This window comes from Phenylobacterium ferrooxidans, from assembly GCF_042714595.1.
Lineage (GTDB): Bacteria > Pseudomonadota > Alphaproteobacteria > Caulobacterales > Caulobacteraceae > Phenylobacterium > Phenylobacterium ferrooxidans.
This window is the reverse complement of the sequence record NZ_JAOTJD010000002.1, coordinates 1-55675: the sequence shown is the minus strand read 5'-3', so window position 1 is coordinate 55675 and position 55675 is coordinate 1. Positions and strand designations below refer to the sequence as shown.

General features: G+C 68.2%; 52 protein-coding genes and 1 other RNA gene. 19 read left to right on the top strand and 34 right to left on the bottom strand.

Going from position 1 to position 55675, the window contains the following annotated elements; translation table 11 throughout:
• Positions 1-144: 144 nt before the first annotated feature.
• Positions 145-297, top strand: a complete 153-nt coding sequence (locus OCL97_RS01675; RefSeq protein WP_377367017.1) for a hypothetical protein — start codon at positions 145-147, stop codon at positions 295-297.
• Here the strand turns inward: OCL97_RS01675 and OCL97_RS01670 are convergent.
• On the bottom strand, positions 294-1820 hold the full coding sequence (locus tag OCL97_RS01670) for a carboxylesterase/lipase family protein (protein ID WP_377367015.1): 1527 nt from the start codon (positions 1818-1820) through the stop codon (positions 294-296). The two genes, OCL97_RS01675 and OCL97_RS01670, sit on opposite strands and share 4 nt — an antisense overlap.
• Positions 1821-1902: 82 nt before the next feature.
• A complete protein-coding gene (locus tag OCL97_RS01665; protein ID WP_377367013.1) occupies positions 1903-3135 on the bottom strand; it encodes a TetR/AcrR family transcriptional regulator in 1233 nt (410 codons plus the stop codon).
• A gap of 204 nt (positions 3136-3339) precedes the next feature.
• On the opposite strand from OCL97_RS01665, the gene OCL97_RS01660 reads away from it, so the two are divergent.
• Positions 3340-3738: a DoxX family protein gene (locus OCL97_RS01660; RefSeq protein WP_377367011.1), complete on the top strand. Its 399-nt coding sequence runs from the start codon at positions 3340-3342 to the stop codon at positions 3736-3738.
• Here OCL97_RS01660 and OCL97_RS01655 read toward each other — a convergent pair.
• The 5 genes from OCL97_RS01655 to OCL97_RS01635 all read right to left on the bottom strand — a co-directional run bounded on the left by OCL97_RS01655 (position 3735) and on the right by OCL97_RS01635 (position 9508).
• Positions 3735-5102 carry a peptidoglycan DD-metalloendopeptidase family protein gene (locus OCL97_RS01655; protein WP_377367009.1) on the bottom strand — a complete coding sequence of 456 codons (1368 nt, stop codon included), beginning with the start codon at positions 5100-5102 and terminating at the stop codon, positions 3735-3737. The two genes, OCL97_RS01660 and OCL97_RS01655, sit on opposite strands and share 4 nt — an antisense overlap.
• A 222-nt stretch (positions 5103-5324) precedes the next feature.
• Positions 5325-5675 (bottom strand): arsenate reductase (glutaredoxin), encoded by a 351-nt coding sequence (gene arsC / locus OCL97_RS01650; protein WP_377367007.1) that lies wholly within the window; start codon positions 5673-5675, stop codon positions 5325-5327.
• A 23-nt stretch (positions 5676-5698) separates the two neighbouring features.
• Positions 5699-8104, bottom strand: coding sequence for a M20/M25/M40 family metallo-hydrolase (locus OCL97_RS01645; RefSeq protein WP_377367005.1), 2406 nt, complete (start codon positions 8102-8104; stop codon positions 5699-5701).
• Between the two features lie 145 nt (positions 8105-8249).
• Complete coding sequence (gene ctrA, locus OCL97_RS01640; RefSeq protein WP_304819868.1) at positions 8250-8945, bottom strand: response regulator transcription factor CtrA; 696 nt, start codon at positions 8943-8945, stop codon at positions 8250-8252.
• A gap of 230 nt (positions 8946-9175) precedes the next feature.
• Positions 9176-9508, bottom strand: coding sequence for a LytTR family transcriptional regulator DNA-binding domain-containing protein (locus OCL97_RS01635; RefSeq protein WP_377367003.1), 333 nt, complete (start codon positions 9506-9508; stop codon positions 9176-9178).
• A gap of 3 nt (positions 9509-9511) precedes the next feature.
• Between OCL97_RS01635 and OCL97_RS01630 the strand changes: the two genes are divergently transcribed.
• The 4 genes from OCL97_RS01630 (at position 9512) to OCL97_RS01615 (ending at position 12758) form a co-directional block, all read left to right on the top strand.
• Positions 9512-9907 carry a hypothetical protein gene (locus tag OCL97_RS01630; protein ID WP_377367001.1) on the top strand — a complete coding sequence of 132 codons (396 nt, stop codon included), beginning with the start codon at positions 9512-9514 and terminating at the stop codon, positions 9905-9907.
• A 69-nt stretch (positions 9908-9976) separates the two neighbouring features.
• Positions 9977-11314: a flagellar protein export ATPase FliI gene (fliI, locus tag OCL97_RS01625; RefSeq protein WP_305338162.1), complete on the top strand. Its 1338-nt coding sequence runs from the start codon at positions 9977-9979 to the stop codon at positions 11312-11314.
• Entirely contained in the window at positions 11311-11724 is a 414-nt protein-coding gene (locus OCL97_RS01620; protein WP_304781758.1) for a flagellar export protein FliJ, read from the top strand. Before fliI ends, OCL97_RS01620 begins: the two co-directional genes overlap by 4 nt.
• Positions 11721-12758 carry an endo-1,4-beta-xylanase gene (locus OCL97_RS01615; protein ID WP_377366998.1) on the top strand — a complete coding sequence of 346 codons (1038 nt, stop codon included), beginning with the start codon at positions 11721-11723 and terminating at the stop codon, positions 12756-12758. Before OCL97_RS01620 ends, OCL97_RS01615 begins: the two co-directional genes overlap by 4 nt.
• A 24-nt stretch (positions 12759-12782) precedes the next feature.
• Here the strand turns inward: OCL97_RS01615 and OCL97_RS01610 are convergent, their stop codons facing one another.
• The 11 genes from OCL97_RS01610 to OCL97_RS01560 form a co-directional block, all read right to left on the bottom strand.
• Positions 12783-13163, bottom strand: a complete 381-nt coding sequence (locus OCL97_RS01610) for a DUF4282 domain-containing protein (RefSeq protein ID WP_377366996.1) — start codon at positions 13161-13163, stop codon at positions 12783-12785.
• A 95-nt stretch (positions 13164-13258) separates the two neighbouring features.
• Positions 13259-15358, bottom strand: coding sequence for a flagellar biosynthesis protein FlhA (gene flhA / locus OCL97_RS01605; RefSeq protein WP_377366994.1), 2100 nt, complete (start codon positions 15356-15358; stop codon positions 13259-13261).
• Positions 15359-15417: 59 nt separating this feature from the next.
• Positions 15418-16788: a sigma-54-dependent transcriptional regulator FlbD gene (flbD, locus tag OCL97_RS01600; RefSeq protein WP_304781773.1), complete on the bottom strand. Its 1371-nt coding sequence runs from the start codon at positions 16786-16788 to the stop codon at positions 15418-15420.
• 28 nt (positions 16789-16816) lie between these two features.
• Positions 16817-17152 carry a flagellar motor switch protein FliN gene (gene fliN / locus OCL97_RS01595; protein WP_215338970.1) on the bottom strand — a complete coding sequence of 112 codons (336 nt, stop codon included), beginning with the start codon at positions 17150-17152 and terminating at the stop codon, positions 16817-16819.
• A gap of 5 nt (positions 17153-17157) precedes the next feature.
• Positions 17158-17811 carry a FliH/SctL family protein gene (locus OCL97_RS01590; protein WP_377366992.1) on the bottom strand — a complete coding sequence of 218 codons (654 nt, stop codon included), beginning with the start codon at positions 17809-17811 and terminating at the stop codon, positions 17158-17160.
• Entirely contained in the window at positions 17811-18842 is a 1032-nt protein-coding gene (fliG, locus tag OCL97_RS01585) for a flagellar motor switch protein FliG (RefSeq protein ID WP_377366990.1), read from the bottom strand. The genes OCL97_RS01590 and fliG overlap by 1 nt, the downstream gene beginning before the upstream one ends.
• Positions 18842-20503, bottom strand: a complete 1662-nt coding sequence (fliF, locus tag OCL97_RS01580) for a flagellar basal-body MS-ring/collar protein FliF (protein WP_377366988.1) — start codon at positions 20501-20503, stop codon at positions 18842-18844. Before fliF ends, fliG begins: the two co-directional genes overlap by 1 nt.
• Before the next feature lie 207 nt (positions 20504-20710).
• Positions 20711-22891, bottom strand: a complete 2181-nt coding sequence (locus OCL97_RS01575) for a serine hydrolase domain-containing protein (RefSeq protein ID WP_377366986.1) — start codon at positions 22889-22891, stop codon at positions 20711-20713.
• Positions 22892-23022: 131 nt separating this feature from the next.
• A complete protein-coding gene (locus OCL97_RS01570; protein ID WP_377366984.1) occupies positions 23023-23874 on the bottom strand; it encodes a C13 family peptidase in 852 nt (283 codons plus the stop codon).
• 1 nt (position 23875) lies between these two features.
• A complete protein-coding gene (locus OCL97_RS01565; protein WP_304781796.1) occupies positions 23876-24346 on the bottom strand; it encodes a PaaI family thioesterase in 471 nt (156 codons plus the stop codon).
• A gap of 9 nt (positions 24347-24355) precedes the next feature.
• Positions 24356-24847, bottom strand: a complete 492-nt coding sequence (locus OCL97_RS01560) for an SspB family protein (protein ID WP_304781799.1) — start codon at positions 24845-24847, stop codon at positions 24356-24358.
• 117 nt (positions 24848-24964) lie between these two features.
• On the opposite strand from OCL97_RS01560, the gene OCL97_RS01555 reads away from it, so the two are divergent.
• Together OCL97_RS01555 and OCL97_RS01550 are read left to right on the top strand one after the other, a co-directional pair.
• Positions 24965-26386: an MBOAT family O-acyltransferase gene (locus tag OCL97_RS01555; RefSeq protein ID WP_377366981.1), complete on the top strand. Its 1422-nt coding sequence runs from the start codon at positions 24965-24967 to the stop codon at positions 26384-26386.
• A 9-nt stretch (positions 26387-26395) separates the two neighbouring features.
• Positions 26396-27496: an alginate O-acetyltransferase AlgX-related protein gene (locus OCL97_RS01550; RefSeq protein WP_377366979.1), complete on the top strand. Its 1101-nt coding sequence runs from the start codon at positions 26396-26398 to the stop codon at positions 27494-27496.
• Between the two features lie 16 nt (positions 27497-27512).
• Here the strand turns inward: OCL97_RS01550 and ssrA are convergent.
• Positions 27513-27874, bottom strand: a transfer-messenger RNA (tmRNA) gene (gene ssrA, locus OCL97_RS01545).
• Positions 27875-28028: 154 nt separating this feature from the next.
• Between ssrA and OCL97_RS01540 the strand changes: the two genes are divergently transcribed.
• Positions 28029-28607: an inner membrane-spanning protein YciB gene (locus tag OCL97_RS01540; RefSeq protein WP_377366977.1), complete on the top strand. Its 579-nt coding sequence runs from the start codon at positions 28029-28031 to the stop codon at positions 28605-28607.
• Here the strand turns inward: OCL97_RS01540 and OCL97_RS01535 are convergent.
• On the bottom strand, positions 28604-29299 hold the full coding sequence (locus tag OCL97_RS01535; RefSeq protein ID WP_377366975.1) for a TetR/AcrR family transcriptional regulator: 696 nt from the start codon (positions 29297-29299) through the stop codon (positions 28604-28606). The genes OCL97_RS01540 and OCL97_RS01535 overlap by 4 nt on opposite strands.
• A gap of 525 nt (positions 29300-29824) precedes the next feature.
• On the bottom strand, positions 29825-30373 hold the full coding sequence (gene ilvN, locus OCL97_RS01530) for an acetolactate synthase small subunit (protein ID WP_215338995.1): 549 nt from the start codon (positions 30371-30373) through the stop codon (positions 29825-29827).
• Between the two features lie 145 nt (positions 30374-30518).
• Between ilvN and OCL97_RS01525 the strand changes: the two genes are divergently transcribed.
• From OCL97_RS01525 to OCL97_RS01510, 4 genes are all read left to right on the top strand, one after another.
• Positions 30519-31040, top strand: a complete 522-nt coding sequence (locus OCL97_RS01525; RefSeq protein WP_304781814.1) for a DUF1993 domain-containing protein — start codon at positions 30519-30521, stop codon at positions 31038-31040.
• 40 nt (positions 31041-31080) lie between these two features.
• Entirely contained in the window at positions 31081-31686 is a 606-nt protein-coding gene (locus tag OCL97_RS01520; RefSeq protein WP_377366972.1) for an NUDIX hydrolase, read from the top strand.
• Positions 31687-31777: 91 nt separating this feature from the next.
• On the top strand, positions 31778-32287 hold the full coding sequence (locus OCL97_RS01515; protein WP_304781820.1) for an FAS1-like dehydratase domain-containing protein: 510 nt from the start codon (positions 31778-31780) through the stop codon (positions 32285-32287).
• Positions 32288-32296: 9 nt separating this feature from the next.
• On the top strand, positions 32297-32719 hold the full coding sequence (locus OCL97_RS01510; RefSeq protein WP_305338173.1) for a MaoC/PaaZ C-terminal domain-containing protein: 423 nt from the start codon (positions 32297-32299) through the stop codon (positions 32717-32719).
• 41 nt (positions 32720-32760) lie between these two features.
• Here OCL97_RS01510 and OCL97_RS01505 read toward each other — a convergent pair whose 3' ends face one another.
• The gene (locus OCL97_RS01505; RefSeq protein WP_377366970.1) at positions 32761-34554 is read right to left on the bottom strand and encodes an acetolactate synthase 3 large subunit; all 1794 of its coding nucleotides are present in this window, start codon (positions 34552-34554) and stop codon (positions 32761-32763) included.
• 171 nt (positions 34555-34725) lie between these two features.
• Positions 34726-35709, bottom strand: coding sequence for a tRNA (adenosine(37)-N6)-dimethylallyltransferase MiaA (miaA, locus tag OCL97_RS01500; protein WP_377366968.1), 984 nt, complete (start codon positions 35707-35709; stop codon positions 34726-34728).
• On the opposite strand from miaA, the gene serB reads away from it, so the two are divergent.
• Together serB and OCL97_RS01490 are read left to right on the top strand one after the other, a co-directional pair.
• On the top strand, positions 35654-36547 hold the full coding sequence (serB, locus tag OCL97_RS01495) for a phosphoserine phosphatase SerB (RefSeq protein WP_377366966.1): 894 nt from the start codon (positions 35654-35656) through the stop codon (positions 36545-36547). The genes miaA and serB overlap by 56 nt on opposite strands.
• A 49-nt stretch (positions 36548-36596) precedes the next feature.
• Positions 36597-37253: an HAD family hydrolase gene (locus OCL97_RS01490; protein WP_305762432.1), complete on the top strand. Its 657-nt coding sequence runs from the start codon at positions 36597-36599 to the stop codon at positions 37251-37253.
• Positions 37254-37291: 38 nt separating this feature from the next.
• Here OCL97_RS01490 and hflC read toward each other — a convergent pair whose 3' ends face one another.
• Complete coding sequence (hflC, locus tag OCL97_RS01485; RefSeq protein WP_304781836.1) at positions 37292-38182, bottom strand: protease modulator HflC; 891 nt, start codon at positions 38180-38182, stop codon at positions 37292-37294.
• Positions 38179-39372: an FtsH protease activity modulator HflK gene (hflK, locus tag OCL97_RS01480; protein WP_377366963.1), complete on the bottom strand. Its 1194-nt coding sequence runs from the start codon at positions 39370-39372 to the stop codon at positions 38179-38181. The genes hflC and hflK overlap by 4 nt, the downstream gene beginning before the upstream one ends.
• 125 nt (positions 39373-39497) lie before the next feature.
• Between hflK and OCL97_RS01475 the strand changes: the two genes are divergently transcribed.
• A complete protein-coding gene (locus tag OCL97_RS01475; protein ID WP_377366961.1) occupies positions 39498-40616 on the top strand; it encodes an Mrp/NBP35 family ATP-binding protein in 1119 nt (372 codons plus the stop codon).
• Positions 40617-40757: 141 nt separating this feature from the next.
• Here OCL97_RS01475 and OCL97_RS01470 read toward each other — a convergent pair whose 3' ends face one another.
• The 4 genes from OCL97_RS01470 to OCL97_RS01455 form a co-directional block, all read right to left on the bottom strand.
• Complete coding sequence (locus OCL97_RS01470) at positions 40758-42164, bottom strand: MFS transporter (RefSeq protein ID WP_377366959.1); 1407 nt, start codon at positions 42162-42164, stop codon at positions 40758-40760.
• 78 nt (positions 42165-42242) lie between these two features.
• The gene (locus OCL97_RS01465; protein ID WP_377366957.1) at positions 42243-43628 is read right to left on the bottom strand and encodes an MFS transporter; all 1386 of its coding nucleotides are present in this window, start codon (positions 43626-43628) and stop codon (positions 42243-42245) included.
• Between the two features lie 196 nt (positions 43629-43824).
• Entirely contained in the window at positions 43825-45249 is a 1425-nt protein-coding gene (locus OCL97_RS01460) for an MFS transporter (RefSeq protein ID WP_377366955.1), read from the bottom strand.
• A gap of 158 nt (positions 45250-45407) precedes the next feature.
• Positions 45408-46313 (bottom strand): SDR family NAD(P)-dependent oxidoreductase, encoded by a 906-nt coding sequence (locus OCL97_RS01455; RefSeq protein ID WP_304781853.1) that lies wholly within the window; start codon positions 46311-46313, stop codon positions 45408-45410.
• A gap of 264 nt (positions 46314-46577) precedes the next feature.
• Here OCL97_RS01455 and OCL97_RS01450 point away from each other — a divergent pair, with 264 nt between their 5' ends.
• Complete coding sequence (locus tag OCL97_RS01450; protein ID WP_377366953.1) at positions 46578-47360, top strand: SDR family NAD(P)-dependent oxidoreductase; 783 nt, start codon at positions 46578-46580, stop codon at positions 47358-47360.
• A 364-nt stretch (positions 47361-47724) separates the two neighbouring features.
• Positions 47725-48351, top strand: coding sequence for a hypothetical protein (locus OCL97_RS01445; protein ID WP_377366951.1), 627 nt, complete (start codon positions 47725-47727; stop codon positions 48349-48351).
• 102 nt (positions 48352-48453) lie between these two features.
• Here OCL97_RS01445 and OCL97_RS01440 read toward each other — a convergent pair whose 3' ends face one another.
• From OCL97_RS01440 to OCL97_RS01430, 3 genes are read right to left on the bottom strand one after another with little or no spacing between them, the layout of a single operon-like run.
• Positions 48454-49410, bottom strand: coding sequence for an HlyD family secretion protein (locus tag OCL97_RS01440; RefSeq protein WP_377366949.1), 957 nt, complete (start codon positions 49408-49410; stop codon positions 48454-48456).
• A gap of 4 nt (positions 49411-49414) precedes the next feature.
• A complete protein-coding gene (locus tag OCL97_RS01435; RefSeq protein WP_377366947.1) occupies positions 49415-50170 on the bottom strand; it encodes an ABC transporter ATP-binding protein in 756 nt (251 codons plus the stop codon).
• Positions 50167-51309, bottom strand: a complete 1143-nt coding sequence (locus tag OCL97_RS01430) for an ABC transporter permease (protein WP_377366945.1) — start codon at positions 51307-51309, stop codon at positions 50167-50169. The genes OCL97_RS01435 and OCL97_RS01430 overlap by 4 nt, the downstream gene beginning before the upstream one ends.
• Positions 51310-51540: 231 nt before the next feature.
• On the opposite strand from OCL97_RS01430, the gene OCL97_RS01425 reads away from it, so the two are divergent.
• Complete coding sequence (locus tag OCL97_RS01425) at positions 51541-53610, top strand: S46 family peptidase (protein WP_377366943.1); 2070 nt, start codon at positions 51541-51543, stop codon at positions 53608-53610.
• Positions 53611-53675: 65 nt separating this feature from the next.
• Here the strand turns inward: OCL97_RS01425 and cysK are convergent, their stop codons facing one another.
• Both cysK and OCL97_RS01415 read right to left on the bottom strand, forming a co-directional pair.
• Complete coding sequence (gene cysK / locus OCL97_RS01420) at positions 53676-54713, bottom strand: cysteine synthase A (protein WP_377366941.1); 1038 nt, start codon at positions 54711-54713, stop codon at positions 53676-53678.
• A 79-nt stretch (positions 54714-54792) separates the two neighbouring features.
• Positions 54793-55323 (bottom strand): GNAT family N-acetyltransferase, encoded by a 531-nt coding sequence (locus tag OCL97_RS01415; protein ID WP_377366939.1) that lies wholly within the window; start codon positions 55321-55323, stop codon positions 54793-54795.
• Positions 55324-55675 lie beyond the last annotated feature (352 nt).

The window sequence follows — 55675 nt, the reverse complement described above, 5'->3', positions numbered from 1 at the left end:
CCCTCCCTCGCGGGAGGGCCTTTTTTCGTGGCTGGGCTCGATGTTAGGGTTAAGTCTCTGTATTCCATAAATAAAGGCGTGGGCGTCGGAAACTGGAGGGGATGCGGGGGGTTACTTCCGGGTACCCCCTTCAGGAGCAACCCCATGGCCGACGAGTCCGACCCCGAGCTGCTGCGCCTGGCCCATATCTGGCAGATGCGGTTCGGCGAGCCGCCGCCCATCGTCACCGACGCCGAGATGATCCGGCGGGTGCTGGACTCCCTCCCGCCGGACCCTGTGAAGAAAGAAGCCGCCTAGGACTGCAGGACCTTGCGCACTCCGGCGTTGAGGTCGTTTTCAACCCGGCTCTCGACATTGAACAGCATCGTGGCGCGCGTGTCGGCGTCATAGGGCGCCCAGGCCGGCAGGCCGGGCGCGTTTGGGTCGCCGGTGCGGGCGAAGGCCAGCCAGGCGGAGGACATCTGGTCAGCCACCGCCTGCGGTTCGTCCCCCCGGCCCACGAAATTGCGGGCCTTCTCGACATTGTCGAACACCAGAGGAATCTCCAGGGCGTGGGGACACTTCAGCCGGCCGCGTGACACCGGTGTCTCCCAGGTCAGCATGTAGACATAGGCCGGCGCGGCCTTCTGGGCGGCCTTGCGCTCGGCGATGGTGATGGAACCCAGCCACATGCCCGTGGCCGTCTGGGCGGCGCTGACCAGGTAGGTGGGCGAATAGTCGGGGTGGACCTTGCGCAGTTCGGCGACGAGGGCTTCGGCCTTGTCCCCGGCCGCGGCCTTGGAGCGCTTGGCCAGGTCCTCCTCGGTCAGCTCGCCGAACTTCGGGTCGCCGATCATGAAGAGGGTGCTCTCGTCCTGGTTGGTGCCGATCAGCACCGGGACGTCGGCGCTGATGGCCGGGGCGTCGGGGACGAAGGGATCGCGGGGCAGGGCGACCCCGTCCACCACCGGGGTGAAGCCGCGCATACGGTCGCCCACCTTCACACTGGCGCGGCTGAGGGTCTCGGTGTCGATGGCCGCAAGGCTGGCGGCGTCCTTCACTCCCAACAGGTCCAGATAGGCCTGGGCGGTCTTGCCCGCATCGGCCTTTGTGGCGCCGCGCAGGCCCGGGCCCGACTGGATGATGGCCTTGTGGAACAGACCCGTGGCGCCCGGCATGGCCATCAGCAGGGAGACCTTCCAGCCGCCGCCGCTCTCGCCGAAGATGGTGACGTTGGAGGCGTCACCGCCAAAAGCCTCGATATTGTCGCGCACCCATTCCAGCACCTGGACGATATCCAGCATGCCAGCGACCCCCGACTGGGCGTATTCCGGCCCGAAGACGTCGCCGAGGTGCAGGTAGCCGAAGACGTTGAGGCGGTGGTTGACGGTGACGGTGACCACGTCGCCCTTCCGGGCCAGGGCGCCACCGTCGTACATGGCCGCGCCGCCCGAGCCGTTGGCGAAGCCGCCGCCGTGCAGCCAGACCATGACCGGCCGCTTGGCGCTGTCCAGACCCGGCGTCCAGACATTGATGAACAGGCAGTCCTCGGAGGAGCCGGGTTCGTCGGGCGCGGGCGGATCGCCGGCGGAGGAACCCCGCTCGCCGGGCGCCATGCCCGACTGAATGGCCGGCGCGCCGTAGCTGACCGCCTCGGCGACCTCGGACCAGGCCGCCGGCCGCCGGGGCGGCTTGAACCGGCCCTCTCCGGTCGGCGGGGCGCCATAGCGCAGGCCCTTGAACACCTGCAGGCTGTCCTCGACATAGCCCCGGACCGGCCCGTTGCTGGTCTTGACCACCGAGGTGCGGATGAGCGGCGCGAGCGCCATGTCGTCGGCCATCTGAGCTTCCTCCTGAGCGAGGGCTCTACCGGCCCCTGGCGTCATTCTGCGCCTGGGTATGGGAAGATGGCAACGCTGGCGGTCACTCGGAGAATACGCCCATCAGCACAGGGCGCGCATAGTCCTCCATCACCCGAAGGGTGGAGCCTGGGTGGCGGACGGGGTCCATGGAATTGGCGCTGTTGAAGGCCACCATCAGCATCTGGGCGGTCAGCAGGGCGTCCACCGGGCGGATTGAGCCGTCGGCCACGCCGTCGCTGATCTGACCGGCGAAGGCGTGTGCGATCTGCTGGAAGCGAAGACGCAGCCTGCGACGCATCGGGCGGGGGACGGCCGCCATGGCGTGGTGGCGCAGCATGCGGCCCGATTCACCCGAGGCCTGATGATGGATCAGGGAGCAGACCGCCAGCCAGATGCGCCGCCAGCCGTCCGGCTGTTCGCAGGCGCGGTTCCGGGCTTCGTCGATCAGGTCAAAGGTGCGTTGGAAGCAGGCGGCGGCCAACTCATCCTTGTCTGTGTTGTGGTGATAGAACGAGCCCTTGGTGACTTTGAGCCGGGCCGAGATCTTGTCCACTGAGGCGCCGCGATAGCCCTCGCGGTTGATGAGGTCGGTGGCGGCGATCAGAAACCGTTCCCGGGTCACCTCGTCGTTCTGGGCGACGGGGGAGCCCAACGCCAGCAGCGGCAGGTCAGGCCAGGCCTGCCCTTCGCCGGCCAGACCCTTCAGCAAGGTGTCGGCGATCCTGTTGGCCACGCGGGCGTAGTCGCCGGGCTCATACAGGGCCAGCCAGGCGTCGGCCCAGCCCAGCTGGTCGACGATCAGGCGAGCCAGGGCCGCGCGGCGCGGGCGGGTCATCCAGGGCAGGGCGTCGGTCTTGCCGAAGTGGCCGATCCGCACATAGAGCTCGCGGAAGGCCTCCATCAGGGGCTGGTGCTGGTCGCCCTCGATCAGGTGGATCTCGCTGAAGGGCGCCAGGGGCGGCTGTTCGCCCAGCTGGATCAGCCGGCGCACCTCGAAATAGGCGGCCACGAACCGACGCAGTCGGGCGGCGGGCTCGGTCTCCTGGAACGCCTTGTCCAGCATGGCGTCCCAGCGGCGGATGGTGTCGTGAAGGACCGCGGCTGCCAGGTCTTCCTTGCGCTTGAAGTAGTAGGTGAGGCTGACGGGGTGCAGGTCCATCATCTTGGCGACCGCGGCCAGGGTGAACCCTGAGACCCCACGGTCTTTGAAGACCTCCGTGGCCGCCGCCATGATCGCGTCACGCTTGGCGGCGTACCGGGCGCGGACCTTGGACGGGTTGGCGGCGGGGGCCATGGAATCGTTGCTCCGACAGAGACTTAAGCCAGATCTTAGAGCGCCGGGGCGCGTCGGAAAAGCGGCGTCGCGCCACACCCGGGCGCGGTGGCCGCGCGGAAGTCATCATAACGTTGTCGGCTTCCCGTGGCCTCGTTCGTCCTGGGGAAGCGCCTCGAGACGCCCGGCGACCGTCGGGGGAGGCCGGAAGAGGGCGGGCCGTCCATGACCACCACAGACACTCCGAAAGCCATGCTTTGGACCGGCCGCGTGCTCAGCGGCCTATTCGTCGCCTTCATGCTGATGGACCTGACGATGAAGCTGCTGGACCTGCCCGTGGTGGCGGAGACCTCGCGGCAGCTTGGCCTGCCAACCGACCAGGCGCGGCTGCTGGGGACGATCCAGCTGATCTGCGTGGCGCTATACCTCTATCCCCGCACCTCGGTGCTGGGGGCCGTCCTGGTGACGGCCTACATGGGCGGAGCGGTCGAGACCCACCTGCGGGTCGGAAGCCCGCTGTTCAGCCACATCCTGTTCGGCGTCTACCTGGCCGTGATGGCCTGGGGCGGCCTCTGGCTGCGCGACGCGCGGCTGCGGTCGCTCTTCCCCTGGCGGCGGCTCTAGCGCCGCAGCCCGGCGACCTGGATCGGGTCCGCCGAGGCGAGTTTCCGGGTGTCACCCTGGGACGTCTCGGCCTCGGCATGGCTGACGAGCTTGTCGATGTGGGCCTTCTTGGCGCGGAATGCGGCCAGTTGGGCGCCGGCCAGGACAGTGCCGGTGGGCACCTTGGCGCCGATCGGGCTGACGCGTCGGCCCTTCATCCAAGTTTCGTAGTGCAGGTGGGGACCGGTCGAGGCGCCGGTGGAGCCCACATAGGCCACCAGTTGACCTTGGCGCACCCGCTGGCCGGGCTTGAGGCCCTTGGCGTAGCGCGACAGGTGGGCGTAACCGGTTTCCCAGCCGCCCGCGTGGCGGATGCGTAGCCAGTTACCGTAGCCGCCCCAGCGACGGGCCTCCACCACGACGCCGTCGCCGGCGGCCAGCACCGGGGTGCCGGAGCCCGCGCCGAAATCGATGCCCTGGTGCATGCGGTTGAAGCCCAGGATCGGGTGACGGCGCATGCCGAAGGTCGAGGTCATCCGCGCGCCGTCCACCGGGGTGCGCAGCAGGAAGCCCTTGATGTTCTTGCCCGCGTCATCGAGGTACTCGACTTCGCCGTCGGGCATCTCGAAGCGATAGAAGCGGATACCCTTGATCTCGGCATATTCCAGGTCGCCGGTTTCGACGGTGCGACCGCTCTCGGTGACCTTGCGGTCGAAGACCAGTTCGAACTTGTCGCCCGGCTTGATGTCGCGGTCGAAGTCCACCTTGTGGGAGAACAGCTTCACCATCTGGGCGGTGATGGAAGAGGTGGCCCCAAGGCGCGAGGCGCTCTCATACAGGGAGCCGGTGATGGCGCCCTGGGCGACCGTGGTCTCGTCGCGAATCTTCTCTTCCATCTCCCGCAGGCGCAGGGCGCCGTCGAAGGTGCGCGAGACGGTCACCGCCGTGGCCGGGCCGGTGCGCAGGGACAGGCCGATCAGCCGCGCTGGCCCACGCTCGCCGCGCGGCTTGGCGATGGCGGCGTCAAAGGCGAGCCCGGCCTTGATGTGGACGGTGTCCATGGCCTCGCCCAGGGTTTGGACAGCCTGGCGGGCGTCGTCGGGGGCGACGCCGGCCCGCAGGACGGCGGCCTCGAAGGTCTCACCCGGCTGAATCTTGACGGCGATGTTTTCGGGCCGGGTGAACCCGGGCTGCGCTTCGGCCTGGGTGAAGGCGGCGTGCTGCAGGGCGGAGATGGCGGCGGGGTCGAGCGGGGGCGGCGTCGGTGCGGTCGCCTCGGCGGCGGTCAGCTTCCAGCCCAGAGCCAGGGCGGCGAAACCGGCCACACCGACCAGCAGGCGCGGCGCAAGACGCAGGGTCGGACGTCTCGGATCGAACTCGTGCATCGTGCCCCCGTTACGAATATCGCTCTAGCCAAGCTTGACCTTGGCAAGTTCAAAATGGCGCATCTGGCATGCAAGCCAGCAAAACGCAGGCCGGGCCATCGTGGCCCCCCTTGGTTAACCGTATGTGACCCCGCGGTGGACTGGTCCATTTGTCACGGCAGGAGTTCATCCAACGGGATTGCGGCGACATCTCGTCACCCGGGTTGCTTAAGCACGCCTCCTCTACAGAAGACTAAGCACGAGTTCCGCCGGACGGCATAGGATGGCCCCCTTGGATGTTACGACAATAGGCCGATTCACCAGGATCGGCTCCAGGATCATGGCGGCGAACAGCGCTTCGTCCGAGGCGGCCGGATCGCTCAGCCCCAGCTCATCGGCCCGGGTGCCGTTGACCCGCAGGATGTCGTGCGCCCCGACCCCCATGGCCTTGGTCAGGTCGTGGAGCTGATCCCGGGTCCAGCCGACCTTCACATACTCCACGACCGTCGGGTCCAGGCCCTTCTCACGCAGCAGGGCCAGGGTGTTGCGCGAGGTGCCGCAGGCGGGGTTGTGATAGATGGTGATGTCGCTCATGGGCTTCCTTTAGCCTCTCCGCCTCACCAGGTGAACCGCTGCTCGCCGGTGACGATGGTGGAACCCGAGATCGAGTTTCCAGAGACCTTCGGCGGCATCTTGGGCAGGGGCTTGGCGTCGGTTGGCCAGGCCTCGGTGGTGGCGGTGTAGCGGGTGTCTATGACCCCGGGGCCCTTGGCGCGGAAGCCGACCGCCACGCCCTCGGCCGCGCCTTGCCAATAGATGCGGTTCCACTGGCCAGGCTGGGTGAGCAGCTTGACCGGGCGGCCGTTGATCGTGGCGTCGGTCAGCTTGCCTGTCGGGCGGATGTCCAGGGTCAGGGTCCGGGCGCCGGCCGGCGGCACGATCCTCACCTCCAGGGAACCGTCGATCACGCGGTTGAGCATGACCGCGGGGGGCAGGGGGTTCACCGGTTTGGCCCAGGCCGACAGGATGTCGCCAGGGGAACCCCGCCAGCCGCCCGGCGCGACATCCTGCACGATGTGGCCGCCGTCGGCCTTGAGGACGGTGCGCGCCCAGTCCGGCGGATTGGGCGCCAGGCTGAAGCGCTTGGCCTGGCCGGTGGCTCCCTGGACGACATAGGTCACGATGGCGGGCTGCGGATGGCGCGCGCTCCACGGGGGGATGGCTCGGACGAGGCCCACCACCGCGAAGCCCACCGCCAGGACGATCAGGGCCACGGTGCGCGGGCGGGTCTCCTCCGGCTCGGCCTGGATCAGCGGCCAGAGCAGCAGGGCGCTCAGCCAGACGAACAGCGCCTGGACCTCCACCATGTCGATGCCGATGAAGACACCGTGCGCGTAGCTCAGCACCCATTGCAGGCCCACCGCCGCCAGCACGGCGACAATGATCGGCGCGGCGATGGGCCGCCAGGTCCCCATGCCGCTGACGGCGCCGGCCAAGGCGCCAAAGGCCAGGGGCCAGGCGATCAGGAAGGCGGCTGTGGGGGCCATGATCTGGAGCGCGAGGGCGGCGAGGAAGGCCAGGCAAAGCACCCCGGTCCAGGTTCCGGCGACGCCCGCGGGGCGTCCGAAGGCGAGCAGGGCCACGACGGCCCCGGCTCCACCGATCCCCAGGCCGATGAGGTTCCAATCCGACAGGGCGGTGCACAGGAAGCCAGCCAGCAGGGCCAGGCCCGCGGCCGCCAGGCGCATGCGTCCCCGGCCCACCGCCGCGGCGGTGTAGAGCAGGGCGCCGATCCCCACCACCAGCAGGGCCAGCTCCCACAGGTGGACATTGGCCAGCAGCTTGGCCTGGTCGTAGAAGCCAAAGCCCGCGCCTGTCACCCGGCGCGCCAGCATGAAGAGGGTGGCCGAGGTCAGCAGCAGGTAGAGCGCCGCCCCGACGCCCTTGGCGACGTCGGCCCAGACAAAGGCGTCGACCCGGCGCGCGCGCCAGACGCCCAGCGCCGTCAGGGCGAGCGCCACGGCCAGCACCCCCCAGCCTGCCAGGGGCGGGTAGGCCAAGAGATAAGAGCCGAGGGTGTTGGAATAGACCTTGTCGGGCGCCTTGCCCGGCAGGGCGGGCGCGAAGGCGGCTTCGCGGGCCGTCGCCAGCACCTCGTCGCCCAGGTGCTGCAGGCTGCCCTGACTGAGGTTTTCCGGCGTCGAGACCGGCGAGTGATAGTCGAACTGCCGGGCGATGAAGGCGTAGTTCAACCCGGCGATCCCGGCCTTTCGGGGCACCGTGAAGTCGGTGTCGTTAGGCAACTGCTTGTAGAGATAGACGGTCAGCGAACTGGAGGCCGGCGACGGCGCCACCTTGCGGAACATGTCCACCACCGCGCCGTTGGCCGCCGCGGTCTCGAACATGTTGGCCGGCCCGCCGCCGCCCCGGGCCTCCATGTTGATGACGAAGCCGATGCGGCGGGCCAGGGGATGGCTCTGGAAGAACCCCGTCGCGCCGACCAGGCCCGCCTCTTCGCCATCGGTGAGCAGCAGGACGACGTCACGGGCCGGCGTACCCTGCGCCTTCAGGATGCGCATGATCTCCAGGCCGGCCGCGACCCCGGCGGCGTCGTCGGCCGCCCCGGGGGAGCCCGGGACGCTGTCATAGTGGGCCATCAGGGCCAGGGCCGGCGCGCTGCGGTCCTTGCCGGGCAGGACGCCGATGACGTTCTCCACCACGCCGCCGATCACCAGGGGCTCCTTGCCCGGCCGCTCCTGGAAGGCGTCGATGCGCTGGATTTGCGGCGACAGGCCCAGCTGCGTCATGCGGCTGACCAGGTAGTTGCGCACGGCGTAGTTGGCGGGCGAGCCGGTGGGGTGGGGGACCTTGGCGATCACCCGGTTGTCGACCATGGCGCGGCCGGCCGAGAAGACGTTGGCCGGCGCATCCAGGCCCAGCGGCCTGGGTGTCATGTTCGCCACGGCCGCCGCGATCAGGGCGACCGCCAGGACCACGGCCACCAGGACATCTTTTCTCAACATGAGCGCTCCCCCAGCGACAGGCGCGGACGTTAGCGGCTCGGCCCCCTGGGACGCAAACCCCGGCACGTGTGAGGCGCAAACAGAAACGCCCGCCGGTGAGGGCGGGCGCTCTGCCGAATTCCTGGAGGTGGAACGCTTGCGGTCTTTAGGCCGCGACGGCGGTCTCCTGGGGGTCGCGCAGCACGTAGCCGCGGCCCCAGACGGTTTCGATGTGGTGCTTGCCGTCGGCGGCCGCGGCCAGCTTCTTGCGCAGCTTGCAGATGAACACGTCGATGATCTTCAGCTCGGGCTCGTCCATGCCGCCGTAGAGATGGTTGAGGAACATCTCCTTGGTGAGGGTGGTGCCCTTGCGGAGCGAGAGCAGCTCCAGCATCTGGTATTCCTTGCCGGTCAGGTGGACGCGGCTGGAGTTCACTTCGACGGTCTTGGCGTCGAGGTTCACGGTGATGTCGCCGGTCTTGATGACCGATTGCGCGTGGCCCTTGGAGCGGCGGACTACGGCGTGGATGCGGGCGACCAGCTCGTCCTTGTGGAAGGGCTTGGTCATGTAGTCGTCGCCGCCGGCCCCGAAGGTCTTGACCTTGGTGTCGATCTCGGCGGAGCCCGACAGGATCATGATCGGGGTGTTGATCTTGCCGACCCGCAGCGTGCGGAGCACGTCCATGCCGCTCATGTCGGGCAGGTTCAGGTCCAGCAGGATGAGGTCGTAGTCGTAGATCTTGCCCAGATCCACGCCCTCTTCGCCAAGGTCCGTCGTATAGACATTGAAGCCTTCCGACTTGAGCATCAACTCGATGCTCTGCGCAGTAGCGCTGTCGTCCTCGATCAACAGTACGCGCATAAAATTCTCCTGAACCGCCCGCGCCTAAAATTGGATTCTTCGGAATCCACGTCGTCCCTCACGGCTACCTTGCCAGCGAGTTAATTTAAGACCGGTTAATAGTGAAAGGCCTCTGACCGAATCGTTAACTCGATTTCGGAATCTCCAGCAAGCGCGGCCGCCGGGCGGAGAGTCGCGGGCGGGGTGAATCTTTTGTGATTGGACAGGCTTGGCCATACGGCGGGCGTTCGTCAGCCGGGGCCCGGGTCGAGCTCCTTGAGGCGTATGACGGCGCGGCGGGCGACCCGAACCTCGAGTCCGTTCAATAGGTTGAGCCTGAGATTGCGGCCGTCGCGGCTCACATGGCGGATCGCACCCTTGGCCACCCACCAGGATCTATGGACCTCAAGCCCCTCGCCGCTGGTGCGGGAGACCGCGTCCGAAAGCCGCATCAAGATTAACGCCGAACCGAAGATCGTATGGACCCCGCATCGGGAGATCGTTATCGGCAAGCGCCATTCGGACGGAACAGCCGGGCGCCTTGGGAGTTTGGACGGTCGAAGCCCTTGAATTCGAAAGGCCACCCCATGCCCACCTCCTATTCCAACGACCGCGTCAGCCTCGCCCCCGTCCTCAACGAGGACTTGGAGGCCGGGTCCGCCTCCCTCGGTGGCGCCGCCAATGACGCCGTCACCGGCGATCCCCTGGCCGGGGTCCAGCTCAAGGCCAAGCCGACCTTCCGCGACCACGTGAAGGCCCACCCGGTCCTGGCCATCGCCCTTGGCGGTCTGGCCATCGGCGCCATCGCCGCCTTCGCCGGGCGAGGCGCCATCGCCCGCACCGCGAAACCTCTGCTAGCCCACACGGTTCGGCCCGCCCTGATCCGGGCCGCCGCCCGCCGCCCCCTGGGTACGGCCAAGCTCGCCGCGCGCTACCCGAAGGCCGCTGCGCGCATCGCCGCAGGCCTGCGCCGGATGGGGTGATCTTCACCACCGGTTAACAGCGTCGGGCGGACTCTGTGGGGCTGAAGAGTTCCCCCGGAGTTCCCCGTCTTGCGCAACCTCGTCGCAGCCGTCGAGCGTCTCGATCCGCTGACCGTCTCGGGTCGCGTCGCGGCGGTGAACGGTCTGCTGATCGAAGCCCGCGGCGGGCTGACCCGCCTGTCGGTCGGGGCCCGCGCCGAGATCGAACGCCGCGCCGACAAGCCCCTCCAGGCCGAGGTGGTCGGCTTCCGTGAAACCCGCGCCCTGCTGATGCCGTTCGGCCCTGTCGAGGGCGTGGCCCCTGGGGCGGAAATCCGCATTGATCCCATGGGTTCGGCCGTCCGCCCGACCCGGGCCTGGCTTGGCCGCGTCATCGACGCCTTCGGTGACCCCATCGACGGCCTCGGCCCCCTGCCGCAAGGCCCCGCCGCCTATCCCCTGCGCGCGGCGCCGCCGGCCGCCCATGCTCGTGGTCGGGTGGGGGAGCGGCTTAACCTGGGCGTCCGGTCCATGAACGTCTTCACCACCTGCTGCCGTGGACAGCGTCTTGGCGTCTTCGCCGGCTCCGGCGTCGGCAAGTCAGTGCTGCTCTCCATGCTGGCCAAGGAATCCGACTGCGACGTCGTTGTCGTGGGTCTGATCGGCGAGCGAGGCCGGGAAGTCCGCGAGTTCATCGAGGAGACCCTTGGCGAGGAAGGCCTGAAGCGCGCCATCGTCGTGGTAGCCACCTCCGACGAGCCGGCCTTGAAGCGCCGCCAGGCGGCCTACATGACCCTGGCCATCGCCGAGTTCCTCCGCGACCAGGACCTCGAAGTCCTGTGCATGATGGACAGCGTCACCCGCTTCGCCATGGCCCAGCGCGAGATCGGCCTAGCGGCCGGCGAGCCGCCCACCACCAAGGGCTATACCCCCACCGTCTTCACCGAGCTGCCCAAGCTGCTGGAGCGCGCCGGACCCGGACCCGTCCGTCCGGACGGGACCACGGCGGGCCCCATCACCGGCATCTTCACTGTGCTGGTGGACGGGGATGACCACAACGAACCCATCGCCGACGCCGTGCGCGGTATCCTCGACGGCCACATCGTCATGGAGCGCGCCATCGCCGAGCGCGGCCGCTTCCCGGCGATCAACGTGCTGAAGTCCATCAGCCGGACAATGCCGGGCTGCCACCTGCCGCACGAGCGTCAGATCGTCACCAACGCCCGCCAGACCCTGGCGGCCTACGCCAATATGGAGGAGCTGATCCGCATCGGCGCCTACCGCACCGGCGCCGATCCCGCGGTCGACCGGGCCATCGCCCTGAACCCGCAACTAGAAGCCTTCCTTGGCCAGGACAAGGACGAGGCCTGCGGCCTCGAAGAAAGCTTCGAACGCCTGGCCGAAATTCTTATGAGTGAGGCCGCATGAGCTGGGCAGACAGTCTGATCAAGCTTTCGACCTATGAGGTCGAGATCCTGCAAAAGCGCCTGGGCGAGATCACCGACCGGCGCATGGCCGCCGAGATGAAGCTGGTCCTGCTGGAGGCCGAGGGCGAGGCGGAGTCGCAGCGCGCCCGTGAGGACGCCGAGCACGGCTGGTATCAGGTGGGCTTCCTGGAGGGCCTGCGGGTCCGCAAGGCCGCGACCCAGGTGGAGATCAACCGTATCGCCGACGAGGAAGCCGGCGCCCGCGACGCGCTCTCACTGGCCTACGAAGAGCAGAAGAAATACGAGCAGGTGGCCGACGGTATCGCCAAGGCCCGCGCCAAGCAGGTCGCCAAGCTCGAGACCGCCGCCCTCGACGAACTGGGCCTGCGACGGGCCGCCGGGGCGCGATGATTTCCGGCCTGCATCGGCGGGCCTTTGTCGGCTCCGCCCTGGCCCTGGCGGCCTGCGGCGCCGACGCCCAGACGGGGCCGGTCAGCCTTCCACCTTTGAAAAGCATCGCGCCGTTCCCGGTGGGTGTCTGCATTCAAGCCGTCCATCTTGAGGACCGCGATCTCGTGCGGCTGCTCGTCGAGCAGGTCTCCCAACTCACGCCCGAGTGGGAGATGAAAATGGAGTACATCGCCCAGCCGGACGGCTCTTTCCGTTTCGATGGGCCCGACCAGATCGCCGCGTTCGCCAAGACCCACGGCCTGCGCCTCTTCGGCCACACCCTGGTCTGGTACGATCAGGCTCCGGCGGCTTTCACCGATCTGGACGAGAGCCGGGTCAGCTTCGCCGACGCCTACCGCAACTACATCCTGGCGGTGGTGGGGCGCTATCGCGGCCAGGCGGTGGGTTGGGACGTGATCAACGAGACGGTGCTGGACGACGGCAGCGGCTGGCGCGACAGCCTCTGGGCGCGCAAGCTCGGCAAGCTGGAGCACATGGTGCTGGCCTTCCAGCATGCCCGCGAGGCCGATCCCGGCGCCGTGCTGTTCCTCAACGACTTCTTCCTCGAAACCCACCCCAAGAAGCGCACGGCGTTCCTCAAGCTGGCCGAGGCGCTGCTGAAGGCCGGCGCGCCCCTGGGCGGCCTGGGCACCCAGACCCACCTGGCGGCGGGCGACCAGAGGGGCTTGATCAAGGCGGCCATCGCCGACCTCGCCTCCCTGGGCCTGCCGATCCATATCTCGGAGATGGACGTCTCCCTGCAGGAGGGGGGCGATCGCAATGAGCGCCTGACCCGCCAGGCCGACCTCTACCGCGAGGCGGCCGAGGCCTTCTCGGCCCTGCCGCAACGCCAGCAGTTCGCCTTCACCACCTGGGGACTGCGGGACCAGGAATCCTGGCGCAAGAGAGAGGATGGCGCCGACGCGCCCCTGCTCTTCGATGTGAATGGAAATCCCAAGCCGGCGGCCGCTGCTTGGGTTCAGGGATTGGGCTGAGAGGCCCTAGCCCCCTCTGAAACACTACCCCTGCTGAGCGGGCGGAGGCCGGACTGAGTGTTCCGCGTCGGTGGCCTGGCGGATGGCGTGCAGGTCGTCGCTCAGGCGGAACAGGGCGACATAGAGTTCACAGAACGACCGCCACAGCAGCACCAGGGCGGCCACCACCAGGAAACCGCCGACCAGCACGCTGGCGGCCAGCAGGATACCCATGAGCAGCTCTTCGCGCAGGGCCACGCCGACCGCGGTGCCGATGAACCCAAAGGCGATCAGGGCGATGACCCCGAGGCCCGCCCAATAGATCAGGTGAATGACCTGGTTGGTCATCAGCCGCTCGAAGGTCAGCAGGTCCCAGAAGAGACTTGCGCCCGCGCCGTGCCGGAGTTTGGGTTTGGATGGCAGCATGCGATGTCCAAGCTCGGAGCCGACAATCGCCCCGTGGGCGAAACCGCTACCAGTGGAAAAGCGCGCCTGCAACGGCCCACACGTTGACGGGGCGCCTAGATCGTCCCCACCGTCTTGAGGCGGGCCTTGGGGTGTACTTCATTCTGGCTCATCACCGGGGTCTGGCCGCGGAAGCGTTCGATGATCGAGCGCACATAGGGGCGGATCTGCGGGCTGGTGAGCAGCACCGGTGAGTCGCCGTTGAGCGCCGCGCGTTCGAAGCTGTCGCGCACACCCCGGATGAATTCCTGCAGGCGCGAGGGGGCCAGCGCCAGTTGCTTCTCGTCGCCGTTGCCGATCAGGGCGTCGGCGAAGGCGTTCTCCCACTCGGCCGACATGGTGATGATCGGCAGGGCCCCGTCGTCGCCGCGGTGGGCGAAGGAGAGCTGGCGCGCCAGCCGGCCGCGAACCTGTTCCACCAGCAGGGTGATGGACTGGGTGTGCGGCGCGGCCTCGCCGATGCCCTCCAGGATCGACGGCAGGTCCCGGATCGAGACCCGCTCCTTGAGCAGGGCCTGCAGGACGCGCTGGATGGTGGTGGCTGACACCACCTGGGGCACCAGGTCGTCCACCAGCTTCTTCTGCTCGGGCGGCAGGTCCTTGAGCATCTTCTGCAGCTCCGCGTAGGAGAGCAGGTCGGGCATGTTTTCCTTGAGGATCTCGGTCAGGTGCGTGGTCAGCACGGTGGCCGGATCGACGATGGTGTAACCGCGGAAGGTGGCCTCCTCCCTCAGGCTGTCATCCACCCAGGTGGCGGGGAGACCAAAGGCCGGCTCCCGGATGTGCTCGCCCGGCAGGTCCACCTGGCCGCCGCGTGGGTCCATGGCCATCAGGGAGCCCAGGCGAACCTCGCCGCCACCGGCCTCCATCTCCTTGATGCGGATCATGTAGCCCTGGCTGGCCAGGCGCATGTTGTCGAGGATGCGCACCGCCGGCATCACGAAGCCGTAGTCGGTGGCCAGCGTCCGGCGCAGGGCCTTGATCTGGTCGGTCAGGCGACGGCCCTCGAGGTCGTTGATCAGCGGCAGCAGGCCATAGCCGAGCTCGATCTTGATCTCATCGATGGCCAGGGTCTGGCTGATCGGTTCTTCCTGTTCCTCGGCGGTGGGAGCGGCGACGGTGAGCGAGTTCTGCTCGGGAACCAAGGGTTTGGCGTGCCCCCGCCGCCAGGCCAGCACGCCGGCGGCGATGGAGACAACGGCGAAGGGGATGATCGGCATGCCCGGGATCAGGGCCACGACGCCGGCGGTGGCCGACACCATGCCGAGCGCGATGGGGTTCATCGCCAGCTGGGTGACCAGGGCCTTGTCGGCCGAGCCGTCGACGCCGGCCTTGGAAACCAGGAAACCTGCCGCGATGGAGATGATCAGGGCGGGAATCTGGCTCACCAGACCGTCGCCGATGGTCATGATGGTGTAGGTCGCGGCAGCTTCGGCGATGGGCACCTTGTGCTGGATCACCCCGATCAGGATGCCGCCGATGACGTTGATGGCGACGATCACCAAGCCGGCGATCGCGTCGCCGCGCACGAACTTGGACGCGCCGTCCATGGCCCCGAAGAAGGTCGATTCCTGCTCCAGCTCCTTGCGGCGCTTCTTGGCCAGATCCTCGTCGATCAGGCCCGAGGACAGGTCGGCGTCGATGGCCATCTGCTTGCCGGGCATGGAGTCCAGGGTGAAGCGGGCGGCGACTTCGGCGATCCGGCCAGAACCCTTGGTGATGACCACGAAGTTCACCAGCACCAGGATGGCGAAGACGATCAGGCCGATGGCGAAACTGCCGCCGGTCATCAGGTGACCGAAGGCCTCGATGACCTTGCCGGCCCCGTGCGCGCCCTCGTGGCCGTGGCCCAGGATCAGGCGGGTCGAGGCGATGTTCAGGGCCAGACGGAACAGGGTGGAGACCAGTAGCACCGTCGGGAAGGCGGTGAATTCCAGCGGCCGGCTGATCAGCAGCGAGGTCATCAGGATTAGCACGGCGCTGGTGATCGAAAGCGCCAGCAGGGCGTCCAGCACGAAGGCCGGGATCGGCAGGATCAGCAGGACGATGACGCCGATGACGCCGATGGCCAGGGCCACCTCGCCACGCGCGATCCAGCTCCACACCTCTCCGGCGGAGGGGCGGTTGGTGCCGTAACCTGCGGGGACGTCAGCCATGGTGGGAATCCGAAACGCCTGCTCTCCGAAGATGTCAGGCCGAAAGCAAGATCAGACGACTAGGCGGCGTGAGCGCCCGCGCCTTGCGGCGCGGGGACCGAGACGCCGGCCTCGCTGTATTCCTTGAGCTTGTTGCGCAGAGTCCGGATGGAGATCCCGAGAATGTTGGCCGCGTGGGTGCGATTGCCCAGGCAGTGCTCCAGGGTGTCGATGATCAGCTGCTGTTCCATGGTCGCCACGGTCTGTCCGACGAAGTTGCGGGTCGCCGACTCGGCGGCGGTGGCGGCGGCGTAGGCCGTGCGCGAGCCAGGGTCCGGGGCGGCCAGGGGTTGGCCGTCGGGCAGTCTGATGGCGGCCTCGTCGATCTCCGGGCCGACAGCCAGGAGGACGGCGCGGTGCATGGCGTTTTCCAGCTCGCGGACATTGCCCGGCCAGCGGTGGCCGGCCAGGCGGCGCTTGGCTTCCCCCGACAGCGGGCGCTCGGCGACGCCATTGGCGGCGGCGTACTTTTTGACGAAGAATTCGGCCAGGGCGACCACGTCGCCGGGCCGCTCGCGCAGGGCCGGCAGGCGCAGGTTCACGACGTTGAGGCGATAGAGCAGGTCTTCGCGGAAGGTATGGTCCTTCACCGCCTGCACCAGGTCGCGGTTGGATGTGGCCAGGATGCGGATGTCGACCTTCACCGGCTTGGAGCCGCCGACCCGGTCGATCTCACGCTCCTGGATGGCGCGCAGCAGCTTGGCCTGCAGGCGCACATCCATCTCGGAGATTTCGTCCAGCAGCAGGGTCCCGCCGTTGGCCTCCTCGAACTTGCCGATGCGGCGGGCGAGCGCGCCCGTGAAGGCGCCCTTCTCGTGGCCGAACAGCTCGCTCTCCAGCAGGTTCTCGGGGATGGCCGCGCAGTTGACCGAGATGAAGGGCTTGGACGCCCGCCGCGACTTCTGGTGGACGTAGCGGGCGATGACTTCCTTACCCGAGCCGCTCTCGCCGGTGATCAGGATGGAGGCTTCCGAGCCGGCCACCTGATCAGCCAGGGAGATCACGGCCTGCATGGCGGCGTCGCGCACCACCATGGGCTTGTTGTCGTCGGAGACGGCGGCCAGCACCGCGGCGATCATCTCCGCCTCGGGGGGCAGGGGGATGAACTCCTTGGCGCCCGCGCGGATGGCGTCGCCGGCCCGCTTGGGATCGGCGTCGACCCCGCAGGCCACCACCGGCACCCGGATGCGCTCGGCCTCGTTGGCCGCGATCAGGGCGGCGATATCGAGGTCATAGTCCACCAGCAGGAGGTCGGCCCCCTGACCCGCGCGCAGGGCGTGGGTGCAGGCCGCGATGGTCTCCACATGGCTGACCTTGGCGCCCGCCGACATCGCCATCTTCACGGCGGTGGACAGTTGCCCGTTCAATTTTCCGACGACCAGAAGCCGCATATCAAATCTCCTCAGACACCAGCAGCCGTCAGGCCGCCGAGTCCCCGTCCTTGATGATTTCCGTCATGGTCACGCCCAGGCGTTCGTCGACGATGACGACCTCGCCCCGGGCGACCAGGCGGTTGTTGACGTAGATGTCGATGGCCTCGCCGACCTTGCGGTCGAGCTCGAGCACGCTGCCGGAGCTGAGCTGCAGCAGCTGGGCCACGGACATGGTGGCGCGGCCGAGCACCGCGGAAATGGAGACCGGGACGTCGAAGACCGGCGCCAGGTCGGTGGCGGTCTTGTCCTCCATGTCCATCGACATGTCGGCGAGCGGATCGCCGGGGGCGAATTCGTCGAGCTCAAGTCCGTTCTCGGCCATGGGGGTCAGCCTTCACTTCCAGGAATAAGGGGTTCGGCGTGCAGGCCCTCGGCGGCGAGCGCCGCTTCCAGGACTTCCGCCACGCGCTCGGCCGCGGCCGCGGGGTCGTAGGCCGCCGCGCCGTCGCCGAAGTCGAGGGTGAAGGCGGCGCCGCTGAGACCGGCGCCCTCCTTGATGTGAATGGCCCCGGCATAGCCGATGCCCTGGGCGACTTCGGCCAGCAGGGGCTCCAGCACGACGGCGAGATCGGGAGAAGCCGACACCACCAGGCGCGGCGCGGCCTCGATCTCGCGGGCCAGGGACTCGAGCGCCGCCAGGATCGGGGCCTCGGGGAAGCGGGCCAGGGCGGCGTCGGCTATGGCCTTGGCGCAGGCCAGCGCCAGGTGAGCCGAGCCGAGCCGGTGCTCATGGGCGACCTCCGCCAGGGTCGGCAGGGCGGCGCGCGCGGCGTCGGCCACCCGCGACAGGGACTGGGCCTGCAAGGCGGCCATGGAGGCCAGGCCCTGGCTTTCGCCAGCGGCGAAGGCGGTTTGGCGCACGGCCTCGACCTCTTCGGCGGTGTAGGCGCGCTTCGGACGCGGGGCGGCGAAGGCGACATCGCCCACCCCGTCGAAGACGGTGTCGAAGCCAAACTTTTCGTGGGGGATATCGCTGGTCATCAGTAGATCAGCTCATCATCGCTGCCGGCGCCGGCCAGCATGATTTCGCCCTTGGCGGCCAGGTCCTTGGCGACCTGCACCATGGCCATCTGGGCCTGGTCGACGTCGCGGAGGCGCACGGGGCCCATGCTCTCCATGTCCTCGCGCATGATCTTGGCGGCGCGCTCGGACATGTTGGAGAAGAACATCTCCCGCAGGCTGTCGGAGGACCCCTTGAGCGCCAGGCCCAGCTGATCCTTCTCCACCGCCCGCAACAGGGTCTGGACCCCGCCGGGATCGAGCTTTGACAGATCCTCGAAGACGAACATCAGGGCGCGGATGCGCTCGGCGCTCTCGCGGTTGCGCTCTTCCAGGGCGGCGATGAAGCGGGCCTCGGTCTGGCGGTCGAAGGCGTTGAAGATGTCGGCCATCATCTCGTGGCTGTCGCGCTTGGAGGTGCGCGCCAGGTTCGACATGAATTCGGTGCGCAGGGTCTGCTCGATCTTGTCGAGGATCTCGCGCTGCACCGGCTCCATCCGCAGCATGCGGGTGACGCACTCCAGGGCGAAGTCCTCGGGCAGGGCGGCCAGCACGCGGGCGGCGTGCTCGGACTTCACCTTGCTCAGCACCACGGCGACGGTCTGCGGGTATTCGTTCTTCAGGTAGTTGGCGAGCACCGCCTCGTTCACGTTGCCCAGCTTGTCCCACATGGTGCGACCCGCCGGACCGCGGATCTCCTCCATCAGGGTGTCGACCTTCTCGGCCGGCAGGAAGGCCGCCAGCAGGCGCTGGGTCTGCTCGAAGGAGCCCATGATCGCGCCGGCGCCGGACATGCCGGAGATGAAGTCCACCAGCAGCTGCTCGACCACCGAGGCGGCCACGTTGCCGAGGCCGGCCATGGCCTGGGAGATCTCCTTGATCTCCTCGTCGTCCAGCTGCTGCCAGATGGTGCCGTGGTCCTCGCCGAGCGCCAGCAGGATGACAGCGGCCTTTTCCGGCCCGCTGAGCCGGGCCGGGTCGGTGATCGCCTTGCCTTTGGAGGCGACAGCCATCAGGTGGTCTCATGCAGCCAGGTGCGCAGCAGCGACACCGACTCTTCAGGATGGCTGTCGACGAATTCGGCCACCCGCTTGACGGAGGAGGCCTTCACCTGGCCCTCGATGCGGGCGATGTCGATTCGCTGATCCAGCTCGTTGCCGGGCCCAGGCAGGGCCAGGGGCTGGCCGGTGTTCGGATCGACGGCCACCTGCATCGGCTGGCCGTCGGCAGTGGTGATGATGCGGGTCATCTGCGGCGCGCTGGCCATGGTGAGGGCCGGCAGCCCGCCGCCAGCCGCCCCGCCCCGACCGCTGCCGCCGCTCAGCATCGGGCGGACCACGAAGATCATCATGGCCAGGGCCACGATGGCCATCACCCCCAGTTCGGCGGCGCGCATGATGTCGTTCTTGTCGAAGCCCATCAGCGGGCTGGCCGCCGTCGTCCCGTCGGCGTCAACGGAGGAGGGGAAACGGACATTGACCACGGTCACCTGGTCGCCGCGGGCTTCATCGAAGCCCACCGCGGTGCGCACCAGTTGCTCGAGACGCTCCATCTCCTGGGCGCTGCGGGGCGTGTAGGCGCCCGGCTTGCCGTCCTTGCCGGGCGCGGTGACCCCGTCGACCGCCACCGCCACGGAGATGCGCTTCAGCTGGCCGGGCTCCTTCACCTCGGTGCGGGTGGTCTTGGAGATCTCGTAGTTGGTGGTGGATTCGGTGCTGCCGCTGTTGGAGATGCTGTTGTCACCCTCCGCGCCCGTTCCGCCTGGGATGTTGTTGGCGGCCGTGGCCTGACCATCGGTGGCGGGACCGTTTTCCTTGGCCGTTTCCTCGGTGGTGGATTCCGAGCGGATCACCTGGCCGTCCGGATCGAACTTTTCCTCGGCGATGGTGACCCGCGACAGGTCGAGGTCGGCGGTGACGTTGACCCGGGCCTTGCCGGCGCCGACCATGCCCTCCACCAGGGCCTTGATGGTCTTGGTGATCCGCTGTTCAACGTCGCTCTTGCGGCCGTCGGCGGCCATGGCGTCCCCGGCCTCGCCGCCCGACAGGGTCTTGGCGTGCTGGTCCACCACGGTCACCCGGTCGGGCTTCAGGTTGGGAACCGCGCCCGCCACCAGGTTCTGCATGGCGCGCACCTGGTCAGCGCTCGGCTGGCGCCCACCAACCCCGATGCTGACCGAGGCCGACGGCTGTTCGGCCTCTTCCTCGAACAGCTCCCGCTTGGGCAGGACCAGATGGACCCGGGCCGAGGTGATGCCGTCCAGGGCCTGGATGGTGCGGGCCAGTTCGCCTTCAAGCGCGCGCTGGCGGTTCAGCTGCTGGACGAAGTCGGTCTGGCCCATGGCGTTGGCGTTGTCGAAAATCTCGTAGCCTACCGAACCCGAGGTCGGCAGGCCCTTGCCCGAGAGCAGCAGACGGGTGGAGGCCACCTCGTCGCGGCCCACCAGGATGGTGGAGCCGTCGCCCTTGAGTTCATATTTCACATTGGCCTGGTCGAGGGCCGCGGTGATGGCGCCGGCCTCCTTCAGGTCCAGGTTCGAATAGAGCAGGGACTTGGGCTGGCCGAGGTTCATGGACAGCGCGACGATCGCGGCGACCACGCCGATGCCGATGCCCAGCAGGGCCGCGACCCGTCCGATGCCGAACCGTTGCAAGGAGGCGACGAAACTGTTCAACGCGAGGCCGTCCCTGTTTCAATGCGGGGGGCCGTCACAGAATGCGCCCGCCGCTAGGCAGGATTTACCCAGTGCTTGGTAAACGACGCGTTTACATCTCAGCTTCGCTGTCGCGGACCGAAGGACGCGATGTCGCAGGTCTAAGGGGAGGACGCGCCAAAGACGCGCGCTGTTTCCCTCGTGGATCCCGGTCCGGCGAGGCTGCGCTTAGCCGCCCCAGGGGGCCAGCGCGCCCCACAGGCCCAGGACCACGCAGAAGGCGGTGTAGAGCAGCACGGTGAAGGTGAACCCGGCCTTGCGGGCCTGGGTCCAGCTGTCCACCCGGCGGCCACCGCGCCATACGGCGGGCGCCATGAGCAGGGTGCCGGCCGTCAGGAGGGTGGCGACGAAGGCGCAGGCCGAGGCGATCACCAGGGTCGCGCCGGGCCAGCCGTACATGATGTTGGCCAGGTCGCTGGTCTTCGACGCCCAGACCAGCAACAGCACCATCGAAGTCAGCCAGAGCGCGGCCTGGATGTTCTGGATCAGGCTGGCGCGGCTCTGGATCCCGGTCTCGCGGAATTCGCGGCGGTTGCGCAGCAGCACGCCGCCCAGGGTGGCGGCCGAGGCCAGGGCCGTGAGGACCCCCAGGATCAGCAGGGTCGTGGGGCGGTTCCAGAAGCCGGTGCGTTCGAAGGTGGAGGCCCCGGTCGCCCGGCTGAAACTGACCGCCTTGCCGTCCGCGACCTCGAAGCTCAGGCGCTCTGCGCCCGTGGTGGAGATGAAGCGGCCGCTCAGCGGATCGCCCTCCGGAACCCAGCTGCGGGCGGGGTCGCCCATGCCGCCGGAGGTCACCAGGCGGCCGTCGTCGGTGACGCTGACCGAGACACCGCTGATCAGTTTGCCGACGAAGGACTCCAGGCCGCGATAGGCGCGCCGGGTGCCCAGATAGTAGCCTTCATAGGCTTTGCGGTTGTCCACCAGGGCCGGGACACCCTTGCGCGGGAAGGGCATCGGCGGCGCGTAGAACTGGGCCACGATGCGCTCGGGCAGGCGCGTGACCAGATCGCCGCCGGTCTCGGTGTTGGTGCTGATGAACACGCCCAGCTTCAGGTCCGGCGCCACCACCATGTTCGACAGGAACGACAGGGTGCCGCCGGAATGGCCGAAGCCCTGATGGCCGCCGGGCAGGTCGTAGGTCGCAAAGCCGTGCAGCCAGCCGTTGATCCCTGGCGCGGTTCGCCGCAGCGGCGTCGCGAAGGCCTTGGCGGTGCGCGGGCCGTAGATGGCCGCGCCGTCCAGGCTGCCGCCGTTCAGCAACATCTGCATGTAGCGCGCCATATCACCGGCGGTGGAGGACACCGAGCCGGCCGGCCCGATGTGGCCGATGTATTCGTAGGGTCGCGCGCTGTAGCCGGTGGGCGTCCAGCGATAGCCTTCCGAGAGGTCGTCCTGCAGGGCGTCAGGCATGGGCGCCGGCAGCCCCGCCTCCGTCGGACGCGCCTCGCGGAAGGTGGTGTGGTTCATCTTGAGAGGCAGGAAGATTTCTTCCTCGATCAGCCGCTCGAAGGGCTTGCCCGAGGCGTAGGACACCGCCTGGCCGGCCAGCGCCGCGCCATAGTTGGAGTAGCTGGCGACCGCGCCCGGCGTATGGACTCGGCGAGGCCGCTCCTGGCGCAGATAGGCGGCCAGCGACCGCTCGCGGCTGGGGTTCTTCTCGAACAGCTGGCCCAGGGCGCGGTCCTCGAAGCCCGTCGAGTGGTCCAGCAGGTTGCGGACGCGGATCGGCGTGTGGAACCCCTGGTCCTTCACCTGCAGCTGTTCAGGCAGGTAGAGGTTGATCGGCTGGCCCAGGCGGATGCGGTCGGCCTCCACCTCCTTCATCAGGGCGATCCAGGTGAAGGTCTTGGAGATCGAGCCCACGCGGAACAGCGTCGTGTCAGGATTGACCCTGCGGGCCGGGGAGAGACTGGCGAAGCCGTAGCCCTTCTTCAGCACCACCTGACCGTCCTGGATCACCGAGACGGTGACGCCGGCGATGTGCTCCCGGTCCATGGCGTCCTTCACGACGCCGTCGACATAGGCCTCAAGTTCGGCCGGCGGCAGGGGCTGGCCCGGCGCCAGGCGCGCCCCGGAGGCCGCCAGCGGCGCTGCGGGCGCGATGGTGGTCAGGCTGGAGGTGGGAGCGGCCGTGGCGGCCGCAGATGCGGGCGCGGCGGCGGCCGGGCGCGCCACGCTGCGGGCCGCGGGCCGGACCGGACGACGCAGGGTCTCATAGGGCACAGGTCCCTGCGGGTTAGCGGCGGTGGGGGTCGCGGAGGTCGCGGGGGGCGCGGCGGCGTCCTGGGCGATGGCCGGTGCGGCCAGGAGGAGGAGCGCGGCGAAGGCGGCTTTGGCGACGGAATTCATCGATTGGATCGGCTTCGGGTAAAGGGCTGGCGCAAGCCCCCCTTGTAGAGAGGCCAGCGCGGTCTTCAACCCGGCCCTCGCCCTTAAGGCAAGTTGCCCGCCGAGAGTGTCGGGGTTAGGCGGCGGCAGGCCTACCCGGCTGATGCGCCTGACGGTTGCGAGTGAGGGCTTTGGTGAACAGGGTCCGATTTCCTCGGATCCTGGAAGGCTCGAGCCGGAGGGGCCTGCGGGAAGGGGTACAGGGGCAGCATCGGACGCAGCTGCGGCCCGATCCAGACCTGGGGTTCGGAGGGTGGAGTCATGCCCTCCTTCTTTTCGCGCGCCGAGACGCAGGCCAGGACATGCTTGGCGAGGCTGGGGAAGTCGCGGGCGCCGGGGCTCGACTGCAGGAAGCACTCATCGAAGAACGGATACTTGTTGGACTCCCCGCAGCCGAACGACGTGCGGTCGGGCCGCGCCGCCGTCAGGATCATGCGGTTGGGCTGGGCCAGTTCAGGGATGAAGACGCCCGAGAAGCAGGCCGAGATCACCACGACGGTGGGCCGCTGGCCGCAGGTTCGGTCCAGGATCGCCGCCAGCAGACGCGGCGCCAGGAGGTCCCGGTCCACCAGCACCCCCTGAGGGGCGCCGTGCGAGGACAGATAGAACAGGCAGCCGCCGCTTGCCCGCGGCGCCACATCGGTCAGGGCCTCGTAGATGGCCTTGGGACTGGATTTCCCGGGCTTCACATCCCTGTAGCGTTCGGGCCGGACGGAGAACTGCCGCAGGTTGCCTTTCTGGAATCCGATCCGCTCCAGTTCCTGAGCGACATCACGCCGCGCGTTGTCGAAGGCCTCGGAGGGGCGGCCGGAACTCGCGTGCCAGTCGCCGGCCACCACGATGGCGGCCCAGTCGGAGAAAGGTCCCTCGGCGGCGAACGCCGGGGCCGTCCAGCCGATCAGCAGGACTGTCAGGACGCCGAGGAAACCGCGGCGCAGGCCCATGCTACTTCTTGTAGGACTGGAAGGGGGTGGGAACCGCCGTGCCCGTGGCCTTGGCCACCAGCCGGCCGTCGGCGTCGTAGAGTTCACCCTCGGTGAAGGCGATGGTCCGCCCCCATTTGGCCACCCGGCCGATGCCCTTCAGGGTCCCGGGCATCGCCGGGCGGTAGAAGGTGGTCTTCATCTCGGCGGTGGGCGCCACATGGGTCATGCCTGAGGCCACCATGCAGGCCGTCGACATCGCCTCGTCCAGCATGGCGCAGAGATAGCCGCCCTGGATCTGCTTCATCGGATTGAGCAGCAGCTCGGCCCTGGCCTCGAAGGCCACCTCAACGGACTTCTCAGCCTGACTGACCGCCACCATGCGGAAGCCCAGGGTCTGGGATCCGGTGGGCTGGTTCTTGGAGCGCAGGAAGCGCGCCAGGATCGCCTCGTCGGTCAGGGCCTCGGGCTCCGGGGCTGCGACGTCGGTCATGGTCGGGGCTCACTTCTTGCGGAATTGGTCCAGGGAGACGACGTTCGCCGCCTCCGGGTCGGCATCGGCGGCGTCCGCGGCGGGCGCGGGCTTGTCGGCCACGGCGGCCGGGGCCTCGCCGGCCGCCGGAGCGGTCTCGAACGACAGCAGGAACTGGACGCTGGGATCGTAGAACCGGGTCACCGCCGCATAGGGGACCGAGAGCCGCTTGGGCTGGCCGCCGAACTTCAGGGTGACCGAGAAGAAGGTCTCTCCGGGCGCCAGGTCCCAGTACTGGTGCTGCAGGACGATGGTCATCTCGTCCGGGTACTTGCCCAGCAGGTCGGCCGGACCGGAGACGCCGGGCGCCTCGCTCTTGAAGGTGATGTAGAAATGGTGCGCCCCGGGCAGGCCGTCGGGCGCCGCGGCGCGCTTCAGGGCGGCCTTGACCACACCACGCAGCGCTTCCTGAGCCATCGCCTCGTAGTGCATCTGGTCTTGGGCCGGCGGGTCCTGAGCCATGGTGTCTCCGAGAGGCGATAGGCGAGTTGCCAAAGGGTAACGCCTCCGGGCGTGCGCGCAAGGCGGCAGGCGAGTCAAAACGCAGGCTGCGGCCTTGGCGCCACGCGCTTGGCGGACATGGCGGATGCGCCTATTGCGGAATTCGACCGGGGGCCGCCGTCCAAGACCATGCTGTTTGCTTCGCCGACCTTCCTGTTCGTCTTCCTGCCCCTGTGCCTGGCGGCCTATTTCGCCAGTCCGTCAATCGCGCTGAAGAACGCCGTCCTGCTCACCGCCTCCCTGGTATTCTACGCCTGGGGCGAGCCGGTCTTCGTGGTGCTGATGGCGGCCATGACCCTGGCGAACTACGCCGCCGCCCTGGCCATCGACGCCCGCCAGGGCGCGGCCCGCAAGGGCGCCCTGGCGCTGGCGGTGGCCATCAACCTCGGCGCCCTGACCGTCTTCAAATATGCGGGCCTGATCGCCGTCAGCCTGGGCCTGCCCGATCCGCAGATTCCCCTGCCGCTGGGGATTTCCTTCTTCACCTTCCACTGCCTCTCCTACCTGATCGACACCTATCGCCGGCGCTTTCCGGCCAACCGCGACGTCACCCAGGTGGCGCTCTACATCGCCCTGTTCCCCCAGCTGATCGCCGGGCCCATCGTCCGCTACAAGACCATCGCCAAGCGGCTGGCCCATCGCCGCCACAGCCTGGGTCGCGCCTCAGCGGGCATCCGGCTGTTCATCATCGGCCTGGCGCAGAAGCTGCTGATCGCCGACCCCATCGCCCCCCTGGCCGACGCGGTGTTCGACCACGCCAGGGCTCCCGGCCTCATCGAGGCCTGGCTGGGCGCGGGCGCCTACGCCCTGCAGATCTATTTCGACTTCGCCGCCTACTCGACCATGGCCATCGGCCTGGCGGTGATCTTCGGCTTCTCCCTGCCGCGCAACTTCCGCACCCCCTATGCCTCAGCCTCGGTCACCGAGTTCTGGCGCCGGTGGCACATCAGCCTCTCCACCTGGTTCCGGGACTATCTCTACATCCCGCTGGGCGGCAATCGCGGCCCCGCCTGGAAGACCTGGCGCAACCTGATCGTGGTCTTCCTGCTGTGCGGCCTCTGGCACGGGGCGGCCTGGACCTTCCTGCTGTGGGGCGCCTGGCATGGGTTGTTCCTGGTGCTGGAGCGGGCAGGGCTCGGTCGCCTGCTGGCGCGCCTGCCGCGCCCGGTCGGCTGGGCCTATGCCCTGACGGCCGTGACCCTGGGCTGGGTGCTCTTCCGGGCCGCCGACATGGGCCGGGTTGTCGATCTCTGGACCGGCATGGCGGGGCTGCGGGGTCTGGGCGGCCTCCAGGCCCAGACCCATGCCGCGCTCCAGCCCCTGCACCTGTGGCTGGTCCCCCTCGCGGGCCTGCTCGCGGTGTTTGGCTTGCCCAGGGTCCTGAGCAAGGTTCGCGGCCTCGCCTGGGTCGACACCGCGGGCGTCGCCCTGCTGCTGGCGCTCTGCCTGCTGAAGGTCGCCTGGGGCGCCTACAGCCCCTTCCTGTATTTCCGGTTCTAGGGGCGCGCCATGCTGATGACCCGCCCCCGCCGCCCCCTGATCCTGACGGTCCTGGCCGTCCTGGTCGCGCCCGTGATCGCCATGCCCTTCGTGCCGTTCAAGACCGTGTCCCTGGAAGAGAACCGCCGCCTGGCGTCTGCGCCGACCCTGCCGACCACGCCCGGCGAATGGCGCAAGCTGCCGCGCGCGATCGACGCCTGGCTCGCCGACCATTTCGGCTTCCGCGATCCCCTGATGCGGATGGCGGCGGAGCTGCAACGCAAGCTGGGCGGGGAGGGCGCGGCCGCTACCGCGGTCACCGGCCGGCGGGGGCAGATGTTCCTGGTGGACGGCCTGCTGCGTTCCACCGGCCAGGAGGTCGACCCAGCCCGCGCCGCCGACTACGCCGCCTTCGTCTGCGAAGCCAAGGCCAGGCTGCCCGGCGTGAATGTGGTCGCCAGTCTCGCCCCGTCGCCGGCCGAGATCGTCGGCGACCTGGCTCCTGACTGGGCCGGGCCGGCCAGGTCACCTACCGAGTACGACCTGGTCCTCAAGGGCCTGGCCCGATGCGGCGTCACCAGCGTTGATCTGCGCCCGAGCCTGCGCGCCGCCCGAGCCGAGGGTCAGGTCTACCGCCAGCTCGACAGCCACTGGTCCCTGCGCGGCTCGCTGACCGCCTACGGCGAGATCGTTCAGGCCATGGGTCAGCCCGGCTGGCGCATCGATCCCAAGGCCCTCTCCTGGGGCGTCGTGGCGTTGGACAATGGCGACCTGCCCCGGCTCGCCGGCCGGCCCCAGGCCTTCGAGCAGGTGGAGATCCATGACCGAACCGCCCTGCCGCCCGGCGCCGCCCGCGCGCCGATCCCGGGCCTGGCGTCGCGCGCCGCGCCGCCCTTCCTGATCGACACCGGCAAACCCGGCCCCACGGTGCTGATCGTCGGCGACAGTTTCACCGCCGATCCCATGCCGCCCTATTTCGCGCCCTTCGTCGGCAAGGTCGCCTGGGTCCACGAGGACCGCTGCGGCTTCGATTGGCGGGTGGTGGGGCGGGTGAAGCCGGACTACGTGCTCTTCCTGGCCGCCGCGCGCGAAGCCGTCTGCGGCGGCGCAAGGCCCGCGCATTTCAAGTGATGTGGGGAGGAAGAAAGGTGGAGGGCTTCTGTTGCAAGGCGCCCTCCGGGCCCCGCCTAGCGCTGCTAAGACGCTAGGAGTTTAGGTCGAAATCTATCGGGTCGCTTACGCGGCCAAACGGACTTCTTCAGCGAAGTTATCGTTCGCATTTAGATAAAGGCCCGAAACGGTGGGCCAAGCCGGAAGAAAGCAACACCTTTAGACGTCTGTCGATGCTGATCGGCCCCGCACTTGCCCGCGATAACCGGGGGAAGATTGGTGGAGCCGCCGGGAATCGCACCCGGGTCCAGTCCGCTTATTACGTGCGCGTTTATCCTCATAGTCGGGCCGAAACCCGACCCTGCATATATAGGCGTGATGGGTTCCGATTTGAAGAACCGATGGAAAAAACACGCCTCTCGCCGTCCACGATGCGTGAATGGGCGAGCGGATGCGTGGACGGCCACCGATTGTGCGCGAGCGGGTTAGGGAGAGATGGGCTTCATCCCATAGCCTTTGGGCGATCACGTTTCGCACAGCCCGAAGGCTTCCCATGCACCCCCTGATCTACGCCGCCCGACCCCTGGTCCTGGATTTCCTGGCGACCATCGTCTTTCTGGTCCTGGTGGCCCTCAAGGTCGATGCGGCCATCGCCGCCGGCGTCGCCATCGCCATCGGCGTGGCGCAGGTGGCCATCCTCAAGGTCATCAACCGCCCCGTCGCGCCGTTGCAGTGGTTGGGCCTCGCCCTTGTCCTGGTGTTCGGTACGGCCAGCCTGCTGACCCACGACATGCGCTTCCTGATGGTCAAGCCCACCATCATCTACCTGCTGGTGGGCGCCTTCATGCTCCAGCGCGGCTGGATGCTGCGCTACCTGCCGCCCATCGCGGCGGGTCATGGCGAGGATGTCATGGTGGTGTTCGGCTATGTCTGGGCCGGGCTGATGTTCGTCAGCGGGATCGCCAACGCGGTGGTGGCCGTGGCCTTCACCGCCCACTGGGTCGTCTTCATGGCCATCTTCCCCACGGCCTCGAAGGTCGCGCTGTTCGCTCTCCAGTACCTGACCATGCGGACGGTCGTGCGCCGGCGGATCATCGCGGCGCGGGAAGTTCCGGAAGGGGCCGTGGCCTAGGCGCTGGCGCGCGCTTCCTTGGCCTTGGCGATCAGGCCGGCGATCAGGATGTCCTTGTAGGACTTCAACAGGCCGAAGGACCGCTCCACCTGGTCGCGGTCGCCGGTCACCAGCAGCTCCATGGCCAGGCCGCGCATGGCCGCCATGTGCAGGCCGACCATGGCGTCGACAGCCTCGCGGTCCTCAATGCCGATCTCCTGGGCCAGCTCCCACATCCGCTGGCGGCGGTTCTGTTCGATGCTGTTGAACATGTCGGGCAGCTTGGCGGCCAGCACCTTGTCGGAGCGCGCGGCCATCATGATCTCGAGCTTGGCCATGGCGGGCTCCTGGATCAGGACCGTCCAGGTCGTCTCGGTCCGCGACATGAAGAAGGCCAGCTTGTCGTCGTCGTCGTCGTTGAGGGCCGGGGGCTGGTGCGACCGCTCGTCGGCGCCCGAGGCGTAGGCCACCACCGCCAGCATCAGGTCCACCTTGGACGGGAACTGGTGCAGCATGCCACCGCGGCTGACGCCCGCGGCCTCGGCGATGGTGGAAAGCGTGGTGGCTGAGTAGCCCAGCCGGTTCAGGCAGTCGACGGCGGCGTCGATCAGCCGGGCGCGCATGCTGGCCGTGCGCTCCGCCTGGCTGCGCCGCGCCTCGGGGACAGTGTCGCCCTTGCCGCCCATATCAGTGGCCTCCCAACCCTGCGGCATCCTGCGGCTGTTCCGCCACGGGAGGCAAGGTGAAGAAAAGAGGCGCCGACGCGTCTCGCGCGCCGGCGCCAGTGCCCAGACGATCTTTGCGACCGCTTGGGAGGACCTCTGTGATCTGTGAATTCCCGCGCCCGATATCGGAGCGCGGCGCCCATGCGAAACCGCACGGACGCCGGCGCCGAAGGTGAGCCATGGCGCCCGCGGCATCCTGGAAGAGCCGCCGGCGCCCGGCCGTCTGAATGTTAAATTCGTCCAAGTGAAAACGACTCACGCGACCTGACCCGGAAATTGGGCTGGGACGCAAAATTGCAAAATAAATCAATCAACTAAAAGCAGGCTGGCGATGAATGGATCGCCTGTTGTTTCCAAATCCCCGTCGGGCCGGTTCTGGTTCACGCCCCGGTTGGGACCCGCGCCGATCAGCCTCGTCGTTGGGAGGAAGAGACACCCGCGCGGACGCGGCGTCAACAAACAAACCGTCCAAGCGGTCTGTTTTTCGCGAGCTTGCGTGTTTGTATCGAAGTTCTAGAAAACCTCGGCCCCGCGGGTGATCGACAGCACCCCAGTCCGCGACAGCTCCACCAGGCCCAGCGGCCGCATCAGGTCGACAAACTTGTCGATCTTCGACGAGGCGCCGGTCAGTTCGAAGATGAAGCTGTCGATGGTGGTGTCCAGCACCTTGGCGCGGAAGATGTCGGCGATGCGCAGGGCCTCGACTCGGTCGCCGCCCGATCCCTTCACCTTCACCAGGGCCAGTTCGCGTTCCAGGCCGTTGGGATCTCGGGTGATGTCCTGCACGTGGCGCGTGGCCACCATCTTCTCGAGCTGGGCCTCGATCTGCATCAGCACATGCGGGGTGCCCCGGGTGACGATGGTGACGCGCGAGGTGTGCGCGCGGCGGTCGGTCTCGGCCACCGTCAGGCTCTCGATATTGTAGCCCCGCGCCGCGAACAGCCCCACCAGCCGGTGCAGAACCCCCGGCTCATTGTCCACCAGGATGGCGAAGGTCGCCAGGCTCTCGGCCTCTTCCGAAGGGGTCAGGTCATAGACGGAGGCAGGCTGGGTGTCGGACATGCGGATCTCGTACGAAAGCGTCGGCACGGAGGTGTCACAAGCGCGTCCGGCGGGCAAGGGATGGGAATGCCCGAAAATCACTGGCCTTCCCCGGGGGCGATGGCGGAGAACAGGCGTAACCACAAAACACGGGAGGCCTCAGGCCATGGCGATTTCACTCTACGACGTCAGCGTCGGCTCATTCCTGCAGTCGTTGGGCGGCGTCTCGGGTTTCCTGGACCGGGGCCTGTCTCACTTCACCGACAACAATGTCGACCCCGACTCGATCGTCGACATCCGCCTGTTCCCCGACATGCTGCCCTTCTGGTTCCAGATCTCCTCGGTGGCGCACCACTCCATCGACGCCATCGACGGCGTGCGGGCAGGGACCTTCTCGCCCGGGGGCGCGACCCCGCCGCTCAGCTACGCCGACCTGCAGAAGCTGGTGGCCGACGCCATCGCCTCGCTGAAGGCCCTGGACCCCGCCGAGGTCAACGGCTTCGAGGGCCAGGACATGGCCTTCGTGATGGGTTCGCTGCGGCTGGGCTTCACCGCCGAAACCTTCCTGATGTCCTTCTCCCTGCCCAACCTGCATTTCCACGCCACCACCGCCTACGACATCCTGCGCATGCAGGGCGTGCCGCTCGGCAAGCGCGACTTCATGGGCCCGATGCGTTTGAAGGCGTAAGCGCCTTGCCCTGGCGGTCCAGGTCGGCATGCTTGGCGACATGCATGCAGACCGGGACGCCATCGCCGCCAACCTCGCGGCCTTTCCGCGCCGCGCCCTGGATCCGACCGGGCGCCGGCGCGCGGCCGTGGCCATCGTGTTGTCCACGAAGGACGGCGAACTCACCTATCTGCTGACCCGCCGGGCGCTCACCATGCGCCGGGGCGCCGGCAACTACGCCTTGCCGGGGGGCAATCTGGAGCCGGGGGAAGACGCCGTCACCGCCGCGATCCGTGAGACCTCCGAGGAACTCGGCGTCGCCATCACCCCGCAGGAGGCGCTTGGCCTGCTGGACGACTTCCTCACCCTAGGCGGCCATATCGTGACCCCGGTGGTGTTCTGGACCGACGAGACCCTCAGCCTGAACCCCGACCCCACCGAGGTGGACCGCGCCTGGTTCGAGCCCGTCGAGCGCCTGAACCATCCCGACTCGCCGATGAGCGAGGATCACCCCGACGGCGGCGAGCCGATCCTGCGGATGTTCGCCGACGACAACTGGATCAACCCGCCCACCGCCGCCTGGCTCTACCAGTTCCGGGAAGTGGCCCTGCACGGCCGCCTCATCCGGGTTAGCATGATCGGCCAGCCGGAATGGACGGCGCGCTAGCTCGCCGGGACGATGCCGGTATAGGATTTCACCGCCCCGGTCCGCCGGGACGAGACACGCGGCAATGACCGCACAGGAGAGGGAGCGCCAATTGGCCACCAAGACATTCCCCGTGGAAGCGGGGCACATCCTCATGTTCGCCCGATCGGTGGGCGACGATAACCGCGTCTATTCCGACGCCGACTACGCCAAGACCACGGAGGCCGGCGGCATCATCGCTCCGCCCACCTTCGCCCAGGCCAGCGCCCAGTTTGATCCCGACTACGGCCTGCGGCCCAAGATCGGCCAGCCCTGGTTCGGCTCGGGCAAGAACGCCACCGGCATCACCCGCGCACCGGGTGGCGGTGGCGGCGGTGGAGGCGGCGGCCTCCATGCCGAACAGCACTTCGAATATCATCGCCCGCTCAAGGCCGGCGACGTGCTCACCGCCACCACCACCCCTGGCAAGACCTGGGAGAAGGAAGGCAAGCGCTCGGGCAAGCTGGTCTTCTCCGAGAGCGTCACCGAGTACCGCGACCAGAAGGGCGAACTGGTGATCACCGCCCGCGGCGTCGGTGTCCGCACCGAACGTCCTGTCGAGCAACCCGCAGAGAAAGCCTAGGAGGCTCCCATGGCGCTCAGCGCGAAATCATTGAAGGTGGGCGACGCCCACACCGCCCGTCTGGTGGAAGACCTGAAACGCACCCAGATCGTCCAGTACGCGGGCGCCTCGGGTGACTACAACCCGCTGCACACCGACGAGATCTTCACCACCCAGGTGGCCGGCTACCCGTCGGTCTTCGCCCACGGCATGCTGACCATGGGCATGACCGGCAAGATGCTCACCGACTATGTCGGCGACGCCCGCCTGACCAAGTACGGCGTGCGCTTCACCAGCCAGGTCTGGCCGGGCGACACCCTGGAGGCGACCGCCACGCTCAAGGCGATCAGCGAAAAGGACGGCGCCAAGATCGCCGAGTTCGACGTCAAGACGACCAACCAGGCCGGCGTTGAGGTGCTCAGCGGCTACGCCGAGGCCCGCCTCGACGACTAAACGAAATGGCGGAGGCGGGCTTACCGGCCTCCGCCGAATTCCTAGACCAGCCGCTTGCCGGCGTCGTCGATGACGCCGCCCAGATCGCGGCCGTCGTCGGCCAGGATCATCTCGTTGTGGGCCTTGCCGGACGGGATCATCGGGAAGCAGTTCTCTTCCTTGGTGACCCGGCAGTCGAACAGCACGGGTCTGCGCACCGAGATCATCTCCAGGATCTTGTCGTCCAGCTCATCGGGCGTCTCGGCCCGGATGCCGACCCCGCCGAAGGCCTCGGCCATCTTCACGAAGTCGGGCAGGCTGGCCGAATAGGAGTGGCTGTAGCGCTCCCCGTGCAGCAGCTGCTGCCACTGGCGGACCATGCCCATCCACTCGTTGTTCAGGATGAAGATCTTGATCGGCAGGTCGTACTGAATGGCCGTGGCGATCTCCTGCATGGTCATCTGCACGCTGGCGTCGCCGGCGATGTCGATGACCAGGGCGTCGGGGTGCGCCATCTGCACGCCCACGGCGGCCGGCAGGCCGTAGCCCATGGTGCCCAGGCCGCCGGACGTCATCCAGCGGTTGGGCTGCTCGAAGTGATAGTACTGGGCCGCCCACATCTGGTGCTGGCCGACCTCGGTGGTGATGTAGGTGTCGCGGTCCTTGGTCAGCTCGTACAGCCGCTCGACGGCGTACTGCGGCTTGATCAGCTTTGAGTCCGGGGCATAGGCGAAGCCCTTGCGACCGCGCCAGGCGTCGATCTCGCTCCACCAGGTCTTCAGGGCGCCCTTGTCGGTGGACAGGTTGCGACTCTTCCAGACGGCGATCAGATCCTCGAGCACCGAGCCCGCGTCCCCGACGATGCCGATGTCGGCCTTGACGTTCTTGGAGATCGAGGACGGGTCGATGTCGATGTGAATCTTCTTCGACCCTGGCGAGAAGGCGTCCAGCCGGCCGGTGACCCGGTCGTCGAAGCGGGCCCCGATGCAGACCATGACGTCGCAGTCGTGCATGGCGTGGTTGGCCTCATAGGCGCCGTGCATGCCCAGCATCCCCAGCCACTGGGGATCGGACGCCGGGAAGGCGCCCAGGCCCATCAGGGTGGAGGTCACCGGCGCGCCGGTCAGCTTGGCGAAGTCGCGCAGCAGCTGGGAGGCCTTGGGCCCCGCATTGATGACGCCGCCGCCGGTATAGAGGATCGGCTTGCGCGCGCCGGCGATCAGGGCCGCGGCCTCGGCCACCTTGCTCACGTCGCCCTTGGTGCGCGGGCTGTACTCGTGATTGTGCTTCACCGCCGTGGGGCCCTGATAGGCGCCGCGGGAGAACTGCACGTCCTTGGGGATGTCGATGACCACCGGGCCCGGACGGCCTGAGGTCGCGATGTGGAAAGCCTCGTGCATGATGCGCGGCAGCTCTTCGACCGACTTCACCAGGTAGTTCTGCTTGGTGATCGACCGCGTGATGCCGACCGTGTCGCACTCCTGGAAGGCGTCGGTGCCGATCAGGTGGGTGGCGACCTGGCCGGTGATGACCACCATCGGGATGGAATCCATCAGGGCGTCGACGATGCCGGTGACCGCATTGGTGGCCCCGGGGCCGGACGTGACCAGGACCACGCCGCACTTGCCGGTGGAGCGCGCATAGCCCTCGGCGGCGTGGGTCGCCCCCTGCTCGTGGCGCACCAGCACGTGCTGCAGGCGCGTCTCCTCGAACAGGGCGTCGTAGATCGGCAGCACCGCGCCGCCCGGATAGCCGAACAGCACCTCGACGCCCTGGTCGATCATGGCGCGGACGACGATCTCGGCGCCGGTCAGGGTTTCAATATCGGCTTCGATGGTGGTCTGGTGGGCGGTCATTTCGGGGAGCCTGGTGTGGGGCAATAAAAAAGGCCCTCTGGGGGCCCGGTGCAAGCGACCTTGTTCAGACTGACGTGATCGTCAGTCCGCGACAGGTCGCCGTACAAGTACAAGAATCTCGCGCACGAGCATTCTCCAGAAACGAAGGTCCCTGCTGATGCCATGCCCCCGTCAGGGCGTCAAGCCGGGGTTCAGCGCAAGAAACTGCCTCCACTGGTCGTCGGGGTCGCTCGCCGTGACGCGCGGCCAGTCGCTCATCTGCCCCCGCTGCCAGGTGGACTGACGCTTGGCGTAGCGGCGGGTCTCCTGCTGGGCGGCGGCCAAGGCGCGGGCCGGGGTCAGTTCACCGCGCAGCTGAGCCGACAGTTCCCGCACCCCCACCGCCTTCATGATCGGCAGGGCGGGGTCGAGGTTCCGGGCCATCAACTCGGCCACCTCTTCCAGGGCGCCGGCGGCGATCATCGCCTCCAGCCGAGCGTCGCATCGGTCGTAGAGCGCCTTGCGGTCCGGCTCCAAAGCGACGGCTGAATAGCTTCCGGCGGGGAGGGCAGGGTCGGTCCTCCCCTGCCAGTCGGTCAGCGAGACGCCACTGGCGGCGAACACCTCCCAGGCCCGCACCAGCCTCTGCCGGTCGCCGGGGCTGATCCGCGACGCGGCGGCGGGATCGGCCTCGGCCAGCCGCCGGCGGAAGGCGACCTCGCCCATCGTCTCGTAATCGATGGCGGCCTGGTCGCGCACCTCCGGCGGTGTCGGCGGGATCTCCGCCAAGCCGTGGGTGAGGGCGCGGAAATAGAGCCCCGTGCCGCCGACCACGACCACAGCCTGTCCGCGCCCGGTGATCTCGGCGATCTCCTGGCTCGCCGCCCGTGACCAGGTTCCCACCGACCAGCCGTCGGCGCCGTCGACGGTTCCCACCAGGTGATGCGGGGCCCAGGCCTCCTCCTCGCGGGAGGGGCGGGCGGTCACCACGCGCAGGTCGCGATAGATCTGCAGGGCGTCGGCGCCGACGATCTCGGCCCCGATCGTCTGGGCCAGACGCAGCGCCAGGGCCGACTTGCCGCTTGCGGTGGGCCCGGCGATCAGCCAGATGCGGGGCTCCATGCAGCTCGCCCTTACCCTCGTCAGTCCCACGCCAGATGCGGCCCAGGCCGCCATCGGCCCGATCACCACAGCGCTCGCAGGCGCCCGCGCCCGCGTCAAGGAGCCCCGCGTCCTGGGCCCCGGCGCGATCGACCTGGCGCTGGAGGCCGACGCCATCGCGCCGGTGCGCATCTCCGTGGCCAATGCGCTGGAGGGCCTGCCCATCGACGCCTGCGTCCAGCACTGGAATGGGCGGAGGAAGCGCCTGCTGATCGCCGACATGGACTCCACCATCATCGGCTGCGAGTGCATCGACGAGCTGGCCGATTTCGCGGGCGTGAAGGACAAGGTCTCCGAAATCACCGAGCGCGCCATGCGCGGCGAGCTGGACTTCGACTCCGCCCTGCGCGAACGCGTCGCCATGCTGAAGGGCCTGTCGGTGGACGTCCTGCAGCGCTGCTATGACGAGCGGGTGAAGTTGAACCCCGGCGCCCGCACCCTGGTCCGCACCATGACCGCCAACGGCGCCGGCGCCTTCCTGGTCTCCGGCGGTTTCACCTTCTTCACCTCCCGCGTCGCCCAGGCCGCGGGTTTCCAGGCCAACCGCGCCAACACCCTGATCGAGGCGAACGGGCTGCTCACGGGCGAGGTCGGCTCCCCCATCCTCGGCCGCGAGGCCAAGCTGGCCGCCCTGCGCGAGGAGAGCGCCGCCGGGGGCTTCACCCCCGCCGAGGCTCTTGCGGTCGGCGACGGCGCCAACGACCTGGCCATGATCAATGCGGCCGGCCTTGGCGTCGCCTACCGCGCCAAACCCATCGTCGCCGCCGAGGCCGACGCCAAGGTGGACTTCGCCGACCTCACCGCCTTGCTCTACTTCCAGGGCTACACGGCGGCCGACTTCGTTACAGACTGACGCCAGGCTTGATTGGGCGACCCCGCGCCAACCGCGCTATGGCCAGGGCATGACATTGCCCCGCACGCCCAAGGCCGTCGTCTTCGACATGGACGGCCTGCTCTGCGACACCGAGGTCGTCTACCGCGACTCCATGTTCGCCACCGCCGCCGAGCACGGTCACGACATGCCGCTGTCGCTGTTCAAGAGCATGATCGGCCTGCCGGGGCCCATGAGTGACCGTCAGGTGCTCAACCACTTCGGCGAAGACTTCCCGATCGCGGAGTTCAACGCCCGGGTCATGATCCACGTGGATGCGGCCTGCGAGGCCGGCATCGCGCTCAAGGCGGGAGTCGTGGAACTGCTGGACATCCTGGACGCCCTCGACCTGCCCCGCGCCATCGCTACCTCGTCCAGCCATCGGGCCGTCGAGGCGCATCTGGGCAAGTCGGGGATCATCCCGCGCTTCCACGCGGTGGTGGCCCGCGGCGACTACGTCAACGGCAAGCCCAACCCCGACCCCTTCCTCAAGGCCGCCGAGCGCCTAGGGATCGATCCGGAATTCTGCCTCGCCCTGGAGGACAGCCACAACGGCGTCCGCGCGGCGGCGTCGGCTGGCATGATGACCATCATGGTCCCCGACCTGCTGGACCCCACCGAGGAGATGCACGCCCTGTGCGTCCGCATCGCCGCCGACCTGCACGAGGTGCGGGGGCTGCTGGGATAGCTTCCTTCTCCCGCAAGGGGAGAAGGGGCCGATACGATCTACCGCGCGTTCGGGCCGCGTTCGAAGTACTTGAAGAAGGCGCTGTCGGGGGACAGCACCATCGTCGTGTCGCCCTGGCCCAGGGAGGCCTCGTAGGCCGACATCGAGCGGTAGAAGGCCGCGAAGCTCGGATCGCGGCCGAAGCTCTGGGCGAAGATCCGGGTGCGCTGGGCGTCGCCCTCGCCTCGGGTGGTCTCGGCCTCCTCGGTGGCGGTGGCGAGCGTGATGGCCACTTCCTTGTCGGCGCCGGCGATGATCTCGCGCTTCTTCTGTTCGCCCTCGGCGCGGCGCTGAGCGGCCTCCTGCTGGCGGCTGGTCTGCATGCGGCGATAAACGGCCGCCTGGTTGGCGGCGGGCAGGTCGGCGCGCTTGATCCGCACGTCGATGATCTCGATGCCCAGGCGCGAGGAGTTGGCCCGCTTGGCGACGTCGATCTTGGTCTGGGTCATCAGGGCGCCGCGGCGGCCCGAGATGATGTCGCTGGAATTAGCCGTACCGAGGATCTGCCGCAGGGAGGAGTTCAACAGCCGCTCGATGCGGTCGTTGGCCGTGCGCTCGTCGCGCAGGGTCCGGTAGTACTGCAGCGGGTTGGAGATGCGGTAGCGGACGAAGGCGTCCACCACCAGGCGCTCCTGGTCGGCGGCGATGACCTCTTCCTGGTCGGCCTCGAGCTTCAGGTTGCGCTTGTCGAGCTTGATGACGTTCTCAAGGAAGGGCGCCTTGATCTTCAGGCCAGGCGCGTTCTCGCCGGGCGCGTTGATCACGCGGACCGGCTCGCCGAAGCGCACGACGATGGCCTGCTGGCGCTGTTCGACAATGAACAGGGTGTTGAACAGGACGATCAGGACGCCAAGCGCGATGACACCCCAGGTGGTGAGGCGGCGGTTCATCGCGGAGCTCCAGGGCTGGGAATGACGGTTTCGCCGCCCTCGGCCTGCGGTACGACGCGGGCGGTGGGCGTCTTGGCGCGGAAGACATCGGGGGGCAGGATGATCGGGGCGCTGGCCCCCTTGCCGTCGATGACCACCTTGTTGGAGCGCGACAGGACCCGCTGCATGGTCTCGATATAGAGGCGGTCGCGGGTCACGCCCGGCGCACGCTTGTACTCGGTCAGGATCTGGCTGAAGCGCGAGGCCTCACCGATGGCTTCCCGAACCGACTGCTCGCGATAACCCTGGGCCGACTGGGTCAGCTTGGCCGCGTCACCCTTGGCCTCGTTGATCACCCGGTTGCGGTAGGAGTTGGCCTCGTTGACCGCGCTCTCGGCGTCCTGGCCGGCGTTGGCCACTTCGCGGAAGGCGGCGACGACTTCCTGCGGCGGGTTGGCGCTGCGGATTTGCACCTCGACGATGCTGACCCCGGCGCCCCAGCCGTCCAGGGTTTTCTGCATCAGCTCGGCCGACTGGTTCTGCACCCGGCCGCGGCCGGTGGTGAGGATGTCCTGCAGGGTGGTCTTGCCCACCACCTCGCGCATGGCGCTTTCGGCCACGGCTTTGACGGCGTCTTCCTGGTCGCGGACGGTGAAGACGTACTTGGCCGCGTCGGCCACGCGCCAGGTGACGCTGAAGTCCAGGTTCACGATGTTCTCGTCGCCGGTCAGCATCAGGCTTTCTTCCGGCACGTCAGCGCCGGCCGATCCGCCGATGTCGATGCGGTTCAGGCTGGTGACGGCCACCTTCTCCACGCGCTCGATGGGCATGGGCAGGTGATAGCGAAGGCCAGGGGTTTCCGAACGCGAATAGGCGCCGAAGGTCGTGACCACCGCCGCCTCGTTGGGTTGGACGATATAGACGCCCGACAAGGCCCACAGGGCGAAGCCCGCGCCCGCCACGGCGGCGATCGCGCCGGGACGGATTCGGTCGCCGCCCGGACCGCCGGCGCCCAACATGCCGCGCAGCTGCGCGATCAACCGCTCAAGAGTGGCTGAGATATCCGGACCGCCCGGACCGCCGCCGCCGGGACGGCGCGGGCCGCCGCCTTGCGGGCCTTGGTTCTTGGGGGGCTGCTTGTCGCCACCACCGCCCTCGCCGGATGGCGGAGAGCCCCAGGGGCCGGGGTTCGCATTGTCGTTCCAGGGCATGGTCGCGTCGTCTGCTTCTTTGTCTCGGCGCGGCGGCGAAGGGCCGCCTGTCGTCGGGCTTGTAAACCGGCGCTGTCAGCCGGATATGAGGCGCGCAAGCTCGCAAAGCAAGACACACGGGTGTCATGATCTCCGAAACCGCCCCCGAACGCGCCGTTGTGCTGGCCGCCCTGGATCGGGTGCTGGATCCCAAGACCGGCAAGGGTCTCGTCTCAGCCCGCCTGGTCCACGGCCTGACCCTGGCGCCTGGCCGCGCCGGCTTCGTGCTGGAGGTGGCGGCGGCCGATATCCCCCTCTATGAGCCCACCCGGGCGGAGGCCGAGCGGGCCCTGACCCGTATCGACGGCGTCGCCCAGGCGACGGTGATGCTGACCGTGGAGGCCGACCAGCCGCCGCCGCCCGCGCCCGGCGTGACCCGCGTGGTCAAGGGCGCCCGCGTGACCCAGGACCCGGCGGCCGCGCCCAAGCCGCCGGTGGACGCCGTCCGTCCTGACCACGTCCGCCGCGTCATCGCCGTGGCCAGTGGCAAGGGCGGGGTGGGCAAGTCCACCATCTCCGTGAACCTGGCCGCCGCCTTCGCCGCCATGGGCCTGAGGGTTGGCCTGCTGGATGCCGACATCTATGGGCCGTCGGCGCCGCGCATGCTGGGGGTCGATGGCGACCCGGGCTTTGGTCCCGACAAGAAACTGATCCCGCTGGAGGCCTGGGGCATGAAGGTGATGTCCATCGGCTTCCTGGTGGACGAGGCGGCCCCAATGATCTGGCGCGGCCCCATGGCCTCCTCGGCCGTGCGCCAGATGGCCAATGACGTGGGTTGGGGAACCGAGGCCGAGCCCCTGGATATCCTGGTGGTGGACATGCCGCCCGGCACCGGCGACATCCAGCTGACCCTGGTTCAGAAGATCAAGCTGGACGGGGTGGTCATCGTCTCCACCCCCCAGGAAATCGCCCTGATCGACGCCCGCCGCGCCGTGGCCATGTTCCAGAAGACCAACACCCCGATCCTGGGGTTCGTGGAGAACATGTCCTACTTCCCCGACCCCGCCACCGGCGCCCGCATCCCGATCTTCGGCGAGGGCGGGGGCAAGGCGGAGGCGGCGAAGCTGGGCCTGCCCCTGCTGGGGGAAATCCCCCTGGACCAGGCCCTGCGCCAGGCCTGCGACGACGGCAGGCCGGTGACCGCGGCGGCGCCTGAGAGCCCCGCGGCCAACGTCTTCAATCAGATCGCCAAGGCCCTGCTCTAGAACATGACCGCTTGAGACGGAACCGCGCAGCGGTCCCGGCTCAAGCGTGAATCATACTCTCGCTTATTTCTGGAGCCTGATCCGCCGCATCGGCGGAATCGCGAAGCGATTCCACCTCAACGGATCAGGCTCTAAGGCGCGCTAGGGCCTGACGTTCGTGTCCGGCACCGCCACGCCCGAGGCGGTGGCCAGGACGCCGGCCTCGGCCGCCAGGGCGTCACGCAGGTCGAGCTGGCGGCGCACATCGGCGTGGCGGGCGGCGTCGAGTTTCCAGCCGATGAAGCAGGCCCCGCCGAAGAACACCAGGATGATGGGCGCGAAGACGTAGCAGAGCTCCAGGCCGCGGATGGCCGCAGGCGTGTTCACGGCGCCCTCGGCTGCGTTGTAACCCACCATGCCCAGCACGGTGAAGCTGATGCCCACGGTGAGCGCCGAGCCGATCTTCTGGGTGGTGGTCACGAGCGCGTAGAGCAGGCCGGCCCGCTCCTCGCCGGTCTCCAGCCGCACCTCGTCGGCCACGTCGGCGACCATGGCGCGGACGATCAGCACGAAGGCGGAGGAGACGAAGCCGACGGCGAACATGGCGGGGATGGCCAGGGACATGGTGGCGGGCGGGATGATCATCAGCATCGACTGGGTGACCGCGTAGCAGACCGAGGTCAGCATCAGCGTGCGGTGCTTGCCCAGCTTCTGGGCTGTCCAGCTCCAGAACATCGCGCCGGCCAGGCCCGCGGCGATGTAGAAGATCAGCAGGAACGAGGTCTGGGCCGTCGTGTAGCCCCGGGCGTCGTGGAAGAAGAACAGATAGAGCGCCGCCGTGGTGCCGGGACCGAGCGCCATCACAAAGTCGGCGATGATCAACCGGATCATCTCCGGCCGGGTGATCAGCTTCCAGTAGTCGGCGAAGCTGGCGTGCACGCCCGCAGTCTTCGGGGCGACGCGCTCGGGGCTGATCCAGATGCAGAGCGCCACCGTGATGGGCAGCAGGATGATGCAGAACCACCCCATGGCGTGGACGCTCTCGGCGAAGGTGCCCTTCACCGACAGTTGCACCACCAGGATCGCGACGGCGCCGATCACGCCAACGGCGCTGATCACGCCATAGACCCGGGACCGGTCATTGTAGTCCGTGGCCAGGGCCGCGCCCCAGGCCGCCTGGGCCAGGGTGACGATGGAGATCCCGAGAAACAGCACCAGCAGCCAGCCGATGATATAGCCCTCGCTGACACCGGTGTCGGCCATGAACAGCATGTAGACCGCGGCCATGACCAGGGGGGCGCCTACCGCCAGCCAGGGACGGTAGCGGCCCCAGCGCGAGGTGGTCCGGTCCATGGCCATGCCCAGCAGAGGGTCTACGGCCAGGTCGATCAGGCGCACGATGGTGATCGCCGCGCCCACCGCCACCATGGACAGGCCGAGGTGTCCGGCGAAGAACCGGGGCAGGTAGACACCCATCACCAGGCCGATGGCCGCGATGGGCAAGGCTGTGGAGGCGAAGGATAGGGCGACTGGCAGCGATATGCGCTGCGTTGGGGACGAAACCGCCATGGAAAGCTCCGTAATGGGGTGGCGCAGAATGCGCCGGCTTGAAAAAACTCAGGTGCGCCGGGTGGCGCGGAAAAGACGTCAGGGTCGCGAAGCGTCCGGCTCGATGGGCAGAATATTGCCCGGCGTCGCGGTCACGCTCTCGATGATGGGCGCCTCGTCATAGAGGGCGTCGCGTTCCTCCAGCTTGCGCCGGACTTCCGCGTGGCTGGTGGCGTCCAGTTTGTAACCGATGAAACAGGCGCCCCCGAGCATGACGAAGACGATGGGGCCGATCAGATAGGCGAGCTCCAGGTTGTGGATCGCCTGGGCGGTGTTGGTGGCGCCCTCCTTGGCGTTGTAGCCGACCCGGGCCAGCACGGTGAAGGTCAGGAAGATCGAGAAGGCGCCCGCCACTTTTCCGGTCAGGACGGTCAGGGCGTAGATCAGGCCGATCCGTTCCTTGCCGCCGTCCAGCCGGACCTCGTCGCCGATGTCGGCGGTGATCGCCCGGGTCATGACCCCGAAGCCCGCGGCCAGGAACCCGGCCATGAACATCGCCGGCAGGGCCAGCATCATGCTGCCCTTCGGCAGGAAGCCCACCATCATCAGCATCAGCGAATAGCCGGTGGTGGTGACCATCACCGCCCGGTGCTTGCTGATCCTATTGGCCAGCCAGCCGACCGACGGGGCGCCCGCGAAGCCGGCCAGGATATAGACCAGCAGCAGGATGTTGGCCTCGGAGGTGGAGAAGCCCCGGGCGTCCTTGAAATAGAACAGGTAGAGCGCCGCCATCCAGCCGGGACCGAGCGCCAGGCAGAGGTCGGCCAGCAGGATGCGGATCATGTTGGGCCGGGAAATCAGCGCCCAATAGTCGTGCAGATTGAAATGCTTGCCGCCGACGTCGACGGTGATCTTCTCGGGCGTCCGCCAGACCACCAGGGCGACCGCCACCGGTGTCAGGCCGATGATGAACCAGCCCATGGCCTGGACCCCCTGGGCGTCCGTCAGCCCCTGCTGCTCCAGGACGATGGGGATCACCAGGACGAGGACCGAACCCAGCACACCCACCGCCGTCATCACCGCGAAGATGCGCGAGCGCTCGTGATAGTTGGTGGCCAACGTCGCGGCCCAGGCCGAGTGCGACAGGCCCAGGATCGAGGTGCCCAGGTACATGATCAGCAGCCAGCCCCCGAGATAGAGCTGCCCTGAGCCCTCAGGCGCCTGGAACAGCATGATCAGGGCGAACATCAGGATCGGCGCGCCGATCACCGTCCAGATCCGGTAGCGGCCCCAGCGGGTCCGCGTGCGGTCCATGATCATCCCCAGCGCCGGGTCCAACGGGATGTCGATGGCGCGCACCAGGGCGAAGACCGCGCCCACCACCGCCAGCTCGACGCCGATGTGGCTGGCGAAGTAGCGGGGCAGGTAGACCGAGATGGCGATGCCCAGGGCCGACAGCGGCAGGCTGGTGCCGGCGAAGGCCAATATGGTTCCGAGCGATAGGCGCCCCGACGGGCTCGCCGTGCTGGCTTGGGTCAAGTTTCGCAATCCTCCGCGCACACCCAGCACACACTTGTCGGAGGCTTGAGTCTTGCGCGTAGGTTACGCTTGATCACCTGTGCCGAAGCAAGCGGTTTCGCGGGCGCCGGCCGGGGATTCCGACCGGCGCCGCGTCCAGCTGTCAGTCGGACCGGGGCGGCGTCGGGATGGCGGCCTCGCCGGTCACGCTCTCGATGATGGGCGCCTCGTCATAGAGGGCGTCGCGGGCGTCCAGTTCGGCCCGGATTTCGGCGTGGCGGTCGGCTCCCAGCTTGTAGCCGATCATGCAGGCGCCCCCCAGCATCACGAAGACCACCGGCCCGATCAGATAGGCGAGCTCCAGGTTATGGATCGCCTCGGGCGTGTTCTGCGCGCCGTCGGCGGCCAGGTAGCCCACCTTGGACAGCACCCAGAAGGTCAGGCCGATGGAGAAGGCGCCGGCGATCTTGGTGGTCATGACGGTGATGGCGTACAGCAGTCCCGAACGCTCCTTGCCCTGTTCCAGGCGCACCTCGTCGGCGACGTCGGCGGTCATGGCGCGGGTCAGCACGTTGAAGCCCGCGGCCATGAAGCCGGCCATGAACATCGGGATCGCCCCGATCAGCATATTGCCCTGCGGGATCGCCATCAGCGAGATCAGCACCAGGGAATAGACCGTGGTGGCCACCATCACCGCGCGGTGCTTGGAGATCTTGGTGGCCAGCCGCCCCATCAGCGGCGCGCCGGCGAACCCGGCCAGGATGTAGACCGCCAGCAGGATGCTCGCCTGGCCGGTGGTGAACCCGCGGCTGTCGGTGAAGAAGAACAGGTACAGCGCGCTCATCCAGCCCGGGCCGAGCGACAGGCAGAGGTCGGCCAGCAGGATGCGCAGGAAGGAGGGGCGGGTGATCAGGGCGCCGTAGTCGCGCAGGCGGAAGGCGTGGCCGGGAACCTCGGGCGCGATCTTCTCCGGTGTGCGCCAGATCACCAGCGCCGTGGCGATCGGGGTGAGCACGAAGATGAACCAGCCCATGGTGGAGATGTTGCCGGCGTCGGACGCGCCGCGGGCCTCGTTGATGATCGGAATGGCCAGGATCGAGGCCGCCCCCAGGACCCCGATGCCGGTCATGATGCCGAATAGCCGCGAGCGGTCGTCATAGTGCGGCGCCAGGGTCGCGGCCCAGGCCGCGTGCGACAGGGCCAGGATCGAGTTGCCCAGGTACATCACCAGCAGGCACACGATCAGATAGGTTCGTCCCACGCCCTCCGGCGGCATGAACAGGAAGTAGATGCCGGCCATCAGCACCGGCGCCCCGAGGATCGTCCAGAGCCGGTATCGGCCCCAGCGCGTCCGGGTCTTATCCATGGTCCAGCCCAGCAGGCCGTCCACCGGGATGTCGATCATGCGCACGATGAAGAAGGCCGCCCCCACCAGGGCCAGGTCGATGCCGAGGTGGCTCGCATAGTGGCGGGGCAGGTAGACCGAGATGGCGATGGCGACGGCGGAGATGGGCAGGCTGGTGGCCGCGAAGGCCATGGCCGTGGAGAGCGGCAGGCGCCGCGCGCTCACCACCGAAGAGTCGCTCATGTAAGGTCCCTGTTCCTGATGGATCGCCGCTCTTGCGGGGGCGTGCAGAGCCCTAGGTTACGCGCGATTAGGCCGGGTGGAGCAAGTGAAATCAGTGCAACGAAAAAGGGCGGCCCCTTCTGGAGCCGCCCCGAGATCGAACGCGGTGGGGTGTGACCCTAGCCGCCCTGCATCTTGCGGAAGAACTTCCCGCTCTGCTCGCCGCCGTTCAGATAGGCCTGCTGCCCGGCCGGATCGGAGATCTTGGACCAGTTGTCGCGCACCTCTTCCACCGAAAGCCCGCCCTCGCCGAGATAGACGCCCTCGGTTTCATAGAGGCGGGTGAGCGCGAAGGCGCCCGCGCCGGCGGTCAGGATCGCGCCGGTGGGGGCTTCCTCCGAGGCCAGGTAGACGACGCCCGGCGTCACATATTCCGGCTTCAGCTTTTCCAGGATGGCGGGGGGCATCAGGTTCTCGGTCATGCGCGTGGCGGCGACCGGGCTGATGGCGTTGATGTGTATGTTGTTCTTCTGGCCTTCGAGGCGGATCGTGTTCATGAACCCGATGATGCCCAGCTTGGCGGCGCCGTAGTTGGACTGGCCGAAGTTGCCGTACATGCCCGACGACGAGGTGGTCACGACGATGCGGCCGTAGTTCTGCTCGCGCATGATCTCCCAGACGGCCTTGGTCGGCTTGACCGTGCCCATCAGGTGGACGTTCAAGACCAGCTCGAAGTCTTCCATGGTCATCTTGGCGAAGCTCTTGTCGCGCAGGATGCCGGCGTTGGCGATCAGCACGTCGATGCGGCCCCACTGGTCCATGGTCTGCTTGACCATGTGGGCGACGCCGGCGTCGTCGGTGACCGACGAACCGTTGGAGATGGCCTCGCCGCCCAGGGCCTTGATCTCTTCGACCACGGCGTCGGCGGCGGCGGACGAGCCGCCCGAACCGTCCATCGAGCCGCCCAGGTCGTTGACGACAACCTTGGCCCCGCGACGCGCCAGCTCCAGCGCATGCTGCTTGCCCAGGCCGCCGCCCGCGCCGGTGACGATCGCCACTTTGCCGTCGAAGCGGATGTCCGCCATGGAAGTCTCTCCAGAAAGAGGGTCAGAAATTCGCGCGTTTTGTGCGGCGCGGGAGAGACGAGGTCAAGCCGCCCAACGCGGCGGCCGCCGCGGCGATCATCCGCCCGATCCCTGGGCGTTTTCGCGCGCGCCTGTCGTCAAGGCTGGGGCGCGCGGGCGCCGACCTGCCGCGACGACAGCCTCGCGTTTTCGAAAGCGTGCGGACAGGATGCCCGAAACGCGGGTCGGCGCGGCGCGCGCGGCCACCAGACAGGGGAAGACACCATGGATCTCACCAACGCCTCGGCCCTGGTCACCGGCGGCGCCGGCGGCTTCGGCAGCGCCACCGCCCGCCGCCTCGCCCAGCGGGGCATGAAGGTGGTCATCGCCGACGTGGCCGACGCCCGCGGCGAGGCTCTGGCCAAGGAGCTGGGCAACGGTTCGGTCTATGTCCGCACCGACATCATGGACGAGGAGTCCATCGCCCGGGCCGTCCAGGCCGCCGTGGACCTCGGCCCCCTGCGCGCCGCCGTGGTGGTGCATGGCGGACCCCCGGCGCCGGGCGCCACCGGCGCGGCCCGCACCGTCAATCGCGAGGGCAAGCGCATCCCGCTGGCCCACTTCGCCCACACGGTCGGGGTCTATCTCAACAGCGCCTTCGCCGTCACCAGCCAGGCCGCCGAGGCCATGGCCAAGAACGCGCCGCTGGCCTCCAATCAGCGCGGCGTGGTGATCAACACCGCCTCCATCGCCGGCTATGAGGGCCAGCCCGGCCAGGCGGCCTATTCGGCGGCCAAGGGCGGCATCATCGGCATGACCCTGACCATCGCCCGCGACCTGGCGCCCATCGGGATCCGCGCCATGGCCATCGCGCCGGGCACCTTCCTGACGCTCGCCTATTCCGCCCGCATGACCGACGAGGAGGCCCAGGCCAAGTGGGGCCCCATGGTCCCCAATCCGCACCGCATGGGCGACCCCGACGAATACGCCCAGCTGGCCGCCCAGATCTGCGAGAACGACTTCCTCAACGGCACGACCATCCGCCTGGACGGCGCGCAGCGGTTTTAGGGGCGTAGGCGACTTTCCAGCAATGCATCGTCATCCCGGGCGACCGCAGGGAGACCCGGGACCCAGGGGGAATGATCACCGCCCCTGGGTCCCGGCTCTCCGCTTCGCTGCGGCCGGGATGACGGGGCTTTGGCTGGAGAGCGGCGCGCGACCCCCAAGGGGGCGGATAGGTGGAGCGCAATCCCCTCCACGATTTACAGTTGCGCTTGGCGGCTGCTAGCCTCGCCCCATGCTCGCGCTCCTGAACCTCCTGGCGATCCTGGCCTCCAGCTCACCAATGCCCGAACCGCCAAACTGCGATCCCTGGCTCGCCATCCGCCTTAAATAGGTCTGTCACGAGCGGTCGTTTTTGAGGGGGTGACAAATGTTCCAAGTGTTGTGGGGGGACGACGAACACACGGCCGCCGAGGGAATCTATGTTCGCCTTATGAAGGCGCGCAAGTGGTTGCTTGGAAGCGCGGCCATTGCGCTGATCCTGGCCCACGGTTTTGTTGAACCCGAAGCGGTAGATGCGCTTCTGAAGGTGGTGCGAACCCCTCTCTGGGCAATGAAGCAGACGGCCTTTCTCGGTCTAGTCTATATGTTGGCGCAGTTCATGTTGCTGTGTCTGCCGTTAGTTAACACTTATCATTTCGTCCTCGAAGAGAGATTAGGGGCAAGGCAGGAGTCCGACCTTGAGCAACTACGCGCTTTTATCGAAACCCTCCAGCAAACTGCCGACGAGTGGACGATTGGAAACAGAGGAATGGGCATGCCGAGGCTGAGCAACTCGGTGCACCTCGGTACGGAGGAGTTGGAGGCGAGGCTAGCATCGGTGCAGCATCGAATCGACATGGCTCGGCAACGCGAAGCGAGGCTCATCTCATCGGACCTACGGAAGGTCAGAGCCGTCAAGTATACAGAGGTGGTGGTGGACCTTCTTCGCGTTGGAATGCCGATCGTCTTCGGCTGCTATGCGGCGCTAGCTCTGTGGCTGAGTGGCGTCTTCTAATAACCCAATTCAGTAGCCGTGCCGGTCGCCTGCAACTTGCGGGGAAGAGCGTCCTCGGGTCAGTGAACCTCCGTGCTCGTCAAGACTCGCTCGGTGCCCCCCCTACCTCACCGCCATCTCCGTCCCGCGCAGGAACTTCACCAGCACCCGCTGCCCGATCAGGAACGGGGCGTTGTCGGCGCTCACCACCACCTCGACGACCCGGTCGTCGGTGCGTTCGGTGGGATCGTCGGAGACCAGCTTGCGGGCGCCGAACACCGCGGCCTGGCGCAGCACCGTGCCGCGATAGACCTTGGTGGGGTCGCTCTCCGGGGCGATCTGCACCGCCTGGCCGATGCGCACATAGGGCAGGGCGCCCTCGGCGATCTCGGCGCGCACGATGTGCGGGGCGACGGGCTCCAGGTCGAACATGGTCGACACGTTCAGGGTCGAGGCGCCGGCGCCCGGATTGGCGTAGCGCCGCGCGATGCGACCGTCGGCCGGGGCGCGGATGATGGTTTGCTCCTGCTCGTAGCGGGCCTGTTCGAGGGCCGCTTGGGCGGTGGCGACGGAGGCGCGCTGGGCCTCAAGGGTGGCCTGGGCTTCGGCGATCCTGTCCTGCGCCTGGTCCAGCCGCTGGCCGGCCACGAAGTTGGTGGCCACCAGGCCCTGCAGCCGGGCCCGCTCGCGCTGGGCGGTGGAGAGCTGCACCTGGGTCATCGCCATCTGGGCGCGGGCCTGGCGCACGGCGGCGGCGGCCTGGGCGGCGGCCAGCCGCGGCTGGTCGTCCTCCTGGCGGGCCAGGACCTGGCCCTTGGTGACGCGGTCGCCCTCGCTCACCAGCACCTCGCGCACGATCCCGGCGCGGCGCGCGGCCACCTGGATCATGCCGCCCTCGACGTCGGCCTTGCCGTTGGCGATGGCGACGAAGGGGCTCTTGGGCGCCTTGGCGGCGGCGACCTTGGCCGCCTCCGCCTTCTGGGCCTTGGCCTGGCTGTTCAGCAGGAGCCCGCCGGCGACGGCGAGACCGAGCACAAGAACCACGGCCCAGACGACGTGGTGGCGGAGGAAGGCGAACATGGTCTTAGGCTCCGATGAGCTCAGGGGTCTTGGCCGCGCCGGGGCCCGGCGTCGTGCGCCGGTCGTCCAGGATGCGGCCGTCCTCGATGTGGATGATGCGGTCGGCATAGGCTTCCAGCCGCGGGTCGTGGGTCACGCAGATCACCGCGGCCCCATGGCTCTTGGCCGCCCGCTGCAGAAGCTGGATGACGATCTGGCCGTTCTCGCCGTCCAGCGCGCTGGTGGGTTCGTCGGCGAACAGCAGGTGCGGCTCCTTGGCCAGGGCGCGCGCGATGGCCACCCGCTGCTTCTCGCCGCCGGACAGCTCGGAGGGGCGCTGGTGCATGCGCTTGGAAAGACCCACCTCGGCCAGCGCGATCTCGGCCCGGGCGCGGGCCTCGGCCGGCGCGAAGCCCTTGTACTTCAGGATGATGGTCACCTGCTGCAGGGCGCTCAGCGCGCCGAACAGGTTGAAGCCCTGGAAGATGAAGCCGCAGTGATCCAGCCGGAACCGGTCGATCTGGCCGGGGCGCAGCTTCCACAGGTCCTCGCCCATGGCGCTCACCGACCCCTCGTCGGGTTTCAGCAGGCCTGACAGGGTCGCCACCAGGGTCGACTTGCCCGAGCCGGAGGGCCCCATCACCATGGTCACGTCGCCGTGCAGGGCGTCGAAGTCCACGGCCTTCAGCACCTCGATATGGCTGCGGCCGGTCTTGAACCGCTTGGTGACGCCCTTGGCCACCAGGGCGTGGGCGCCGGGGATACCGGAGGTCTGGCTCATCGCAGCAGGTCCGCGGGTTGGCTCTTCTTCAGGATGCCCATGGCCATCAGGCCCGAGGCCATGGAGATCAGCATCAGCAGGATGGCGACCCCGGTGATCCAGCCGAGGGGGAAGCCCATGGGCAGGCCGGCGCTCTTGGCCAGCAGCGATATGGCGAAGGTCAGCAAGGCGGTGGCCGCGAGACCCGCGACCCCCACCCAGAAGGACAGCTCCACCACGATCAGCCGCAGCGAGCCCATGGAGACCCCCAGCGCCCGCAGGCTGGCGAACTCCTTGATATTGGCCAGGATCGCCCCGCGCAGGGTCTGGGAGGTGATCCCCACCCCGATCAGGAACCCCAGGAACACCGAGAAGCCCAGCATCACCCCGATGATCTGCTCCTTCAGCAGGGCGCCCTCGTTGGCCTTGGAAAGCTCGTCGCGGGTCCAGGCGCGATAGGCCTTGTCGGAATTGGCGTTCAGGGTGTCGCGCACTTCTTCGGCCCGAGCCGGGTCCTTGATGCGCACCATCAGCGGGCCGGTCTTGTCGCCCTTCTCCCCCATGCCCAGCAGGCGCATGGTGTCGCGCGACACCACGACAGACGGCTGGTTGATGTCGGGATAGCCCTCCAGGATGGCGCGGACATGCACCGACTTGCCGTTGAGGGCGGCGCTGTCGCCGGGCTTGACCCCCAGCCGCGCCAGGGCGCTGCGGTCGATGGCCACCGCATAGGGCTCCTGCAGGGCGACGCGGACGGTTTCGGAATAGTCGGTGGGCAGGGTCACCGCGCCGGGGCGGGTGTCGACCATATTGACCTGGACGAAGGTGGTGACCGCCTTCTTCCCCGGGGGCGGACGGTTGGTCCAGCGGGCCCCGTCGCCGTCGAAGCTGGCCACCTCCACCACGTCGGGGTTCAGATAGAGCTGCGGCTGGATACGGCGCGGCAGGCCCGACGGGCCGGAATTGATCAGGCTTTCCGACTTGGCTCCCAGCACCAGGATATCGGCGCGGCTGCGGTCGATGGTGGCCGTGGCGCCCTTGACGATCCCGGTGAACATGCCGACCTGGGCCAGGATCAGCAGGCCCGAAAAGGCCAGCGCGATCACGGCCGCCATGTACCGGCGCCATTCATAGATCAGGGTGGCCAGGGCCAGTGACATTGCGTCCCTCCAACGGCGCCAGCATGTGTGCCCCTGGCGGTCGGCAGCCTAGTTAAATCCACGTAAGGCGGCGCTTCTGGCGGCCTAATCACATGAATTATAAGTAACTTTCCAGCCGGACCCCGGCTAAGCCATTGATCGCAAAAGCCCCTAGCCATCGGGCTGTTACATTGTTACGGATCGCCACCCCGCGACCTCCCCCGTGGCTCGCGAAACCCCATCGGGATGTTCATGCTTCGACAGACCTTGGGCGGCGCGCTCGCCGCCGCCATCGCCCTCTCCGCCGCCCCGGCCCTCGCCGACGAAGGCATGTGGACCTTCGACAACTTCCCGGCCGCCAAGGTGGCCCAGGCCTATGGCGTCAAGACCGACCAGAAGTGGCTCGACCGCGTCCAGGCCGCCTCCGTGCGCCTCACCAGCGGCTGCTCGGCCTCCCTGGTGTCCAAGCAAGGCCTGGTCTTCACCAACCACCACTGCGTCGTCGACTGCGTCCAGAGCCTGTCGGACGACAAGACCGACTATGTGAAGGACGGCTTCCTCACCACCGCCCGGACCGAGGAAAAGAAGTGCGCCGGCATGCAGGCCGAGGTCCTGGTCTCCATCACCGACCTCACCGCCGACATCGGCAAAGCCACCGCCGGCAAGACCGGGATCGATTTCGTCAAGGCGCGCGACGCCGCCAAGGGCGCGGCCGAGACCGCCGCCTGCGGCAAGGACGAGGCCTTCCGCTGCCAGCTGGTCACTCTTTATCGGGGCGGCCAGTACAAGCTCTACAAGTACCGCAAGTATTCCGACGTCCGCCTGGTCTTCGCCCCGGAGATCGCGACGGCCTTCTTCGGCGGCGACCCCGACAATTTCAACTTCCCGCGCTTCAACCTCGATACCGCCTTCGTGCGCCTGTACGAGAACGGCAAGCCCATCGCCTCGCCCCAGCACCTGATCTGGCAGAGCCGGGCGCCCAAGGACGGCGAGGTCACCTTCGTCTCCGGCAATCCGGGCGGCACCGACCGCATGCTGACGGTCTCCCAGCTGCAGACCCAGCGCGACCTGGCCCTGCCCATCGGTCAGCTGCAGCGCTCCGAACTGCGCGGCCGGCTGATCGCCTTTGGTGAGCGCGACGCGGAGTCCAAGCGCATCGCCACCGATCCCCTGTTCGGGGTCGAGAACAGCTTCAAGGTCTTCTACGGCCGCCAGTTCGCCCTCAACGACCCGGCCTTCATGGAGGCCAAGCGCGCCGCCGAGGCCGAGCTGCGCGCCAAGGTCGCCGCCGATCCCAGGCTGGCCGCAGACATCGGCGACCCCTGGGGCGAGATCGCCAAGGTCCAGGGCCCCTATGCCGACCGCTTCCTGCGCCTGCGCCAGCTGGAGAGCGGCGCCGGATCGCTGTCGGAGCTCTTCCTCTTCGCTCGCGAACTGGTCCGCGCCGGCCAGGAACGCGCCAAGCCCTCGGCCGAGCGCCTGCCGGAATACGGCGATGCGGGCCTCGCCCTCATGGCCAAGCAGATCCTCGACGAACAGCCGGTGGACGCCGCCCTGGAGCAGCTCTATCTCGGCTTCTGGCTGTCCAAGACCCGCGAGTACCTCACCGTCGACGACGCGGCGGTGAAGCAGCTGCTGGGCAAGGAGAGCCCCGAGGCCATGGCCGCCCGCCTGGTGGCCGGGACCAAGCTCGCCGACCCCGCCGAGCGCAAGCGCCTCTGGGACGGCGGCCTGCCCGCCATCCTGGCCTCCAACGATCCCATGATCCAGCTCGCCCTGCGTATCGACCCCGCCGCCCGCGAGGCCCGCACCGCCTGGGAGACCGAGGTCAGCGGCCCCACCGACCGGGCCGCCGAGCGCATCGCCCGGGCCAAGTTCGCCGCCTATGGAGACGCGGTCTATCCCGACGCCACCTTCACCCTGCGCCTGTCCTACGGAAAGGTCGCCGGCTGGACCCACCGCGGCGTGACCATCCCGCCCTTCACCACCTTCGCCGGCCTCTATGACCGCGCGACGGGCGCCGAACCCTTCCAGCTCGCCCCGCGCTGGGTGGCCGCCAAGGACAGACTGAACCCGGCCACGGTGTACAACTTCGTCACCACCAACGACATCATCGGCGGCAATTCCGGCTCCCCGGTGCTGAACGCCAAGGCCGAGATCCTGGGCGCCGCCTTCGACGGCAACATCCACTCCCTCGGCGGCAACTACGGCTACGACGGCGCGATCAACCGCACCGTCGTCGTGGCCACCTCGGCGGCCACGCAAGCCCTGGAAAAAGTCTACGGCCAGACGGCCCTGGTGAAGGAACTGACCGCGAAATAGCGCGCTTTTCCTCCCCTGCGCAGCGGGGGAGGAAAGGGTCGGCCGGACCTCGCCGTCGCGGCCGCCTACGCCGGCTTCCCCAGCGGCGTGGAGTCGAAGATCGACTGCTCGTCCGGGGTCATGTCCACCGGCACGTCGGCGAATAGCGGCGTGGAGAGATACCGCTCCCCGGTGTCGGGCAGCATGCACAGGATGTTGGAGCCCTTGGGCGCGTCAGCCGCCACCTTCAGCGCCCCGGCGAAGGTCGCGCCGGAGGTGATGCCCACGAAGATGCCCTCCTGGTCGGCCAGCCTCTTGCTCATGGCCATGGCCTCGGGGCCGGGGATGGCGATGATCTGGTCGATGTCGGCCACCGCGTCGCCGGTCAGTTTCGGAATGAAGTCCGGCGTCCAGCCCTGCATGGGGTGGGGTTTCCAGGCGGCGTGGCCGGAGGCGGCCGAGCCATCGGGATTACGTGCCTGCTCCGCGCCGCTGCCCAGCAGCTGGGCGTCCTCCGGCTCGCAGACGATGATCTTGGTGCCGGGGCTCTTTTCCGCCAACACGCGGCTCACCCCCCTCAGGGTCCCGCCGGTGCCATAGCCGGTCACCCAGTAGTCCAGGCTCTCGCCCGCGAAGTCCTCCAGGATCTCAACGGCGGTGGTGCGGGCGTGCATGTCCGGGTTCGCTTCATTCTCGAACTGCCGGGTCAGGAACCAGCCGTGCTTCTGCGCCAGCTCGACGGCCTTGGCCACCATGCCGGTGCCGCGCAGAGCCGCCGGCGTGGTGACCACCTTGGCCCCCAGGAACCGCATCAGCTTGCGCCGCTCCACCGAGAAGCTTTCGGCCATGGTCACCACCAGGGGATAGCCCTTCTGCGCGCAGACCATGGCCAGGCCGATGCCGGTGTTGCCGCTGGTGGCCTCGATCACCGTCTGGCCGGGCTTCAGCGCGCCAGACTTTTCCGCGGCCTCGATGACCCCTAACGCCAGGCGGTCCTTCACCGAGCCCAGCGGGTTGAAGGCCTCGACCTTGACCCACAGGTTCACCCCCTCCGGCGCCAGCTTGTTGATCCGCACCACCGGGGTGCGGCCGATGGTTTCGAGGATGTTCTGATAGCGGGCCATTCTGGGCCTCCGGTCTGGCGCGAACGTCGTGGCGCCTCAACCTATGTGGCTGCCGTTCAACCGCAAGAGCCCGCGCAGCTCAGTCCACCGCCACCGCCACCCCCATCGTGGTCGTGGCCTCCTGGCGCCAGTCCTTGCGGGTGCGGGAATAGATCAGGCAGTCGGCCGGATCGCCTTCGCCGAAGCCGGAACTGCGCAGCAGCCCCTCGCGGGTGAAGCCGCAGCGCTCGGCCAGTTTCCAGGAGGCGGTGTTCCAGGTCTCGATGATCAGCTGCTGGCGATAGACCGCCGGCCGCTCGGAGAACAGCAGGTCGGAGAAGGCCCGCACCGCCGGCGCCGCCAGGCCGCGTCCCCGGTCGGCGGGATCGTGCAGGATGTAGCCCAGCTCCAGCCCGTGGATGCAGGGCGCCGCGCGATAGAACTGGCAGGTCCCCACCAAACGCCCGTCGGCCTCGATAGCCAGGGCGCCGGCCTCGTCGGTCCAGAACCCGGTGGCCGCGAAGGTCTCCGCCAGCCGCGCTGGATCGGTCATCGGTTCGGTGATGGAGAGCGTGAAGGGATAGCGCGCGACCTGCGCGAGGTCGGCGGCGGCGATACGGCGAAGCGTCATGGGAAGCCTTCGGACATGAGGGAACGCGCCCGCGTCGGGGCGGGGGAGGGCGCTCGGGGCGCCGATGTCCGGGGTCAGGCCATCGGGCGAGGCTAGCCCAGATCGAAGGAGCGTCAACGCCCCAGATCCTCCCCCAGGCGCGTCGCGCCGATGTGGGGGAGGTGGGCCGTCGCGAAGCGGCGGGTCGGAGGGGGATCGACGTAGTCGACAATCCCTCGGCCCTCAAAAAAGAGTCAAAGTCCCCCTCAGGCGCTTCGCGCCAGCTCCCCCAGGAGGCAGGGCTATCGCATATGACCGAGCATTGAGAAGAGGAAGGCGTCATCCCATCCGGCCCGCTTGATTTTGGTCTTGA

What these genes read in the sequence shown, in the direction of transcription:
- OCL97_RS01675 (WP_377367017.1), top strand. Translation starts at nt 145, where the DNA reads ATGGCCGACGAGTCCGACCCCGAGCTGCTGCGCCTGGCCCATATCTGG.
- OCL97_RS01670 (WP_377367015.1), bottom strand. Translation starts at nt 1,820, where the DNA reads ATGGCCGACGACATGGCGCTCGCGCCGCTCATCCGCACCTCGGTGGTC.
- OCL97_RS01665 (WP_377367013.1), bottom strand. Translation starts at nt 3,135, where the DNA reads ATGGCCCCCGCCGCCAACCCGTCCAAGGTCCGCGCCCGGTACGCCGCC.
- OCL97_RS01660 (WP_377367011.1), top strand. Translation starts at nt 3,340, where the DNA reads ATGACCACCACAGACACTCCGAAAGCCATGCTTTGGACCGGCCGCGTG.
- OCL97_RS01655 (WP_377367009.1), bottom strand. Translation starts at nt 5,102, where the DNA reads ATGCACGAGTTCGATCCGAGACGTCCGACCCTGCGTCTTGCGCCGCGC.
- arsC (WP_377367007.1), bottom strand. Translation starts at nt 5,675, where the DNA reads ATGAGCGACATCACCATCTATCACAACCCCGCCTGCGGCACCTCGCGC.
- OCL97_RS01645 (WP_377367005.1), bottom strand. Translation starts at nt 8,104, where the DNA reads ATGTTGAGAAAAGATGTCCTGGTGGCCGTGGTCCTGGCGGTCGCCCTG.
- ctrA (WP_304819868.1), bottom strand. Translation starts at nt 8,945, where the DNA reads ATGCGCGTACTGTTGATCGAGGACGACAGCGCTACTGCGCAGAGCATC.
- OCL97_RS01630 (WP_377367001.1), top strand. Translation starts at nt 9,512, where the DNA reads ATGCCCACCTCCTATTCCAACGACCGCGTCAGCCTCGCCCCCGTCCTC.
- OCL97_RS01620 (WP_304781758.1), top strand. Translation starts at nt 11,311, where the DNA reads ATGAGCTGGGCAGACAGTCTGATCAAGCTTTCGACCTATGAGGTCGAG.
- OCL97_RS01615 (WP_377366998.1), top strand. Translation starts at nt 11,721, where the DNA reads ATGATTTCCGGCCTGCATCGGCGGGCCTTTGTCGGCTCCGCCCTGGCC.
- OCL97_RS01610 (WP_377366996.1), bottom strand. Translation starts at nt 13,163, where the DNA reads ATGCTGCCATCCAAACCCAAACTCCGGCACGGCGCGGGCGCAAGTCTC.
- flhA (WP_377366994.1), bottom strand. Translation starts at nt 15,358, where the DNA reads ATGGCTGACGTCCCCGCAGGTTACGGCACCAACCGCCCCTCCGCCGGA.
- flbD (WP_304781773.1), bottom strand. Translation starts at nt 16,788, where the DNA reads ATGCGGCTTCTGGTCGTCGGAAAATTGAACGGGCAACTGTCCACCGCC.
- fliN (WP_215338970.1), bottom strand. Translation starts at nt 17,152, where the DNA reads ATGGCCGAGAACGGACTTGAGCTCGACGAATTCGCCCCCGGCGATCCG.
- OCL97_RS01590 (WP_377366992.1), bottom strand. Translation starts at nt 17,811, where the DNA reads ATGACCAGCGATATCCCCCACGAAAAGTTTGGCTTCGACACCGTCTTC.
- fliG (WP_377366990.1), bottom strand. Translation starts at nt 18,842, where the DNA reads ATGGCTGTCGCCTCCAAAGGCAAGGCGATCACCGACCCGGCCCGGCTC.
- OCL97_RS01575 (WP_377366986.1), bottom strand. Translation starts at nt 22,891, where the DNA reads ATGAATTCCGTCGCCAAAGCCGCCTTCGCCGCGCTCCTCCTCCTGGCC.
- OCL97_RS01570 (WP_377366984.1), bottom strand. Translation starts at nt 23,874, where the DNA reads ATGGGCCTGCGCCGCGGTTTCCTCGGCGTCCTGACAGTCCTGCTGATC.
- OCL97_RS01565 (WP_304781796.1), bottom strand. Translation starts at nt 24,346, where the DNA reads ATGACCGACGTCGCAGCCCCGGAGCCCGAGGCCCTGACCGACGAGGCG.
- OCL97_RS01560 (WP_304781799.1), bottom strand. Translation starts at nt 24,847, where the DNA reads ATGGCTCAGGACCCGCCGGCCCAAGACCAGATGCACTACGAGGCGATG.
- OCL97_RS01555 (WP_377366981.1), top strand. Translation starts at nt 24,965, where the DNA reads ATGGCGGATGCGCCTATTGCGGAATTCGACCGGGGGCCGCCGTCCAAG.
- OCL97_RS01550 (WP_377366979.1), top strand. Translation starts at nt 26,396, where the DNA reads ATGCTGATGACCCGCCCCCGCCGCCCCCTGATCCTGACGGTCCTGGCC.
- OCL97_RS01540 (WP_377366977.1), top strand. Translation starts at nt 28,029, where the DNA reads ATGCACCCCCTGATCTACGCCGCCCGACCCCTGGTCCTGGATTTCCTG.
- OCL97_RS01535 (WP_377366975.1), bottom strand. Translation starts at nt 29,299, where the DNA reads ATGCCGCAGGGTTGGGAGGCCACTGATATGGGCGGCAAGGGCGACACT.
- ilvN (WP_215338995.1), bottom strand. Translation starts at nt 30,373, where the DNA reads ATGTCCGACACCCAGCCTGCCTCCGTCTATGACCTGACCCCTTCGGAA.
- OCL97_RS01525 (WP_304781814.1), top strand. Translation starts at nt 30,519, where the DNA reads ATGGCGATTTCACTCTACGACGTCAGCGTCGGCTCATTCCTGCAGTCG.
- OCL97_RS01520 (WP_377366972.1), top strand. Translation starts at nt 31,081, where the DNA reads ATGCATGCAGACCGGGACGCCATCGCCGCCAACCTCGCGGCCTTTCCG.
- OCL97_RS01510 (WP_305338173.1), top strand. Translation starts at nt 32,297, where the DNA reads ATGGCGCTCAGCGCGAAATCATTGAAGGTGGGCGACGCCCACACCGCC.
- OCL97_RS01505 (WP_377366970.1), bottom strand. Translation starts at nt 34,554, where the DNA reads ATGACCGCCCACCAGACCACCATCGAAGCCGATATTGAAACCCTGACC.
- serB (WP_377366966.1), top strand. Translation starts at nt 35,654, where the DNA reads ATGCAGCTCGCCCTTACCCTCGTCAGTCCCACGCCAGATGCGGCCCAG.
- miaA (WP_377366968.1), bottom strand. Translation starts at nt 35,709, where the DNA reads ATGGCGGCCTGGGCCGCATCTGGCGTGGGACTGACGAGGGTAAGGGCG.
- OCL97_RS01490 (WP_305762432.1), top strand. Translation starts at nt 36,597, where the DNA reads ATGACATTGCCCCGCACGCCCAAGGCCGTCGTCTTCGACATGGACGGC.
- hflC (WP_304781836.1), bottom strand. Translation starts at nt 38,182, where the DNA reads ATGAACCGCCGCCTCACCACCTGGGGTGTCATCGCGCTTGGCGTCCTG.
- hflK (WP_377366963.1), bottom strand. Translation starts at nt 39,372, where the DNA reads ATGCCCTGGAACGACAATGCGAACCCCGGCCCCTGGGGCTCTCCGCCA.
- OCL97_RS01475 (WP_377366961.1), top strand. Translation starts at nt 39,498, where the DNA reads ATGATCTCCGAAACCGCCCCCGAACGCGCCGTTGTGCTGGCCGCCCTG.
- OCL97_RS01470 (WP_377366959.1), bottom strand. Translation starts at nt 42,164, where the DNA reads ATGGCGGTTTCGTCCCCAACGCAGCGCATATCGCTGCCAGTCGCCCTA.
- OCL97_RS01460 (WP_377366955.1), bottom strand. Translation starts at nt 45,249, where the DNA reads ATGAGCGACTCTTCGGTGGTGAGCGCGCGGCGCCTGCCGCTCTCCACG.
- OCL97_RS01455 (WP_304781853.1), bottom strand. Translation starts at nt 46,313, where the DNA reads ATGGCGGACATCCGCTTCGACGGCAAAGTGGCGATCGTCACCGGCGCG.
- OCL97_RS01450 (WP_377366953.1), top strand. Translation starts at nt 46,578, where the DNA reads ATGGATCTCACCAACGCCTCGGCCCTGGTCACCGGCGGCGCCGGCGGC.
- OCL97_RS01445 (WP_377366951.1), top strand. Translation starts at nt 47,725, where the DNA reads ATGTTCCAAGTGTTGTGGGGGGACGACGAACACACGGCCGCCGAGGGA.
- OCL97_RS01440 (WP_377366949.1), bottom strand. Translation starts at nt 49,410, where the DNA reads ATGTTCGCCTTCCTCCGCCACCACGTCGTCTGGGCCGTGGTTCTTGTG.
- OCL97_RS01435 (WP_377366947.1), bottom strand. Translation starts at nt 50,170, where the DNA reads ATGAGCCAGACCTCCGGTATCCCCGGCGCCCACGCCCTGGTGGCCAAG.
- OCL97_RS01430 (WP_377366945.1), bottom strand. Translation starts at nt 51,309, where the DNA reads ATGTCACTGGCCCTGGCCACCCTGATCTATGAATGGCGCCGGTACATG.
- OCL97_RS01425 (WP_377366943.1), top strand. Translation starts at nt 51,541, where the DNA reads ATGCTTCGACAGACCTTGGGCGGCGCGCTCGCCGCCGCCATCGCCCTC.
- cysK (WP_377366941.1), bottom strand. Translation starts at nt 54,713, where the DNA reads ATGGCCCGCTATCAGAACATCCTCGAAACCATCGGCCGCACCCCGGTG.
- OCL97_RS01415 (WP_377366939.1), bottom strand. Translation starts at nt 55,323, where the DNA reads ATGACGCTTCGCCGTATCGCCGCCGCCGACCTCGCGCAGGTCGCGCGC.